The organism is Corynebacterium hesseae (genome assembly GCF_037850265.1).
Classification (GTDB): domain Bacteria; phylum Actinomycetota; class Actinomycetes; order Mycobacteriales; family Mycobacteriaceae; genus Corynebacterium; species Corynebacterium hesseae.
In genome coordinates this window covers 451019-507484 of record NZ_CP137211.1, presented here as the reverse complement: position 1 = coordinate 507484, position 56466 = coordinate 451019, and the positions used below count along the sequence as shown (strand labels likewise).

The window sequence follows — 56466 nt, the reverse complement described above, 5'->3', positions numbered from 1 at the left end:
GGTCCGCGGTTTCTTTGTCATCAACCAGGTTGGCATAGAGGCGTGCCAGCTGCATCTCCGCCTTGGCCATGACCTGCGCCATGTTGGCGAACACGGAGCGGAAGAAAGGCCACGTACGGTACAGCTCACGCAGCTCCTCCCAGCGCTTCTCCACTTCTCCATCGCCGCTTTTTACTCCGGCCTTTCCGGTTTCTGCTCCATCCGCAGTGGCATTTACTTCTTCTACGCTGGCCAGTCCTACTCCACATTCACCACTGGAGGATTGCTTAACCCACGCTGTCACCGCACTGCCCACGCCGAACCAGCCCGGAATGTTGGTGCGGGACTGCGACCACGAAAGCACCCAGGGAATCGCCCGCAAATCCGCAATCGCGGTGGTCTGCTTGCGCGAGGTCGGGCGCGAGCCCAAGTTAAGCTCGCCGATCTCGTGCAACGGGGTCGATTGGGTGAAGTAGGCGATAAAGCCGGGGTCATCAACCAGCTCGCGATACGCCGTACCGCTCAAGTCCGCCAGCTCGCGCATGATGTCGTAGGCGCGCTCGGGATCCGCAATCGGCTCGGTATCCAACAACGATGCCTCCAGCGCTCCGGAAACAAACGCCTCCAAGTGGCGGCGCGCAGTCTCCGGCGCACCATACTTCGCAGAAATCACCTCTCCCTGCTCGGTGATGCGCACCGAGCCGGACACCGCGCCCTTCGGCTGAGCCAAAATCGCGTCATACGTCGGTCCGCCGCCACGGCCCACCGCGCCACCGCGGCCATGCGCCAGCCGCAACTCCACGCCGTGGCGCGCACAGAGCTCAACGAGGGCCAGTTCGGCGTCGTATAGCGCCCAGTTCGCCTGCAAATAACCGCCGTCCTTGTTGGAATCCGAATACCCCAACATCACCTCTTGGATATCCCCGCGCGAGCGCAGATGTTCACGGTAGACAGGCACCTGCCACAGCTTCTCCAGGATGCCGGCGCCCGCCTTCAGATCTTCGATGGTCTCAAATAGCGGCACCACATCGACCTCGCTCAGTCCCACCTCCTTGAGTAGCACCATCGGCTCCAGAATGTCGGAGACGGTTCCCGTCATAGAAATAATGCAGTGCGACACCGACTCCGGCCCAAAGTCCCGCACAGCGCGCGCGGCCGCGCGGAAGATGCCCAGCTCCTTCGCGGTATCCTCGCTGAACCCCTTCTCAGCGTCGGGGAAAAGCAGCGGCCGATTGGTCTGCAGCTCGCGCACGAGCACCGCGACCTTCTCCTCCTCCCCCAGCGCGCGGTAGTCCGGGGTGATGGTGGCCGCGGCGAAAATCTCGGTGAGGACGTTCTCGAAGGACTCCGAGTTCTGGCGCATGTCCAGCGTCGAAAGGTGGAATCCGAACGTCGTCACCGCCGAGCGCAGCCGAGCCAAGCGGTCATCGGCGATGATATCGTCATTGAACTGGCGCAGCGAGCGGTCGATCACGTCCAGGTCCCGCTTGAGTTCCTCCGGAGACGCATAGGCGCTTGGCGACGCCTCCCCCTCCAACCTCGCCAGCACCTTCTTCCGGATGCCGAAGATGGCCCGGCGGTAGGGTTCGTCGACGCGGGATTTTTCGTCGTTGTGGGAGGCGTCGGCAAGCGCGCCCAGCTCCTTGGAGCTGGAGGAATAGCGGTCTGACAGGGAGAGCTCGCGCTCCAGCTCGCCGAGCTCGTCGGCGTAGTACTGCAGCACCGTCGCCGCGGCCTTGCGGGTGGCATAGGTCAGGGTGTGCTCGTCGACGTACGGGTTGCCGTCATGGTCGCCGCCAATCCAGGAACCGGGACGGACAACGGGGGAATCGGGCAGCTGCTGGCCAAAAGTCTCGCGCATGGCGTGGCGGATGGCACGGTTGAGTGCAGGGACCTGGTCGAGCAGCGACAGCTTGTAGTAGCGCAGGCCGACGTCAATCTCGTCTTCGAGGGTGGGGCGGGCGATGCGAATCAGCGCGGTCTGCCACAGCAGCGTCATGCGCAGATACATTTCCTTCTCGATTGCCGCTATGTCGCCACCGCGGTGTGATTCCTTGAGGAGAGTCTTGATGCGGGTTTGCGTATCAAAGACGGTGCGGCGGCGGGTTTCGGTGGGGTGCGCGGTGAGAACGGGGGCGACGTGCGCGCCGCGGATGACGGAAGAGGCGTCGGTTGGCGTGACGCCTTCTTCCTTGAGCTTGGCGAATGTCTTGCGCAAGGAGACGGGCGCCTCAACAGACTCGTCATCCAGATCCTCTACGAGGTTGGCGATGAGCGCGAAATAGCTGAATGCACGGGCCACGAGGTTGACCTTGGTGATGTCGAGGTCGCGGAAGATGGCGACGAGGTCTTCGGGCTTGACATCGCCGTGCGCCACGTCGAAGGCCATGCGGCGGGTCGATTCGACGAGCTCGAAGACGTCCTCGCCTTCCTGCTGTGCGATGACCCGGCCGAGCACCCGGCCGAGGAAGCGGATATCTTCGCGGACTTGTTCAGGGGCGGGTGTGCTCACGGCAAAGTGACTTTCTAGGCGTGATGTGTTCAGCTGGCACATCTCAATGTATCCCAGATCACTATTGGGCGATAGTTATTTGGGAAAAGAGCTCACGTGCAGAATGTGTTAATGGACAAAGGTAGCGAGCCACGCGGCGTGGAGGCGCGAGTCGCCGTTTTCTTCCGGATGGAAGCTCAACGCCGTGACGCATCCTTGGCGCACGCCCACAATCACCTCGCGCCCCGCGGCAGGACGAGTTCGCGCCCCGGCACCACTTCCCTCACCACTGACCTCAATGTCAGATGCAGGGAGGGGCACGGTGGCGATGACCTCGACGCCCTCGCCCGCGCGGGTAACGATGGGCGCGCGGATGAAGCTCGCTTCGATGGCTAGAGGCTCGCCGGACCTCTGGCCTTCCATCGCGACCGGCACGGTGCGCTCCTCAGAGAAGCGCTGGTTTCCGAAGGCGTTGCGGCGCACGGTGACGTCGATAAGCCCCAGCGTCTGCTGGCCCGGTGCGGGGTTTTCCAGCTCGCGGGCGCTGTAGATGAGCCCCGCGCAGGTGGCCAGGACCGGCAGCCCACCATCGACGGCGCGGCGCAACGGCTCAGCGACGCCAAAAGAGCGCGCCAGCTTATCGATAGTGCTCGACTCGCCGCCCGGCAGAATGATTCCGTCCAGCCCGTCGAGATCCTGTTGCAGGCGCACCCGGCGCGTTGCAGCGCCGAGGCTCTCCAGCACAGCGATGTGTTCTTCCACTCCGCCTTGCAGCGCGAGCACGCCGACGAGTGGTCGCGCCGTGTCCGCCGACTTCTTCACTGCGGGCACAGGTCCTACCAGCCGCGCTCAGCCAGGCGGTGCGGGGCGGGGATGTCGTTGACGTTGATGCCCACCATGGCCTCGCCCAGGCCGCGGCTAATCTTAGCCAGCTCGGCCGGTTGGTCGTAGAGGGTCGCTGCCTTCACGATGGCCTCCGCGCGCTTCGCGGGCTCGCCGGACTTGAAGATGCCGGAGCCGACAAAGACGCCTTCGGCGCCCATTTGGCGGACGAGGGCGGCGTCGGCAGGCGTAGCCACACCACCAGCAACGAACAGCACGACCGGAAGCTTGCCGGTCTCCGCCACCTCAGCAACCAGGTCATACGGGGCCTGCAGCTCCTTGGCCGCAACGTAGAGCTCGTCGCGGTCGAGGTTCTGGAGGCGCGCGATTTCGCCCTTGATGGTGCGCAGGTGCTTGACAGCCTCGGAGACGTCGCCAGTACCGGCCTCCCCCTTGGAGCGGATCATGGCCGCGCCCTCGGTGATGCGGCGCAGGGCCTCGCCCAGGTTGGTAGCACCGCAGACGAAGGGCACGTCGAAATCCCACTTGTTGATGTGGTTGACGTAATCGGCGGGGCTGAGCACCTCGGACTCGTCGATGAAGTCGACACCCAGCTCGCCGAGAATCTGCGCCTCCACGAAGTGGCCGATGCGGGCCTTCGCCATCACCGGGATGGACACGGCGTTGACGATGCCCTCGATGAGGTCCGGATCGGACATGCGGGCCACGCCGCCCTGGGCGCGGATATCGGCCGGCACGCGCTCCAGCGCCATGACGGCGGAAGCGCCCGCGTCTTCAGCAATTCGTGCCTGCTCCGGGGTAACGACGTCCATGATGACGCCGCCCTTGAGCATGTCAGCTAGTCCACGCTTGACGCGCGTCGTGGCGCGTCCCTGTTCATTCTTCTGTTCAGTCATGGCTCACATAGTGGCGCAGAAAATTGGTCCAAGACAAGAGCCATTTCCCGAGTGTTGAATTAGACCACTTATGATGGGGCCGTGTCTTTCCGCCTCGACCCATCTGATACGCGCGCGCTGCCGGTGCAGATCGCCGAAGCCCTCCGCGCCCAAGTCGCGGCGGGCATTCTACTGCCCGGCGAGCAGGTTCCGTCGACGCGCTCACTAGCCCGCGATTTGGACATTTCCCGAGGCAGCGTGGTCACCGCCTATGAGCAATTGACCGCCGAGGGCTACCTGACCGCGGCGGTTGGATCGGGCACCGTCATCAACCCGCACCTGCCCCACGGGCGCACCCCACAGCCTCACCCCGCACCGCGGCCCAGCCCGCCCCCACCGCGCGTGGAACTGACCCCCGGTCTGCCCGATACCGAAGGAATCATCACCCCCGAATGGAGGGCGGCGTGGCGCAAGGCCGCGGTGAATCCTTCCGGTGATCTCCCCCGCGAGGTGGCCGCGCACCTGCGCCACATGCGCGGGCTCACCGTCGACCCGGCTTACGTCGTCATCACCGCCGGCGCCCGCGACGGCCTGTCGGTGCTGCTGCGCGCGCTGGGCGGCCAGTTGCGTGTGGGCGTGGAATCCCCCGGCTACCCCAGCCTGCGCCGCGTCCCCCAGGCTTTGGGTCACACGCTTGTCGACGTCCCCACCGACGCCCACGGCGTCACCGTCCCCACCGTTGACCTCGACGTTCTCATCGTCACCCCCTCCCACCAGCACCCTTATGGCGGTTCCCTGCCGGCGGCCCGGCGCGCGGAGCTCGTCGAATGGGCGCGCAGCAACGACGTGCTCATCATCGAGGATGATTTCGATTCCGAGCTGCGCTACGTCGGCCAGCCCTTGCCCGCGCTGGCCGCGCTCGCTCCCGAGCACACCGTCTTGTTGGGCACGTTTTCCTCGGTGATTTCCCCGTCGATTGCCTGCGGCTATCTGGTCGTTCCGCCGAGCTTACGCTCGGCGGTGGATCGGGTCCGGGAGATCTTCGGCCAGCCCGTCGGCGCTATTCCCCAGGCGGCGCTGGCGAACTACCTGGCCAACGGTGCGCTGCGGCGACATACCGGGCGGATGCGCCGCGCCTACAAGCGCCGCCGCGACCTCGTCCAAGCCGCGCTGGAAGACACCCCAGCTACCCTTCTGCCCATCCACGGCGGGCTCCACGCGGTGTTGTTGTGTGAGGAGGGCGTCGTCCAGCGCGCGGCCGATCTGGGCCTCACGCTGACCCCGCTGCGCGATTATTGGGGCGGCGCGCCCGCCGAGGAAGGCGTGGTCTTGGGCTTTGGGCATTTGAGCGACGTCGAACTCGCCGCCGCGCTGGAGCTGATCAAGCAGGCTTTAGCAGACTGAGCCCTAACCGGCGCTTGCCAAGGTCACGGTAGCAAGAGTGCGGCCCGTCGGTTGCTCGCTGCCGCCTGCGGGTTCCTCGGTGACCATGACTTTGACTGCCGCGCCGTCGAAAGGCATCCATACCCCATCGTGTGGGTCCTGGCCGATGACCCCCGCCGAAGCCATGCCGCCATCGGCGCTGACTGCCCATACCTGGGCGCCCATGCCATCGGCGAGCTGCGGCTGGCCATCCACCATCGCGCCGGATTTCTCCATCGACGCCGAAGACACGATATCCAGCTGTGCGCCCGACGCATCGGCGTTGCCCTGCATGAGATCCTCTGCCCCCATGATGGCGTGCATCGACTTCTCGCCGGGCGATTCAGCCTCTACCCGCGCGCTATCGCTCGTCTGATTCTGCGAGTCATCGGACTGCAACAAGGGCGGCACGGCAACCATGCCTACTACGAGGACCGCCGCGGCAGCCGGCACCGCCACGAAGGTCCGCCAACGGCGGCGCGGAAGCTCGATGACCTCGGCAGCTTCGCCACCGCCAATTTCCGCAAAGACGGCATCTTTCATTCGCGCCGGCGGTTCGACCTCAGGGAGGGAATCGAGGAAGTCATCGAAAGTCTCATCAGAAAACTCATGCGTGTTGCTCATCTTCCCTCCTTTCCGAGAACCGCTTTTAGCTTCTTTATGCCATCGCGCACACGCGTCTTCGCCGTACCCAGCGGTACTCCCGTTGATTCTGCCAGCTCAGCATGCGTCAAACCATCGAAAAACGCGAGGGCCACCGCCGTGGAATGCGGCTCCCCAATCTCGTCGACGGCCCGGCGCAGGAGGTGAGCCTCCACATTGTTCAGGGCTTCGTCTTCGATCGGCTCAGCAAAAGTGGCGTGCTCAAGCTTCGAGTCGCGGTCATCGCGCTGTACTGCGGCCACATGGCTGCGCAGCTTATCGACGGCCCTCCCATGCGCCAACCTGCCCACCCACGAGCGAGCATTCCCCCGTCGCGGGTCAAACTTCGCGGCGGAGGTCCAGACCTCAACGAAGACGTCTTGGGCAACCTCTTCGGCTAAGGCAGGATTGCGCAGAACGCTCAGGCACACGCTGTACACGGTGGGCGCGAGGGCGTCGTAAAGCGCGCTGAAGGCATGCTTGTCTGCGGTAGCGGTCTGAACCAAAAGGCGGTTCAGCCGCTCGTGTTCATTGGGGGACATCGCAGGCACGGGTGTTGAGCTTACCTCCAGCAGCGGGGTGGACATGGCAGTTTTACTTAGTCATTTCCTCGCTCGGGGCCATCATCTCCGAGCTGGGCATCATGTCCATGTCTTCCTTCTTGTCGTTGCAGGCAACCAACCCACTGGCGGCAACAGCAAGTGCAGCGGCGACAGTAACAAGCTTCTTCATTTCGGTGCTCCTTCTTCAAGCAATCGGGGCTCGGCTTTTCCGGGCCCTGTATCTGACTATTCGGAGCCGCCCCGCGATGCGGATTGGATGGATTTAAAACCAATCCGTTTTTCACTCGTGCTCCGAACTAGTTGCATACCCACACCGCACACCAAGCGAAGGAGTACAGCATGCTATCAACGCTGTTCATCGGGTTTACCGGTGGCCTTATCACGGGCATCTCGCCCTGCATCTTGCCGGTCTTGCCGCTGGTCCTCGCCGTTAGCGGCGGCTCACGGTGGCGGCCATGGCAGGTCGTAGGCGGACTCGTCACAAGTTTCAGCCTCGTCACGCTGTTTGCGACAACGCTGCTCAATTCCCTAGGACTGCCCGCCGACATCCTGTGGAAGGTGGGAATCGTGCTGCTCGTTCTCGTGGGCCTGGGAATGGTGTTTCCCCGCGTGCAAGAAATCCTTGAGTGGCCTTTCCAGAAACTCCCGAAAGCTGGCAGCTTGCAATCCAAGGCCCGCGGCAAAGGCGGGTTCGTCGTCGGCTTGGCCATGGGCGTTGTCTTCGTCCCCTGCGCCGGCCCTGTACTCGCCGCCATCTCCGTGGCGGGCGCCACTGGGACTGTCGACGCCCACATCCTCGCCCTCTGCCTCTCCTTCGCCCTCGGCGTGGCCATCCCCCTGCTGGCTTTCGCTTTGGGTGGCAACGAGATGGAAAAACGCGTCGATGCCTTCCGCTCTCACCAGCGCGGGGTGCGTATCACCGCGGGAGTGGTAGTTATCGCCATGGCTGGTGCGATTTCACTCGGCGCGCCCGCCTGGCTGCAGCAGAAGCTCCCCAGCATCAACGCCGACGCCACCCCAGTTGAACAGGCCGCCCGCACAGCCGAAGGAACCCCAGTGCCCGCGTTCGCGGGGTTGACCGGCTGGTTCAACACGGATGCGCCGGTCGATCCGCGTACCTCCGGCAAGGTCACCCTCATCGATTTCTGGGCCTATGCCTGCATCAACTGCCAGCGCAACAACACGCACCTGACCAAGCTCTATGCGCACTACAAGGACTACGGCCTCGACATCATCGGCATCCACGCGCCGGAGTACGCCTTCGAGCACGAGGCAGCCAACGTGCGCCACGCGGTCCGCGAGCAAGGAATCGAATACCCGGTGGCGCAAGACAATGACTTCGCCACGTGGAAGAAGTTTGGGAATCGGTACTGGCCGGCGCACTATGTCGTCGACAAGCACGGCATGCTGCGCCAATCCCACCATGGCGAGGGCGACTACGCCGAGACCGAGCGCCTCATTCGTGAGCTTCTCCTCGAGCGCGACCCCAGCATAGAGCTACCCGAACCAATCGAGACCGCCGATGCTCACAGTGCGCCGCGCTCACCGGAGACGTACCTCGGCACCGCACGCGCACAGTATTTCACCAACCCCGATTACCGCGACGGCACGCACCAGTTCACCACGAGCGAGCCACCGTTAGGTCAGTATTCGCTGGGCGGGACGTGGACGCTGGCCGACCAGCCCATCACCGCCGGACCTCACGCGCGGCTGCGACTGAACTACCGCGCCGCCTGGGTACAGCTCGTGGCATCAGGGCAAGGAACGGTTCGCGTGCATCGCGCCGATGGTTCGGTCCGCACCTTTGACATCACCGAGGACGGCACGGTGGATCTCGTCCGGGAACCTGACAATCACACCGAAACAATCGAGCTGGAAGTAAGCGAAGGGCTCTCGCTGTATTCCTTTACTTTTGGCTAGCGTGGGAATCATGAAGCTATCTCTGCATGGACAATCCGCCGTGGCCGTCGAGGCACCCCAGGGTCGCATCGTTATCGACCCCGGTCCCCTCTCTGACCTGAGCTGCCTCGAAGGCGCCGAAGCGGTGCTGCTCACGCACGCACACGGTGACCACCTCGACGTCGATGCCGTGCGCGGGAGCGGCCTGCCGGTGTGGGGAACGCGGGAGGCTATCGACGCCCTCGGCTCCGGCACCATCGTGCATGCTGGAGAGACGTTTACAGTTCTGGGCCTTGAGATTCACGCGGTGGGCGGCCTCCACGAGGAGATCCACCCCAATATCCCGCGCCCGGAGAACCTGGGTTATTTCTTCGGCGGCGTGCTGCACCCCGGCGACCAGTGGGTTGTCTCGGAAGGACTCACGGTAGACGTGCTCCTGCTCCCCATCGCCGGCCCGTGGGTGCGCGGGGCGGATGCCGCGGATTACGCCATGCGCATCGGTGCGCGGCTTACGGTTCCCATCCATGACGCCGTGCTTTCCGACGCCGGCAAGCAGATCACCGACGGCATGCTCCAACGCGCCGGGGTGAGCGGCTATCGGCGCCTGCGGGTTGGTGAAAGCATCGAAATTTAAGCCGAACCAACCGCTCGGTCTATTTTTATTCTCGGGCTTGCCTGCGGTTTCCGGAAAACCACTAACGGCACTGAACCGCTTGGTCTAGCCTTTCCTGACATGAGCACCAAATACGATAATTCCAAAGTCAACGAGTGGTCCTTTGCCACCCGCGCCCTCCACGCCGGCCAGAACCTGGACGGCTCCACCAACGCACGCAACGTGCCGATTTACCAAACCACCTCCTACGTCTTCAACGACGCCGAGCACGCCGCCAACCGCTTCAACCTCTCGGATGCCGGCCCGATTTATACCCGCCTGACCAACCCCACGCAGGACGCGCTGGAGGAGCGCCTCGCTTCCCTCGAAGGTGGCGTGGCCGCCGTGGCATTTGCTTCCGGCCAGGCCGCCGAGACCGCTGCCATCCTGAACCTGGCCTCCGCCGGCGACCACATCGTCACCTCCCCGCGCCTCTACGGTGGCACCTCCACCCTCTTTACCGTGACCTTGAAGCGCCTGGGCATCGATGTCACCCTCGTGGAGAACCCCGACGACCCGGCATCCTGGCAGGACGTCGTCCAGCCCAACACCAAGGCTTTTTACGGCGAGACCTTCGGCAACCCAGTCGCCGATGTCCTCGACATCCCCGCCATCGCCGAGGTAGCGCACAAGAACCAGGTCCCGCTCATCGTGGATAACACCATCGCCACCGGCGCGCTGGCCCGCCCGCTGGAGCTGGGCGCAGACATCGTCGTGGTTTCCACCACCAAGTTCTACAGCGGCAACGGCTCCGCCATCGGTGGTGCCATCATCGACGGCGGCTCCTTCGACTGGACCGTCGAGCGTGACGGCGAGCCCGTCTTCCCCTACTTCGTCACCCCGGACGAGGCCTACCACGGCCTCAAGTACGCCGATCTGGGCGCACCGGCCTTCGCTATCAAGGCGCGCGCGGGCCTGCTGCGCGATACGGGTGCCGCCATCTCCCCCTTCAACGCCTGGCTGACGCTGAATGGCATTGAGACGTTGCAGTTGCGCGTCGAGAAGCACAATGCCAACGCCCAGGCCGTGGCCGAGTACCTGGAATCCCACGCCAAGGTCACGAAGGTCAACTACGCCGGCCTGGAGTCCTCGCCTTACAAGGCCACCAAGGAGAAGCTGGGCTATGACTACACCGGCTCCGTGCTCTCCTTCGACATCGACGGCGGCCGCGAGGAGGCGTGGGCGTTTATCGATGCGCTGAAGCTGCACTCGAACCTGGCCAACATCGGCGATACCCGCTCATTGGTGGTGCACCCGGCGACCACCACGCACTCCCAGTCCGATGAGGCAGCGCTCAAGGCCGCGGGCATTACGCAGGCCACGGTGCGCTTGTCCGTCGGTATTGAGGACGTCAACGACATCATCGCCGACCTCGAGCGTGGGTTCGCGGCCATTGGTTAGCGCCATCCCGGAGCTCGCGCCCGAAGGCGAGCTCGCCGTCGTCCCCATCGGTGACTTCACCACCGAAGCAGGCGCCGTGCTTGCCGACGCCCACGTGGCCTACCAACGCTGGGGCGCTTTCGCCGGCGACCCGGACGGCGTCAACAATGTCTTGGTGGTCGAGCACGCGCTGACCGGGGATTCCAACGTGGCGGACTGGTGGTCCGACCTGGTGGGCCCGGGCAAGGCCCTGGACACCACGCGCTGGTGCGTTATCGCGACCAATGCGCTGGGTGGCTGCAACGGCTCGACGGGGCCAAAGTCGCTGCACCCGGATGGAAAGCCGTGGGGCGGGCGTTTCCCGGCGCTGTCGATTCGGGACTTGGTGGAGGCCGAGCACGACTGCTTGAAGAAGCTGGGTATTTCGCGTGTGCACGCGGTACTCGGCGGCTCGATGGGCGGGGCGCGGACTCTGGAGTGGAGCTTGCTGCACCCGGAAAGCGTGTCGGCGGTGTGTGTGATTGCGGTGTCGGCCCGAGCTTCGGGCTGGCAGATTGGCATCCAATCCGCGCAGATTTCCGCGATCGAGCGCGACCCGTTTTGGCATGGCGGAAATTACTACCTCACGGACAAGACTCCGCGGGATGGTTTGGCGGCGGCGCGCCGCATCGCGCATTTGACGTATCGCGGCGAGCAGGAGATCGACGAGCGCTTCGGCGCTACCGCACAGCAAGGCGAGAATCCCTTGGGGCCGCACCGCCAGCTCAACCAGCGTTTCGCGGTGAACTCCTATCTGGATTACCAGGGGGCGAAACTCACCGAGCGCTTCGATGCGGGTTCCTATGTGGTTCTCACGGAGGCGCTGAACCGGCATGACGTCGGCCGCGGGCGCGGCGGGCTCATCAAGGCGTTGGCGGCCTCCCAGGTGCCGACGATGGTGGTGGGCGTGGACACGGATATCCTCTACCCCTATCACCAGCAGGAGCACATCTCCCGCAACGTCAACCAGCTGCTGGCGATGGCCAAGATTGTCTCCCCCGTGGGACACGATGCTTTTCTGACGGAGACCCGGCAGATGAACCGTATCCTGCGCAACTTCCTGCTGCTCTCGGCGCCAAATGGCTTAGACGTGGGCCCTGCGTACGTGGGCGATGAGTATTACATTTAAGAAGCCGTTTGGCTCTTTCCGGGAGCCAAACGCGTTACGATCCAAGCGCGTCGATGGAAAAGGCCATGAACACCATCGCCGCGCCCAAGATGCCTGTAAAGCAGGCATCGAAGCGCCGGGAGCGCACCGCGAGCACGCCAACCCGCGAGGAATCGCAGGTCAGACGAACCACCGTCAGCCACACCAGCGCCCCGCCCAGCAGCAGCGTGGCGCGGCGCCAGTGCTCGAACACGGCATAGAAGCCCGACACCACAACCGCCGCCACGAACAAGCCGATGGCCAACCACTGAAGAGCCGGCGGCAGCGCCGAGGGCTTCAGGTGCGCATCGTGCGGGTTCGATAAAGACACCGGCGGCGCAGTTTTCCCGCGCGGCTGTGCTGGTTGCTCAGACATACTCACTACTCGAGCGCTCGACTTCACGCGCTACTGAGCGGCGAGCTTTTCGGCACGCTCGACGATGTTGCTCACCAGGAACGCGCGCGTCAGCGGGCCCACGCCGCCCGGGTTCGGGGAAACGTAGCCGGCCTTCTCCCAGACGTCCTCAGCCACGTCGCCGGCGAGTTTGCCGTCGACGCGGGACACGCCGACGTCGAGAACCGCGGCACCTTCCTTAATCATATCGGCGGTGAGCATGTGTGCCTTGCCAGCGGCCGCGATGATGACATCGGCCTCACGGGTCTCCGCGGCCAAGTCCTTGGTGCCGGTGTGGCACAGCGTCACCGTGGAATTCTCGCTGCGGCGGGTCAGCATCAGACCAATCGGGCGGCCCACGGTCACGCCGCGGCCGATGACCACGACCTTGGCACCATCGAGCTCCACGCCGAAGCGGCGCAGCAGGTGGATGCAACCGTTCGGCGTGCACGGCAGCGGGGCGTCCTCGTTGAGCACCAGCTTGCCCAGGTTGATCGGGTGCAGGCCATCGGCGTCCTTGGCTGGGTCGATGAGCTCGAGCACGCGGTTTTCATCCAGGTGCTTCGGCAGCGGCAGCTGCACGATGTAGCCGGTGCAAGCATCGTCATTGTTGAGCTCTTCGATGACGCGCTCGAGTTGTTCCTGGGTAACGTCGCCAGGCAGGTCCTTGCGAATCGAATTGATTCCGAGCTTCTCGCAATCGCGGTGCTTCATCTTCACGTAGGAATGCGAACCCGGATCATCGCCCACCAGGACCGTGGCCAGTCCCGGGGTAATTCCCTTCTCCTTGAGGGCGGCCACGCGCTGGGCCAGGTCCTCAAAAATCTCGTCGCGGTACAAGTTGCCATCTAGTTTGGTAGCGCTCATGCCCACCATCCTAGACTGATGCCTATGAGCAGCTTGCACATTGTCTTCGACAACCCCGTGATCCCCACCAACACCGGCAACGCCATCCGTACCGCCGCCGTCACGGGCGCGAGCCTGCACCTCATCGAGCCCCTCGGCTTCAACTTCGAGGACAAACACCTCAAGCGCGCGGGCCTGGACTACCACGACCTGGCGGATCTCAAAATCCACAAAGACTTCGACGCCTGCATGGAGGCCCTCCCCGGCGCGCGGGTCTTCGCCTTCACCACCCACACAGATAAGTGGTTCACGGACATCGACTACCAGGAGGGGGACGTCCTCCTCTTCGGCACCGAGCCCACCGGCCTGCCCGAGGAACACGCCTTCCACCCGCGCGTAACGGAGCGCGTGCGCATCCCCATGATGCCGGCTAGGCGCTCGATGAATCTATCCAACGCGGCGTCGACGGCCGTGTACGAGGCCTGGCGCCAGCTCGGCTTCCGTGGCGCGGTCTAACAAGTCGCGGCACAATGTGGGTGGACTTTCACAACAAAGGAGAAACCTTGCCTAGCCTGCGCCCACTTCTTGATTCCCTCACTACCCGCGTCGAAGCTTCGTCTGCCGCGCACGCCGCGCAGATCGCGCGCGTGGATCCCGTCCACCGCCCCGGCGCGGTCAACCTCGTGCGCTACATGGAATTGCGTTCCCAGGACGCCGTCGAAATCCAGGAAGGCCTCACCGCGTTGGGCGCCACGAGCCTCAGCCACCCGGAGCCCGCAGTGCTCGAGCGCCTCCACGCCGCGCGCAACGTGCTCGACGCCTTCGATGGCCAGGCGGCGACCTATCCCGTGCAGCCGATTGCCACGGCCTATGCGGACGCGGACGATATCCTCGATGCCAACACCGAAGCCCTCCTCGGCCCCACCCAGGAGGACACCCACGCGCGCATCATGGTGACCCTTCCCACCGAGGCCGCAGATGACTATGAGCTGGTCCTCGGTTTCGCCCGCGCGGGCATGGAACTAGCCCGCATCAACTGCGCCCACGATGGCCAGGATGCCTGGCAGAAGATGGTGGCACACGTCCACCGCGCCGCCGAGGAGGTGGGGCGCGAGATCCTGATTTCCTGCGATATTGCTGGCCCCAAGGTCCGCACCGGCAGCATCGAGCCGGGTCCGCAGGTCATTCGCGTGCGCGGCGAGCGCACCGCGGCAGGTGAGCTGCTGAGCCCGGCAACGCTCGTGCTTCACGACGCCCCCTCCTTTACCCGCGCCCACGGGGTGGCGGGGGAGGCGTCGCCAAGCGCGGCCCGCCCGGCGGTAGCGCTGGAGGTGGATGGCGAGTGGTTGGCGCGCCTGCAGCCCGGCAGCGAGGTGCGCTTCACGGAAGCGCGCGGGCGCTCCCGTGTGTTCACCGTGGAGAGCACGGAAGCAGGCGTGGCGGTGCTGCACGGTGATCGCAACTGCTACCTTGCCGAGGGAACGGTGTTGAGCCACGGCGGGGACACCACGCAGGTGCATGGGGTTCCGGCCCTGGAGCAGAAGATTCGCCTGCACCGCGGCGAGGAGTTGGTGCTGAGCACTTCGCAGGAGCCGGCGCGCATTATCGAGGGCAAGGTGACCACAATTGGCTGCACGCTGCCGGAGGTGGTCGGTGCGCTGGAGGTGGGTCACCGGGTGATTTTCGATGATGGCGCGATCTCCGGCCGCGTCCGCGAGGTGCGGGACAACGGCGCTGAGCGCGAGGCTGTCATCACCGTGGAGCACGCCGGGCCCACCGGCACCAACCTGGCCGCCTATAAGGGAATCAACCTGCCGGATACCGAGGTCCCGCTGCCCAGCCTCACCGAAGAGGATATCGAGGCGCTGCGTTTTGTGGCCACGCACTGCGATATCGCAGCGGTTTCCTTCATCCGCACTCCAGCTGATGTGGCCTTCCTCTATGACACGCTCGAGGAGATTGCCGCCGAGCAGGAGTCCGAGGAGATGGCTCAGCGCGTGCGTGACCTGGGCATCGTGCTCAAGATTGAAACTGTGCCTGCCTATGAGCAGCTGGGAAGCGTGTTGCTGGAGGGCATGCGCCATGCCAAGTTCGGCATCATGATTGCGCGCGGTGACTTGGCCGTGGAGTTGGGATTCGAGGAGATGGTCCAGGTGCCGGGGCGCATCATGAAGGTCGCGGAGGCGGCACATATCCCGGTCATCATGGCCACGCAGGTGCTGGAGACCCTGGCCAAGACGGGGCTTCCCTCCCGCGCGGAAATCACGGACGCGGGCTATGCGCTGCGCGCGGAATGCGTCATGCTCAACAAGGGACCGCACATCACCGAGGCGATTGAGATTCTGGACCGCATGTCCCGCAAGCTGGGCCAGTCGCGGCTGAAGAACCGCCAAAAGCTGCGCCAGGTGAGCAGCTGGACAAACTAATTCAGGCAACGCATATGAAACGCGGCGCCCTCGAGCGCCGCGTGGTGAGGATCACCTAACCGAAAGCGGCGAAAAACTAGACAGACCTATATTTACTTAGGTTAACCTATAACGGTAATGCTTTAGAGAAAGAGAGCTCACCGTGAAGTTGTCTGGGTGCCCACGGCAAACCGCCGACGCCATCCCCATGGGATGCACCATCACCTTGGGAAACGAGTGCATTTCCTGCACCTGTGACGCCGCCTTGGCAGTGCGCCTCGGCGAGCTAGGCATCCGCCCCGGCGCCACACTGACGATGGGCCCGCGCGTGGCCGGCGGCGCCCGCGTTGTCTCGGTGGGCAGCTGCCGCTATGCCATCGACAAGGCAACACTGCAAGCCATCGAGGTCTAAACCATGGCCACCACGAAACCCAGCTGTCACGGCGATCCGGGCGGCGCGGTAGCTCCTGCCGGAGCACCCATCATCGCGCTCGTCGGCTCCCCGAATTCCGGCAAGTCCACGCTCTTTAATGCTCTGACCGGCGCGAAGGCGCAGACCGGCAATTGGCCGGGAACCACCGTTGAGGTCAGCCGCGGTGCGTGGAAGCTGGGTGAATCCACCGCCGATCTCATCGACTTCCCCGGCACCTACTCGCTCGATCCGCTCAGCCCCGATGAGGCGCTCACCCGCGCCATGCTCATCGATTGCCCCGATGATGAGCGCCCCGACGCCGTCGTCGTGGTCGTCGATGCCAGCGCCGTCGCGCGCGGCCTCAACGTGGCCCTCCAGTTGGCGGAGCAGCCTTACCGCCTCATCATCGCGCTGACGAAGACCGACGTGGCCCTCAACCAGGGGCAAACGGTGGACCCCGTTGCGCTCGCTGAGGCCACCTCCATCCCGGTGGTGGAGGTTGATGGGCGTAAGCGGGAGGGCGTCGAGAAGCTGCGAGAGGTTGTTGTAGATTCTCTGGCGGCTGAGCCCGTGCAACTGCGCGAAGACACCGGCCTGGAGGGCCGCTTTGCGGAGCTGGATGCGGCGGCGAAGGCCTCGGTGAGCGAGGTCGAGCACGCGACGCCCCTGTCCCACCGCCTCGACGCGGTGGCCCTCCACCCAGTCGTGGGTCCGCTGCTGTTTCTTGCCGTGATGTGGCTGGTCTTTCAGATCACCACCACGGTGGCCGCTCCCCTCCAGGATGGCCTGGAGGCGTTGGTCTCCGGCCCCTTGAGCGATTGGGCGCGGGCGGGGCTTGAAGCCATCGGCTTAGGTCACCCCCTCGTTACGGGCTTGCTTGTCGACGGCCTCATCGGCGGCGTCGGCATGGTCCTCACCTTCGCCCCGCTCATGGCGCTGATGTTTTTGTGTTTGGCGGTGTTGGAGGATTCCGGCTACATGGCGCGTGCGGCGGTGGTCACAGATCGTCTTATGCGGGCCATCGGCCTGCCAGGTAAGGCTTTTATCCCGATTGTCGTGGGCTTTGGCTGCAACGTGCCGGCGATTTCGGCCACGCGCGTGCTGGGCAGCCCGCGGCATCGCATTATGACGGCGCTGCTCATCCCGTTTACCTCGTGCTCGGCGCGCTTGGTGGTCTTCGTCATGCTTTCGGCCACGTTCTTCCCAGAGCACGCCGGCAGCGTGGTGTTCATCATGTACGTCATTTCCATCGCGCTGCTCGTGCTCGTTGGCTTGGCGCTGCGAAAGACGCTGTGGCGCGCGGTGCCTGAGGAAGCGCTGGTTATTGACTTGCCAACGTACCAGCTGCCCACCGTGCGCCTAGCGCTGAGCGTGATGTGGACGCGGTTGAAAGGCTTCCTGCAAACCGCCGGTGGCATCATCGTGACCACCGTGGTCGTGGTGTGGCTGCTCATGGCCATCCCGGTTGGGGCCGCGGTGCACGAGACTACCTTGGGCGAGCCACCAGCACCGGAGGATTCCGCCTACGGCGCGGTCTCGCGCACCATCGCCCCGGCCTTTGCCCCGGCTGGTTTCGACTCGTGGTCCCTGGCTGGTCCGCTGGTCACGGGTTTCGTGGCCAAGGAGGCGCTGATTTCGACATGGGCGCAGACCTACGCCGTCGACGACGTCACCGACGCCTCCGCGGAGGAACAATCCCACAGCGCGCTCAGTGACCATGTGCGTCAAGATTTCAACCGCGCCTCCGGTGGCCATCCCCTCGCCGCGGTGTGGGCCTACATGCTCTTCCTGCTGGCCTACACACCCTGCGTGGCCACGATTGCCGCGCAGCGCCGCGAGATTGGCTGGCGCTGGACGCTCTTCGGTTTCGGCATTCAGCTGGCCACCGCGTGGGTGCTGGCAGTGGCGGCCTTCCAGATTCTGAGGGTGTTTATCTAGTGTCCGCCTCGCCCATTCACGCCGTGCAGCAAGCCATCGAATCCGGTGTGCGCTCGCGCGTAGCCATCGCGGCGCAGACCGGGCTGGAACCCGGCACGGTCGATGTCATCCTGGACCACCTCACCGCCAGCGGGGTGCTCGATATGGAGCCACTCGGCTCCTGCCCCGCGGGCGGATGCGGGTCCTGTTCGGCGGCCTCGGCGTGTGCCGGCCCCAGCAACACCCGCGGACCGGTGCTGCTTAAGCTTCGTCGCCGGGCTTAAGGTCCTGCTGGAGGCTGCTCGGCCCCAGCGCGGCTTCCATGGCAGGAAGGCGGCGGGAGCGCAAGCGGGTGAGGAGCGCGGAGGCGTCGGCAGGCGTGAGGTCCTGGCCAGCCATCTTGACTGGGCCCGCCACAAGGTCGAAGCGCACGGTGCGCACGCCCGCGAGGTGACCCAACGGCCCCACCTTCAGCGTGAGCTCCTGGATGTGCGGGGTACCAATCACCATGACGCGGCGGTTGATGCGGCCGCGGTGCACGATGGTCACCGGCTGAGGCGATTCCACCAGCGTCACCGACTGCTGCTTACGGTCGATGGGGCTGATCCACGTCGCCCGGCGCGGGGAGGTATAAGTGGGCTGGGTGTGACCTTCGGGGCGCGCATAGTCCTCAATCTGCGCGCGGTCTAGATCGGAGATGAGGGCTAGCAACTCCAGCGCCTGCTCGCGGGTGCCCACCGGCAGGATGCGCGTGGAACCTGACTGCTTGCCGCCGCCCTTCGCGCCATACCCGGCCACCGAGACGTGCACCTCGTACCAGCCGAAGCGCCTCCACAGAAAAGGCTGGCTCACCCGCACGCCGTGGATGCGGCTGATGCGGATGGTTTGGCGGCGGCGGTCGGCAAGACCGTAGGAGACGTTGAGGGCGTTGGCGGGGGCGTCGTGAAGCGCGGTGAACGTCCACGAGGAATCCACCAGACTCCACACCCGCCCCACGAAGCCCACGATGATAGGCAGCAGCGCGGTCCACATCCCGGGGAGGAAGAGCAGGCCGCCGATGACGAGTGCGGTAACCAACGTGGGCAGGCGCAAAGCCTCAGCGGCAATCGTGCGCAGGATGGGAATCTCCGGAATCAAGGCGGCGGGAGTTTCCGGCGCTGGCTCACTGGCAGACCCCTTATTTGTGCGCCGCAGCAGCTCCGCGCGCAGCTCTTCTGCTTTCGCCTTGGGGAGGTACTCAATCTTGATTACAGAGGCGTTACCGCCCGCGGTCTCCACACGGACTGCGGCCAAGCCCAATAGGCGCGCGATGATGGATTCCACGACATCCACCGCCTGGATACGCTCGTAGCGCGCGGAACGGAAAGACGTTGAGATGACGCCGTGGCGCAGCGCGACTTCATCCTCGGTGAGCTTGTAGCCGAGCTTGCGCCACCAAATTCCGGAGACGAGCCAAATCACCGTGCACACCAGCACGAAGGCACCGATGCCCAGCAGGGTGCCGCGGCCGACCTCGCCCAAGTGTCCACCCTGCACGTAGGACAGGACATCCGACACCATGGAGGCGTTGACGTTCACCGCGAGAACGGCCACCAGCGCCAGAATCAGCGACCAAAAACGCAACAGCGGGGTAAGGCGGTGGACGCGGGTGTAGCCGTCGGCGTCGATAAGCGCGCGGTCCTTCACAGCCCACTCATCCTCTCGCGGGCCTTGACGGCGAGGCGCTCGCGCAGGGCGTCGGCGTCGGCAGCAAGGAGGCCGGGGATGGTGGCGTCGCTGCTGGGCGACGCCGTGTGCAGTTTCACCTTTTTCAGCCCCATCGCCCGCTCGACGGGGCCGGCGGTGACGTCGACGAACTGGATGCGGCCGTAGGGCACGACGGTGAAGGTGTGCCAGATTTTTCCGCGGGTGACGAGCAATTCGTCGGCGGTTTCCTGCCAGCCCAGGTTTTTCACCTGCGCGGGGATGAGCCATAGTTCGTAAAGTGCCCACACGATAAGCGCGCCGGCGACCCAATAGAGCCAATCCCACCAGAAATATGCCGCCGCGGCCGCTAGGGCGGCGAGGATAATGTCCCAGCTCAAATTCGTGATGTAGCGGGCTTTCGTGAGTGACGGGGATACGGGGTTCATGCCAACACACTAACATGAACCCTTGACAAGTTGTTGGGTTTATATAACACTGTGGTGCATGTCCCCAAAGAAAAAGCCAACCCGCCCACTATTTAACCGGGTCCGCGTGCTTCGCGTTGAACGGGACATGACGCGCGCACAGCTTGCCGACACCATCGGGGTCAACCCCCAAACCATCGGCGCACTTGAGCGCGGCGACCACTCCCCAAGTCTGGATCTCGCCTTCAATATCTGCGAGGTCTTTGACTTACCCGTGGAAGCCGTGTTCTCCCGGACCGAATTCACTCCCATGTCCTCCGAAATCTACCGAAAGGACTAACTCGCTCATGTCCGCCGTCACCATTCCCGATTCCGTTAAGACCCGCAAGCGCTACATCACCCTGGCCGATCTCTCCTCCTGCCTCATCATCCTGTCCCTCCCCCTGCAGTTCTGGGACTCCTTTACCTCACTCATGGTGGCCTGCCTCGGAACGCTGCTCACCGCGCTGCTGACCGCCCGCCTGCGCGGAGCGATAGGTGCCGCAGACCTGCCCACGACGGAGCTCGATGAGTACCAAATGCAGCAGCACGTCGAAGCCCGCGACGACGGCCTCAAGTTCTCCCTCGCAGCACTCGTCATCTTGCTGCCAGTGACTGGCCTTATCGCCTGGGGTGCCCGAACCATGCCCATCATGGACGGCGTGTTCGTGTCCCAGCTCTACCTCAAGATCATCCTGCTGCTCATGGTGTGGGTGCCATTCTCGGTGGCCCGTTCCCTGGCGGGAAAGATGAACCGCGACGAGCTCATCTCAAAAGAATAAACCTCTTAGCGGAAATCCCGCGAGCCGCGCGAAAGGGCCTCGCCGAAGGCCAGCGGCTCCAGCTGGTCCGCGGCAACGGTGACCGCCCCGGAGGCATTCTGCACGATGCCGCGCACGATGAGCGCGGGCGCCGTCCGAGCCGTCACCTTATCCCGAGCCCACAGGCCGGGCGTAACCATCACGTTCATCAGCCCGGTCTCATCCTCTAGGCCGAAGAAGACCACACCGGCCGCGGTCTGTGGTCGCTGGCGGTGCGTGACCACCCCGGCGATGCGCACGCGGGTGCCATCCTCCACGCCCGGCAAATCCGCCGCCGATAGGATGCCGCGGGCCTGCAATTCCCCACGAACCTGCTCCATCGGCTGCTGGTTGTGGGTCACGCCGGTGCTCGCCACGTCCGCCGCCATGAGCTCAAAAGCGCTCATCCCTGGCAAGGACGGCGCCTCAATCGCAGACAGCCCCGGCAGCATCCCCGCCCGTTCCGTTGCGGCCACGCCCGCCTGCCACAATGCCTGGCGGCGGTCCACCCCAAAGACATCCAAGGCCCCCGCCACCGCGAGGGCCTCCACGTGATCGACGGTGAGATCGGCGCGGCGGGAGAGATCGGGGACGTCGACAAACGGCGCGGCCGCTTCAATTCGGTCGGCGGCCTTGTTCCCTAATCCCTTGATGAGGCTAAGCCCCAGGCGGATGCGCGCTTGACCGTCCGCGCCCACCACCACGCGCGCCTCGCGGCCCGACTCGTTGACGCTGACCGGCAGCACCTCCACGCCGTGGCGGCGGGCGTCCTGAATAAGCGACTGCGGCGAGTAGAAACCCATCGGCTGCGCGCGCAACAGGCCCACACAAAACTGCGCCGGGTAATAGCGCTTAAACCACGCCGAAAAGTACACCAAGGAGGCAAAAGACTGCGAGTGCGACTCCGGAAAGCCGTACGCGGCGAAGGCCACAATCTTGGCCCACAACTTGTCCGCCACTTCCCCGACAATCCCGTTGGCCTCCTCCAGACCCTCATAAAAACGCTGCTTGAGCGCCGCCATCTTGGCCGGCGAGCGCTTCGAACCCATCGCGCGCCGCAAGTCATCCGCCTCCGCGCCGCTGAACCCGGCGGCATCGACCGCAATCTGCATGAGCTGCTCCTGAAAAAGCGGAATCCCCAGCGTCTTGCCCAGGGACTTCTCCAGCACCGGGTGGTCATAGGTCACCGGCTCCTTGCCATCGCGGCGGCGCAGGTAGGGGTGCACCGACCCGCCCTGAATGGGACCCGGGCGGATGAGCGCGACCTCCACCACGAGGTCGAAGAAGACCCGCGGCTTGAGCCTCGGCAGCGTGCTCAGCTGCGCGCGCGATTCCACCTGGAACACGCCCACCGCATCCGCGCGGCAGAGCATGTCATAGACTTCCGGGTCAGCCAGGTCCAGCTCCCACAGGTTGACCACCCTGCCGGTGCTTTCCTCCACCAAGTCCATCATGTGATGCAGGGCTTCGAGCATGCCCAGGCCCAGCAGGTCGAACTTCACCAGCCCGGCCGCGGCACAATCATCCTTATCCCACTGCAGCACCGAGCGGTTTTCCATGCGCGCCCATTCCACGGGCACGACATCCGCAATTGGCCGGTCGCACAGCACCATGCCGCCGGAGTGAATGCCCAGGTGGCGCGGCTGCCCTATAAACTGCTCGGCCAAGGATTCAACGTCCGAAGGCGCGGGCGCGATCCCCTTCGACCAGGCATCGGCCGAACCCTGCGGGTAGCCCAACGCGCGGGCGGCATCCCGCAGCGCGCCTTTGCGGCGGTACGTAATCACGTTGGCCACCTGCGCGGCGCGCTCGCGGCCGTGCTTGGCATAGACGTACTGAATGACCTCCTCGCGCCGCCCCGATTCAATATCGATGTCAATATCCGGCGGGCCATCGCGGTCCGGGGATAGGAAGCGCTCAAAAAGTAGGCCCGCGGAAATCGGCTCCGCATTCGTAATCCCCAGCGCGAAACACACCGCCGAATTCGCCGCCGATCCGCGCCCCTGGCACAGGATATTCCCCCGTTTACAAAAGTCCACGAGGTCACACACGATGAGGAAGTAGCCGGGAAAGCCCAGCTGCTTGACGACGCCCAGCTCATACCGCATCTGCTCCCACGCCCGCTCCCGAATCTCCTTAGGCCGCGTGGCATAGCGCGCTGCCGCGCGCTCGAAGGTGAGGTGTTCTAGCCAGGACATCTCGGTATGGCCTTCCGGCACGTCGAAATCAGGCAGGTTTGGGGCCAGCGCCTCCCAGGTGAAGCTGCATTCCTCAAGGACGCGGACGGTCTCCGCAATAAGCTCGGGGCGCTCAGGAAGCAGGCGCGCCATCTGTTCCCCAGAACGCAGCCAGGACGAGCCCATGGGGTGGGAGTTGGGGGAGGCGTCGGCAAGCGCGAGGCGTCTAGACAAGGCTTGTTTGGCCCCGGCTAACCGCGCGTGTTCCCGTGTGGCGGCAGCCGGGTGGGCGGAAGCGATGGCGCGCGGAACCGGCAAGGAATCCAGCAGTAGGTGGTGGTCCGCATCCTCTGGGAGCTGGGTACATGCGTACTCCAGAACCATGCTGTCTATTTTTATTCCATCGACCAGATGATCGAAATGCTCCGACCACTCCCAGCCCACCAGGAAGAGGCACTCATCCTGCAGCAGCGCACCAATCTCCGGCAATGAAGGATAGGACACGACCCCCTTCTCCCCCGCCTCCATGTGGGCGCGGGCGATGAGCCGGGATAGACGCCGATAGCCCTCCGGGGTGCGCGCCAGAACGGTCAGCGGGGCCGGGTCGAGACTGAGCTCCGCGCCAAAGACGGCGGACAGCCCCACCTTGGCGGCGGCCTCCGCAAATTTCATGAGGCCATAGAATCCATCCCTATCTACCAGTGCAATCCCCCGCAAGCCCAGCTCGACGGCGCGCGCCACCAGCTCCTCCGGCTCGGAGGCGCCGTGGAGGAAGCTATACGAGCTCACCGCATGCAGCTCCGCGAAAGGCACGGCGGAATGCCCGGCCTCCGGCTCCTCCGCCGCCCCCGGAAGGTGGTTCACCGGTACCGGGATGGGCCCCGGACGGCCCGAGAGAATCCTCTCCACCCGGGACCACGGCAGCGCCTCACCCCCATTGAATCTCATAGCCCCACACACTATATTCGAACACGTATTCCAGTCAAGGTTTTCGTTGAACGAATACTCGGATAGACAAAGCGGTTCAATCGTTGCTAGTTTTTCGTGCAGTGCATACTCCTGCGGTGATACGACTTGCCGCACAAACCAAGAAGGGACACTAGGAACCCACTATGAGCATCCGTCGCGTACTTGCCGCCACCTCGGCAGCCGTCATCGCCGCAACCGGCCTGGTTGCGTGCTCCTCGGACTCCGCCGAGTCCGAGAACTCCGGTGAGGCCATTACCAAGGACTCCACCATCACCATCGGCACCACCGACGCCAACATGGAAGAGTGGGCCGTATTCCAGGACCTGGCCAAGGAGGCCGGCTTCGACGTCAAGCTGGAAAACTTCGCCGACTACAACACCCCGAACCAGGCTCTGGACCAAGGCAAGCTGACGACCAACAAGTTCCAGCACCTGAAGTTCCTGGCTGAATACAACAAGGGCAACGGCACCGACCTCGTCCCGCTGGCAGCTACCGAGATCTACCCGCTGGCCATCTACTGGAAGGACCACAAGGACCTCGGTGACGTCGAGGGCCAGGAAGTCGCCATCCCGAACGACTCCACCAACCAGGGCCGCGCCATCGGCCTGCTGGTCCAGGAAGGCCTGGTCACCCTCAAGGAGGGCAGCCCGCTGACCCCGACCCCGCTGGACATCGATGAGAAGAAGTCCAAGGTCAAGGTCACCCCGGTGGACGCCGCCCAGACCCCGGCCGCCTACGGTGAGGGCAAGCCTGCCGTTATCAACAACTCCTTCCTCGAGCGCGCCGGCATTGACCCGCAGTCTGCCGTTGCTCAGGATGACCCGGACTCCACCGAGGCCGAGCCTTACATCAACGTCTGGGCCGTGCGTGCCGACGACGCCGATAACGAAACCCTCCACGAGCTGGCCAAGCTGTGGAAGGACCAGAAGGTCACCGACGCGGTCCTGAAGTCCTCCGGCGACACCGCCGTGGCCGTGGACCGCTCCCAGGAGGAGCTCCAGGAGATTCTGGACCGCCTCGAGGAGCAGGTTTAAGCAGCCTTCACTGACTAACTAGCAAAGGACGAATCATGCGCATCCGCCGTCTCGTAGCAGCCGCTGTAGCTAGCCTCGCTGCCGCTACCAGCTTGGTCGCCTGCTCGTCTGCAAGCTCCGATTTCGCCGCTGGTACCGCCGAGGATCCCATCATCATCGGCACCACCGACGCCGAGCTTCCGGAGTGGGGCGTGCTCAAAGAACTCGCTGCTCAAGAAGGCATCGAGATCGAGATGAAGAGCTTTACCGACTACGCCACCCCCAACCAGTCATTGGCTGAGGGGAGCACGGACACCAACAAGTTCCAACACTTAAAGTTCCTCGCCGAGTACAACGTGGGCAACGGCACGAACCTTGTCCCGGTTGCGTCCACGCAGGTCTACCCCCATGCCTCTGTTCTGGAAGGGCCACGACAGCATCGACGGCATCGAGGGGCAGGACATCGCCATTCCGAATGACGCCACGAACCAGGGCCGCGCCATCAACCTGCTGGCAGCCAACGGTTTGCTGAAGCTCAAGGAAGAGGACAAGCTCACCCCGGATCCCGCCGATATCGACGAGTCCGCTTCCAAGGTGACCATCACCCCGGTCGATGCCTCCCAGACTCCGTCCGCCTTCGGCGAAGGCAAGCCTGCCATCATCACCAACTCCTTCTTCAAGCGTGCGGGTATCAACCCGGCCGACGCCGTGCTTTACGACGACCCGGAAAACCCCAACGCCGACCCGAAGATCCTGTTCGACCCCTACGTCAACGTATGGGCTGTGCAGGAAAAGGACAAGGACAATGAGAAGGTCAAGAAGCTAGCTGAACTCTACCTCTCTGATGAGGTGAAGGCCGCGGTGCAAGACACCACGGGTGGCACCACCATCTTCGTGGACAAACCACAGTCAGAGCTTCAGAAGATTCTGGAGCGCTTGGAAGAGGAAGCCTCCTCTAGCTAAGCGAATCTCCCTCACCCCCGCGCTCACGCTCGTTTGCGTGACCCGGGGGATTTTGCCCGTTACTCCCTGCTTATTCACTACACGGACACGTACAAAGGAAAACCACGTGACTGAACACACTGGCGCCCACCAGGGCACCCGGATTGAATTCCGCAACATCACCAAAGTCTTTAAGAACAAGAAAACCACCACCACCGCACTCGATAATGTCTCCCTGACCGTCGAGCCCGGCGAGATCATCGGCATCATCGGCTTCTCCGGCGCGGGCAAGTCCACGCTGGTGCGCATGATCAACGGCCTCGATAAGCCGACCTCAGGACAGCTGCTTCTCGACGGCACCGATGTCGTTCCCCTGCCCGAGTCCAAGCTGCGCGGCATCCGCCGCAACATCGGCATGATCTTCCAGCAGTTCAACCTCATGTCCTCCCGCACCGCGGCGGGCAACATTGAGTACCCGCTGAAGCTGCAGGGCGTCGAGAAGCAAGAGCGTAAGCAGCGCGTCCAGGAACTGCTGGAATTCGTCGGCCTGGCGGACAAGGGCGATAACTACCCGGAGCAGCTCTCCGGCGGCCAGAAGCAGCGCGTCGGTATCGCCCGCGCCCTGGCTAATAACCCTTCCCTGCTGCTGGCGGATGAAGCCACCTCAGCGCTCGACCCCACCACCACCCATGAGGTTCTCGACCTTCTGCGCAAGGTCAACCGCGATTTCGGCATCACCATCGTGGTCATTACCCACGAGATGGACGTCGTGCGCTCCATCGCAGACAAGGTCGCCGTCATGGAAGGCGGCCACGTTATTGAGTCGGGCAGCGTCTATGAGGTCTTTTCCAATCCGCAGACCAAGGTGGCGGAGAAGTTCGTGGCCACCTCGCTGCGCAACACACCGGACGTCGTCGAGGCCGATGATCTCTTGGCCCACGAGGGCCGCCTGTTCACCATCAACCTGACAGAGAAGTCCGGATTCTTCGATGCTGCGGGCAAGCTCGCGGACGAGGGCGTATCCATCGCCGTGGTCCACGGTGGCATCACCACCTTGCAAAAGCACTCCTTTGGCAAGATCACCGTCCGTCTCAACGGCCCGGACGCCGCCATCGAAGACTTCTACGCACACATGCAACGCACCACCGAGATTGAGGAGATCCAACGATGAACGTCACCTACCTCGCGCAGGCCAATTGGGACCGACTGGGCAGCACGCTTGTCGACGCCATCAAGGACACCCTCATCATGGTCGCCACGACCCTGGTGCTCGCCGGCATCATCGGCCTCGTGCTGGGCATCCTGCTCTACACCACGCGCCCGGGCGGCATCCTGCAGAACAAGCCCATCCACTTCGTCATCAACATTCTGGTGAACTTCATTCGCCCGATTCCGTTCATCATCCTGCTGGCCTTTGTCCAGCCGCTGACGGTGGCGGTGCTGGGAAGCTCCATCGGCCGTGAACCGGCCACGTTCGTCATGGTGATTGCGGCTACCTTCGCGGTGGCGCGCATCGTGGAGCAGAACCTCGTGGCGCTGGATCCGGGCGTGATTGAGGCGGCCCGCGCGATGGGCGCTTCGCCGTGGAAGATCATCACCACGGTCATCATTCCGGAGGCGCTGGGCCCGCTGGTGCTGGGCTACACCTTCCTGTTCATCGGCATCGTCGATATGTCCGCGATGGCGGGCTACGTCGGCGGCGGTGGCCTGGGTGACTTCGCTATTGTCTACGGCTACCGCGCCTTCGAGTGGGAAGTCACCGTGGTGGCAACCCTCATCATTATCGTGCTGGTGCAGGCAGCGCAGTTCTTCGGCAACTGGCTCTCGGCCAAGATTATGCGCCGCTAACCACGCCAACCCCTATCTATACGCTGCGCTTTTCGACGCGACGCGCGACGTAGATTCGAGAGGTCTTCGGTTTGTCTCCGCAGGAGGAGACAACGCCGGAGGCCTCTTTTTCTTCCAGCTCCACGTCCCATGCGCGGCCGTCGCGGTGTCGCACAGCGGCAGTACCTGCCGCTGCGGTATCTGTCGCGTCGACGGTGAGGTCGCCGTAGTGGAGGGTCTCGGAGGCGTCGAGAAGCTGGCGTGCCACCGCGAGCTCCGCTACCTGGCCCCGGGGCGTGGTGAGGCCGGAACCACGGTTGGCGGGGTAGAAATACTCGCCGTGCAGCGCCTTGCCCACGAGCTCACGGCCGGCCTCCACGTTGAGGCGGCCAAAGGAATAGCCCCACGGCATCAGCAGCACCGACGGCGCGAAGCGGTGGCCTTTGGTGTGGGAGGTTTCCCACACGGTCTCCTCAAATTCACATGCCAGGGAGGCAGCCAGCGGGCGCCCCTTGATGGCGCAGCAGGCATCGCGCTTGGCGTGGGTGCACACGAGCACCAGCGGCAGGCACGTGCCGGTGGGGTGCTCAAGATCCAGGTCAAGAATGTCCTCTGGGCCGTTCAGGGTGTAATCCTGCACCAGCCCCTCGCGCGCCCACACGACGAAACAACGGAAGTGCCCCGTCCTCCGTTCATGCCCGGCGCGCCCGGGGCGGCGAATGAGTTGCAGGCCCGCCACGCCTTTGAGCTTGGCCTTGAGCTTCGCAGTCAAACCGGGGTCAAAGGTACGTCCGTCAAGCACGTCGCGAGACCACGCCGTGGGCCACTCAAAAAGGACGTACACAGATTCTTGTTTTGCGGTACCGGCCAGGGGCTCGACCTGGACGTCGGAGCAGAAGGTCATGGCGCCATCTTAACTGGCATCACTTTCTTCACAACAATGTGGTTACGATGCTTAGTTCAATGCATATAATTCCCTGCGGTGCCGCTACGCTCGGAATTATGCCGAAACACAATCTCTTGCGCACAGCCGCCCCCGTGGCCGCACTCGTTGTCTCGGGTGCGCTCGTGCTTCAGGGATGCGCTCCGTCTTCCTCCCCGGATGGTAGTACCGGCGACCCCACGAAGACTCTCGACGCCACCCTGTCCGGCGCCTCCACCTCCACGGCTACCGTTACTCCCACTGCCCCCTCCCCCGCCGCACCGGCTGGGCTGACCCCGCTGGGCGACGCCAACCTGGAGATGAAAACCCTCCGCCCACCGGCCCCCTCGGAGCTGGTGGTGACCGATGTCCGCGTGGGTAAGCATGAAGGATTTGACCGCGTGGTCTTCGAGTTCGTCGGGGATGGTTCGCCGGGCTGGTTCATCGATTACACCGATTCCCCCGCCCAGCAGGGCTCCGGCAACCCGATTGCTTATGAAGGCTCCGCCGCGCTCGACGTCAGCATCGACGGCACCGCCTACCCCTTCCAGCTCAACATGGAAGATCCGAATATCGGCACCGTAAACGGCGCCGGTGGCCTAGTTACCCAGGTAGTCAGCGGCGGTACCTTCGAAGCCCGCTCGCAGTTCGTTATCGGGCTTGATGAGCGCCACCCATACTCGGTCCAGGTGCTCAGGGGGCCGACGCGCCTGGTCATCGACATCTTGAATTAAGCCGTTCAGGCATAGGTTGCCTCCACCGACCAGCGCCCGCCTGCCCACACGAGGAGCCAGGCGCGCTGGCCTTTGTCGTTTTCCCCGACGACTTGCAGGCGCGCGCAGCGCTGCGCCGCACCCGCCTCCCACCACCCGGTATCCACGGGCCACGGGCCGGCCCACCCAGTCACCCGGTAGCGGTGCTGACCCCAGCCCAAGCCTGCTGGCTCCCCGGAAAGGAGGGCCTCGGCGGTGACGATGATGTCCTTCGAGGAGACGTCGATAAGCCGAATCCGCGCAGCCGGGTGCGCCAGGCTCGCCGGAAGCGGCGCCGGGATACGCCCCGGCCACGTGCCCTCCGGCTGCGGATCGCGCTGCTCGCCGTAGGGAACGTACTCGATACGCTCGGCCACCCCACGCCCGCCCGCCGGGCGGGGCTGCAGCACGCGGTCCACCCCCAGCTGGGATTGCACCCGCGCGATAACGCGCTTGGCCTGCTCCGCGGATTCGCCCGCGCCCCACAGGAGCCCGTCCCCCGGCGGGGCAACCTCCACTGGTTCCAACGCCAGCTTGACGATGCCCCCTCCCTCACCCGGCGCACTCCCCGCCCGCGCAGCACTCAGCCAACCATCGAGCTGCCAGCGCACGCGGTCCGCTGTAGCGGCCTCGCTGAGCGCTTCCTGGGTACGCCAGATCCGCTCCAGGCGCTCGCCACCCTCAAATTCCGCAGCAACGCGCAAGCGCAGGCACACCACGCCGGCTTCCTCGAGTAGCACGTGCAGGCGCGCCGCGAGCTGACGCGCAGCGAAAGCCGCAGCATCCACGCGCTCCAAGGGTTCTTCGAAGCCCTGCTCCACACCCAGATCAGGGCGCGCAAGCTCCGGCGCCACGCGCCTATCCGGTGCCGCCGCGGCCACCGCGTGGCATCGCCGTCCAGCCTCACCGAAACGGGTAGTGACTTGGCGCAGCGGCAAGCTCTCCAACTCCCCTAACGTGCGCACGCCCAACTGCTCTAAGGAATGCACCACGTCCGCCGCGCACCCCAGCGCCACCTCCGCGGCCAATACCCCCACCGGCTGCTGAGCCAGAAAGTCGCGCGAGCCGCCTGCCGGGACTACCGCGCCCAGGTTGCGGTGGCGCGCGGCAATCAACGCGGTGGCAATCTCGTCCGCGACGCCGACGGTGGCGTCGAGGTGGGATCTGGAGGTGGCGTCGACAAGCATCTCCACCGCCTTCGCCTCGCTGCCGTGGAAACGCCCGGCCGCGCCCGCGTCCACGATGACCAGCCCAGGGCGCAGTACCTCCACCGACGAGGCCACCGCGTCCAGCCCCGCGGCAATCTCCGCGAAGACCACGCCGTCTCGGTCCGGGTTGGCCTCCTCCACGCGCAGCTCCGGTAGGAGAGCTTGAGCTTGGCGCACGCGCATCCCGCGGCGCACCCCCGCCCGGCGCGCCGCCGCGTTACACACCGCCACGCGGTGCTGGGCGGCGATAGCACATGCTGTCCTGTCTGCGTCCTGCAGCGCCTGGATAGGCCAATCCGGGAACCACAGCGCCGCGACCCTCACACCGCCTCCAAGTGCGGGCGCGAGCCCGGGCGCTGCCCGCACGTGAGCACTCCACGCCGCGGGCGCATGCTTGCCGACGCCACCCGCACCCCTATATCAACCCCCCGAATCCGCCCGCTGCCCCGGCCCACGCCATGCACAGCGATAACTTCCGCGCCTATCTCCACGGCTGTGCCCGGCAGCCGGGTTCCCACGGTAAGCAGGGCCGCCTGCCCAGCCCGCACTTTTGCCAGCACGGGACGCGCCCGGGTGGGACTCAGTTCGCCTGCACCCTTGTGCACAACTAGATCCAGCCCCTCGCACAGCACGCCGGTCACCGCCCAGGGCTCTACGCCTGGATCGGGCACCGTGATAACCCGGGAGACATCACCCTCCTCGGCCACTTGTGCGAGTAAGAGATCTGGCCAGCCCACCACCCCGACGTGTCCGCCCGCCGCGCTAACATGGGATATCAGCTCCACCACGAGCGCAGCACATTCCGCGCAGGCGGTTGCCTGTTTGCGGGGCAGGCCACCGCCCGGGAGCAGCTCCGATAGCTTTTCGGGGACTCCGAGGAGATCCGCTTCCGGCTGTACCCGCGCAGAAACATCTGGGGTTTCCAGGCGTTGAATCCGGGCGCGCAGAACCGCAATCTGGCCAGCCCGGGAGCCACCCGCCACACGAACACCTGTTTGATTCATGGCTCCTATTATGAACCTCTCCCCGGACACGCGCAATTGCGCTGGTAGCGTTAGGCGCCATGAATCCCCTCCGTGCGCACACCACCCCTATCCCCACCCCGCTGTGGGTGCGACTCGGCGGATCCGCCTTGGCCGGCGCCGCCGTGGCGGCAGGTAGCAGCCGCATCCATTTCGGCCTCGCGCTAGGGCTCAGCCTGTTCTTCCTTCTCGCCGCCTGCGCGCTCGTATTCCTGCACCCCTACCGCGCGGACCTGCGCGATTATGCCCAGCGCCACAACGTCACCATGCTGCCCAACGCCGCGCAGCTTATTCCCCTCATGGTGCTGTGGTTGATGGTTATGCTCTCCCCGCTCCTCGCACTACCTGCCTGGGGCAGCGCGCTGGTGTGGGTGATCGTCGCGGGCACGGCCTTCCTGCTCTTTCCCCACGTCGACGGCTCCCGCAAGCTCGCCTACGCTCCCCCTGCCTAGGCTGCGACTTAAGCCAGGTCGCGCGAGGTGGCCCAGCGCGTGAGCTGGTGGCGGTTGGACTGCTGGGTCTTGCGCAAAATATTGGAGGCGTGCGTCTCCACCGTTTTCACTGAAATGAACAGCTGCTTGCCAATCTCGCGGTACGTATAGCCGCGCGCAAGCAACCGCAAAACCTCCAGCTCGCGGCGCGTCAGCGCATCCACCGCCGGGTCTTGCCCCTCCTCCGGCTCCGGTGCGGGCGATCCGGAGGCAAAAGCGTCAAGGACAAAGCCCGCCAGGCGCGGCGAAAAGTATGCGTCCCCGCTATGCACCTGCACCACCGCCTCGGCCAGGTCCGGGCCGGAAATATTCTTCGTCACGTAGCCGCGCGCGCCCGCCCGAATCAGCGCAATCACGTCCTCCGCCGCATCCGACACGCTCAGCGCCAAAAACACCGGTCTCGACGGCTGGTTAGCCGTTGCGTTAATAACGGCGAGGCCGCCGCCGTCGGGCATGTGGACATCGAGAAGCACCACGTCCGGCGAAGTACGCGCAATGCCCTCCAGTGCCTCCGCGACGGTGCCCGCATCGCCCACGATCTCAATCTCCGGGGCCGCCGCCAACTCGGCGCGCACGCCCGCGCGGAAGACGGAATGATCATCAACCAAAAAGACCTTCACCATGCTCATAACGCTACCGCCAGCTCCACCTCGGTGCCCTCCCCCGGGGTCGAGGAAATCCGCACGCGCCCACCAGATCCCTCTACGCGCGCGCGAATACTGTCACGAATCCCGTGCCTATCAGCGGGAATAGCATCCACGTCGAAACCCACCCCGCGATCACGCACAAAGATACTCAGCTCGCCCGCCAACAACTCCGCGTAGACATCCACCGCGTCCACGCCCGCGTGCTTGCCGGCATTGACCATAGCCTCGCGCGCCGCCTGAATAAGCAACTTCGCAGCCTCCGTCAGCTCCGCATCCTCCCCCACCGTCACAGCGGATACCCGCATGTCGAAGAGGTCTTCCACCTCCCCGCACGCCGCTTCGAGGGCTCCGAAGCAGGTGGTGGGGGCGGCGGAGGGGGCGTCGAAAAGCCAGGCGCGCAGCTCGCGTTCTTGGGCGCGCGCCAAACGCGTCACCTCACGCGAATCCCCCGCCCGCTTCTGAATCAGCGCCAGCGTCTGCAGCACCGAATCGTGCAGGCGGGCGGCAATCTCGGCGCGCTCCTCCGAGACCGCCTTCGCCGCCTGCTCCTGCGACAGCGAACGCCAGAGCTTCAGCACCAGCGGCACCACCAGCGCACCAAAGCCCACCAGCGTCAGCGCCGTGGCCAGGATCGCCGAACCCGATCCGCTTTCCCACGTCACCGCCGCCACCACGACGCCCCCGATGACTAGGACGGCGCCGGCCGCCACAGCAACCAGGCCCACCGGCGTGTTCAGCCCGCGGTCATACGCCAACCACGCCAGCACCGCGCCGATGGCCACCACTGCCAACGGCACCGCCACGCTTAGCGACGCCCCCGAAACCCCCAACACACCCACCGCACTACCCGCCAGCGCCAGGAACACCAGCATGAGGGAGAGGGGGCTGCGGCGGGTGGAGGGGGCGTCGTCAAGCGCGGGCGTGAAAATCCACAGCCCGGCATAGGCCATCGCCCCCACCCCGCCCAGCAGGGTCAACGCGGTCAAGGCGATGCGCGCGGAGAGCGCCGAAACCCCCAGATTCTGTGCCAACCCCGCTGCCACGCCGGCCACCACGCGGCCAGATTGGGGGCGTGACATCACGGGATAAGGCGCCGCGTTCTCGGCGGGGACATAGGGCGAAGTCATACTAGACATAGTCCCACGCACCACCCCTCCAGCACATCGGGGACAACCCTGAGGTCTAAAAATCAGGGCGATTACCGATACCGCCGCGAAGCCCCGCGCGGCACCATAAAAGTATGACGAAGAACAGCACTTTCAACCAGATGTGGACAACCCGCCCCGTCCGCCTTCCCAAGAAGCAGGGTGGCGACGCCCAGCTCGCCGGTGTCTGCGAAGGCATCGCGGTGCGCTACCAGCTCGATCCGACGATTGTGCGCGTGGCCTTCGTGGTCGCAGCACTCGCTTTCGGCGGGGGCATCGCCGCCTACCTCGCCGCGTGGGCGCTCATGCCGCGCTACGGCTCGCCCTACTGCCCGCTCGATGCGGCCTTGGGCAAGGATGGCGTCAAGGAGGAGCAAGAGCTCGGTTGGATCCTAATTGTCGGCGTCCTTCTGACGTTTAGCTCCGGCCCACTGTTCCTCAGCGGGCAATTCCTCGCCGGCCTTCCGCCCGCTACGCTGACCTTCGGCCTGCTGGCGCTGGCCTGGTACGCCCTTCACCAACGCGAGCCGCTACCGCCTAGCGGACTGCTGGCCGCCGAACAGCCGGTGCGCGAGGAACCTGTCAACCTCAATTCTTATACCCCGGCGGACGGCCACCCTTTCCCATCAGGCCGCAGGACCCCGCCGTCCTGGGATCCACTCGGCGTAGTGCCCGATGCCTGGAACCTGCCGGAGCCGGGCCCGCGGGAGGAACCGACAAAGAAGCGCGGCTCGCAGTGGGTTGAGGGCGCGATTGCTCTCGGTGCCGTGGGCGCCGCCCTGACGATTGCCTTCCTTGGAGTCACCTTCGTCTCCGAGGCCGACGAGTCCGGCTTCAGCGCCCGCTTCAACGTCGGTGAGCAAGACATCGCGCCCACCCATGAAGATGAACTCGAGGACTACTACGACCTGGGCATCGGCGAATCGACGGTGGACTTCAGCCAGCTCCACGACCTCACAACCAAGCACGACGTCACCGTCGACGCCGGCATCGGCGCCGTCGAGGTCATCCTCCCGAAGGACATCACCGTCGCGCTGACCTGTGATGACGGCCTGGGAGAGAGCAACTGCACCGAACGCCAAGACCCTGACGCGCTGCTGAACATTCACATCGACGCAGGCATCGGCGAAGTCACGGTCACCGGCTAAACTGGCCCACCATGATTCACTTCGGCAACGACTACCATCGCTCCGCCCACCCCCGCGTCCTCGAAGCCATTGCGGAGGCGGATGGGGCTTATGCCGGCTATGGCGCCGACGAGCTCTGTGCCACGGCCGCTGAGCGCATCCGCACTGCCTGCCAAGCGCCGAACGCTGAGGTGCATTTCATGGTCGGTGGCACGCAGGCCAACGCCACCATCATCGCCCACCGCCTGCGCCCCTGGGAGGGCGTTATCGCGGCGGATAGCGGGCACATCGCCACCCACGAGACGGGCGCCATCGAGCACACCGGGCACAAGGTCATCACGCTGCCGAACCAGCTGGGAAAGATCACCGCCGCGCAGGTTCGCGCGTGCATGGAGGAATACCGCGCCTCCGGGGTGGAGGAACACATGCCAGAACCCGCACTGGTCTACATCACGCAGCCCACCGAGTTCGGCACCGCCTACTCCCGCGCCGAACTCGTGGCCCTGCGCGAGGTCTGCGATGAGTACGAGTTGGGCCTGTTTGTCGACGGCGCCCGCCTCGGCTACGGCCTGTCCGCTGCGGATGTCACCCTGCCGGACCTGGCCGCGCTTGTCGACGTCTTCACCGTCGGCGGCACCAAATGCGGCGCCCTCTTCGGCGAGGCCATCGTCTTCCCCGCGGGCGCGCCGCGCTTTCGCAACGCCATGAAGCAAAACGGCGGCCTGCTGGCTAAGGGCTGGCTGCTCGGCGCGCAATTCGCCGCCCTCTTCAGTACCCCCACTCCTGAATCCGCCGATGCGCTCCCCGGAACCAACGCTTCCTACGCAGACGCTAGCGCAACTACCCCAGACGCTAAGGCACATAGCGCAGCAGCAACCACCCTCTACGAACACATCTGCGCCCGCGCCAATGCCCAAGCCCAGCGCATCGCCGAGGCATTCCGCACCACAGGCATCGACATGCTCTTCGACTCCCCCACCAACCAGCAATTCGCGCTGTTGACACGCGAACAGGAAGAGAAGCTCTCGCAGGACTTCGTGTGCCAGTTCTTCGAAGAACACGAAGGCCTGCGGGTGGTGCGTTTTTGTACGGCGTGGTCGACGGAAGAGGGGGACGTCGATAAGCTCTGCGCTGCGATTTCTGCGCTCAAGTAGCAAGGTTGCCCAACCTGGTTTAGGCTGTGAGCTATGCAACTGGGGGGTTACATTCAAGCACTAGCGCGCGGGCTCGACGTGGTCGAGCAATGCGCCGGTGTCACGCGCGCGCAGCTAATTGAGATGGGTGCGCGGCCGGATTTCGCGGAGAAGCTCCTGGGGCTGCACGCGGTGTATTTCGGGGACACGATGTTCCGCTCCCGGCAGCGCAAAGCGCGCCGCACGGGCCACGACGTGTTCACGCTCCTCGATATCGAGCGCTACTGTTCCAAGCTCAAGGCCCGCAAGGCGTGGGAGTTGCGCCAACTGCTGGCTGCCACCCCGCGGGAGAAAATCCCCATGGTGGCGAAGGCCAAGCTCAAAGAGTGGCGCCCGCCGAAGGACCCTGCCCCAGGCGTGCGGGTGACGCGGCGCGCGGGCCGCAACCACACGCTGAGTATTACGGATTCCTCGCTCAACATCTCGAAGCTGCTGGCCGTGCTGAAGACCACCGACAAGGACTTGCTCACTGCGGCGCATACCGTGTTCCGCGGCGGGGGCGGCTCGGGCCAGAAGCTGCAGTCCAACGTCATCGTGCGCTTGGATGAGCTCGACCGCATCGTGGATGGCGATGGTGAGGAGATTGAGCTGCAGCTGACCAATGGGGCCACGATGACGGGCGCGGAGTTCGTGCGCGAAAAGCTTGCCGACGTCGGCCTCATCACCCTCGTCCACCCCCACCACGGCCCCGTGAACCTCTACATGGCGAGCCGCTTTGCCAACACCAAGCAGCGCCTCGCGCTGTCTGCAGAGCACCCGACGTGCGCCTGGCCCGGGTGCAACGCGCCTGCCGACGACTCCCAGATCCACCACCTCACCCGCTTTCAAGATGGCGGGCCGACGAACATGGCCAATATGGTGCCGCTGTGCGCGTATCACAACGCGGTCAATGACGATGACCCGGAAAAGCCCACCGGCCGCGGGCACCTCGACCGCATTGATGGCCGCGTGCACTACCTGCCGCCGTGGGCCGGCCCGCCGATTCCCATCGAAAGCCCCGCCCACCCGCCGCGTTCCGCGCCGGGGCGAGCACCAGGCACTGCTCGCGCATCCTCATATCCGCCAACATCCGGCCCGCCTGATCCGCGTTCCGGTCCGGCTGACGGCTCCAGCCCTGGGGCGCCGCCGCATAACTCCGGCGAACCTCCGGACCCGCCACCGAGTTCATGAGTTCAACCAGCCCGTGAATCGTCGCCCGAGTCCCCAGGTCGAAGTCCAACCGGTCTCCGGATCAACCGGATCGATGGGTCGTAGGACGCCGGCTCACCGGCCTGCGACGCCTTAGCAACAAACAGCCGCTTTCACCAGCCGCCCGCTGAGAATTTTCGCTCGGCGTGCGGCTACTCGCGCGCGCGTTAAAGAGGTATGCGAGAGCTCTCGCCCGATTCGCGGAGCTGTACAGCAACGAGGCAACACAAACGCTCTACTCCGTGCCTCGGTCGGAGCTCGTGGCGACAAAGACGGTGCCAACTACAAACCACGCGGGCTTGGTACCAGGGGCCGAAAACGGGAGCGCGGCCGCGCCCTGTTGATTCAAGGCACGGCCGCGCTACGCAGCGTCTGGGAGTTTGCTTCGCTTTACTCCCACTCGATGGTTCCCGGCGGCTTCGACGTCACGTCGAGCACTACTCGGTTAACTTCCTTGACCTCGTTGGTGATGCGGGTAGAAATCTTCTCCAGCACGTCATAGGGCAGGCGCGTCCAGTCCGCGGTCATAGCGTCCTCGGAGGACACCGGGCGCAGGACAATCGGGTGGCCGTAGGTACGGCCGTCGCCCTGGACGCCGACGGAGTGGACGTCGGCAAGCAGCACCACCGGGCACTGCCAGATCTCGCCGTCCAGGCCAGCGTTGGTCAGCTCGGTACGCGCGATGAGGTCTGCCTGGCGCAGCGTCTCGAGGCGCTCCTCGGTGACCTCACCAATGATGCGGATGCCCAGGCCCGGGCCCGGGAACGGCTGGCGTGCCACGATTTCTTCCGGCAGGCCCAGTTCACGGCCAACCGCACGGACCTCGTCCTTAAAGAGCAGGCGCAGCGGCTCGACGAGCTCGAACTCGACGTCGTCAGGCAGGCCGCCCACGTTGTGGTGAGACTTAATGTTCGCGGTACCGTCACCGCCACCGGACTCCACGACGTCCGGGTACAGCGTGCCCTGCACCAGGAACGCAGCATCCTGGCCGTCCAGAGCCTGGTCGACGGCACGCTCGAAGGAGCGGATGAACTCCGCACCGATGGCCTTACGCTTGGCCTCCGGCTCGGTCACACCGGCCAGCTTGGAAAGGAAAGCCTCGCGCTCATCAGCGGTGATGAGCTTGGCGCCAGTCGACGCCACGAAGTCCTTCTCCACCTGTTCACGCTCACCCGCGCGCAGCAGGCCGTGGTCGACGAAGACACAGGTCAAACGGTCACCGATAGCGCGCTGCACGAGGGCTGCGGCCACGGCGGAATCCACGCCGCCGGACAGGGCACAAATCGCGCGGCCTTCCTCACCGATCTGCTCACGCACATCCTCGATGAGGCGCTCCGCAATGTTCTCAGCAGTCCAGTTCTGCTCCAGACCTGCTACCTCAGTAAGGAAGCGCGTGAGCACCTCCTGGCCGTGCGGCGAGTGCAGGACCTCCGGGTGGTACTGCACGCCTGCCATCTTCTTGGACAAGCACTCCATAGCGGCCACAGGCGCACCATCGGAAGAGGCAGTCACCTCGAAGCCCTCCGGAGCTTCAGAGACCGAATCTCCGTGGGACATCCACACCTTGTGCGTGTCCTCGAGGCCCTTGTGGAGCACACCGCCGGACACGGTCATGTCCGTGCGGCCGTACTCGCGGGCACCCGTGGAGGCCACGGTGCCGCCCAGGGCTTGAGTCATGGACTGGAAGCCGTAGCAGATACCAAAGACCGGGATGCCGAGCTCGAGCAGCTCCGGCTTCAATGCGGGGGCTCCGTCCGCGTACACGGAGGACGGGCCACCGGAGAGGATCAGCGCGGCCGGGTTCTTGGCCTTGATGTCCTCCACGGAGGCGGAATTGGGGACAACCTCGGAGTAGATGTTGGCCTCACGCACGCGCCGGGCGATGAGCTGCGCGTACTGGGCGCCAAAATCCACCACGAGGACAGGACGCGGGGTTGTATTTGGGTTAGTCACGGTCATCAGTTTAACGCAAGAACCCACACCCTAGACCGCAGGGAGTGGCCCAAAACCTTTAGCGGTGGCAGCCGCCTTGCTCAACGCGGCCCGAAACGCCCGCAAGGCTGGGTGTCCCTCGCGCCCGGCGCGCACCGCAGTGTAGAGCGTGCGGGTGGGATTACCAGGCAAGGAAACCACGCGCACGCCCTCGATCTCGTCGAGGAAAAGGTCCGAGATCACCGCCACCGCGTGTCCGGTGCGCACCAGGTGCGCATGTAGAAAGGGGTCCGGGGTTTCATAGAGCACGCTGGGGTTAAAGCCATGCCTGCGGCACAGCCGGTGGACGAACCGCCCCAATAAAAACTCCTCCGGGTCCATGGCAAAGGGGATTTCCTCGTCATGCGCTGCAAAATCCTCTAAGCGCAACTCGCTCCAGGGTCCGGTGAGTGGGGTGATGAGGCGGAGGGGGTCGTCGAGAAGCAGCTCCCGGTGGGTGTGCTCATCCGTGGCGGGCATGTCCGACTCGTACTCCTCACCCAAGATGAGGTCCACCTCCCGGCGCGCCAGCAGCTCCATCGCGCCATCGGCTTCGCGCTGGATGATCTGCACGCGCAGGTCTGGGTACTCCCTGGCCAGCTCCGTGAGCGCCCGCGGGACCAGCGAGGACATAATCGTTTGAAAGGTCGTGACCTTAATCGTGCCCCGCACCGCGTTGGTTGAAGCGATGACCTGCGACTCCGCCTCATCCGCCAACGCGAGCATTCGCTCCGCGTAGGAGGCCAGGATTTCTCCCTGCTCCGTCAAACGCACGCGCCGGCCGGCCTTTTCATAGAGCGCCACGCCGACGTCCTTCTCACACTGCGCCAATTGTTGAGAGATGGCCGAGTGCGTATAGCGCAGCGATTCCGCCAGCAGTGACGGTGCCGAGGCGTTGCAGCTCGTAGAGAATGCGGAGGCGGTGCAGGTCCAACATGACAGAATCCCTAACGGGTACGTGTTAAAAACTGTAGATAGACTAACAGTTCTTCCCACCCCACAATGGTCTGCATGACCAATCCGTTTGCCGTTCTGTGCGTCATCGGCTCGTGCGTTTCCCTCCAGCTCGGAGCCAGCCTCGCCATCCAGATTTTCCCCACCGGCGGGCCCTGGGGCACCGCCTCGCTGCGTTTGCTCTTCGCCGCTGTGATTCTGTTCCTCATCGCGCGCCCGCGCGTGCGCGAGTGGAGCCGCGAGAAGTGGATCTCCGCCACCATTTTCGGCCTCACGCTGGGCCTGATGAATGGCTTTTTCTATGCCGGCATCGAGCTCGTTGCGCTGGGCCCGGCGGTCACCATCGAGTTTCTCGGCCCGCTGCTGCTGGCGGCGTGCCTCTCCCGCTCGCTTCGCGACGCCACCTGCGTCGCCCTCGCCCTCATCGGCATGGGCCTGCTGGGGTTGGACTCCTTCAACGGAGACCCCCTCGACCTGCGAGGGGTCTTCTTCTTGCTGTGCGCGGGTGCGATGTGGGCCGCCTATATCTTGGCCAGCAAGAAGGCGGGCGCTCTCTTTAGCGGGCAGGATGGTTTGGCCGTGGCCTTCCTCATCGGTGGCCTGGTGCTCCTGCCTGTCGGAGGGCGCGGCGCGGTGGCTTTGGCCAGCGACCCAACCCTCCTAATGCTCGCCCTAGGCACGGGCGTGCTGGCCTCGCTCATCCCCTATTCGTTGGAGTTCATTGCGCTGCGCAGGCTCGCCCCCAACCTCTTTTCCATCCTCATCGCCCTGGAACCTGTCTTCGCCGCACTCTTTGGCTGGCTCCTGCTCTCCCAGAATGCCTCCCAGCTTAAGCTGGCGGCTATCGGCCTGGTTGTGGTGGCCTCGGTGTTGCAAACCATGGTGCCGGCGCGCGGGCGCGTGGTATTCCGCAAGGTAGCGCTGCGCCCACGCCGCCTAAAGAAGCCCCGGCTGCCGTGGCCGCCCGAAACCGCGCGCCAGCGACTCTAACGCTACGGCCACTGAGGCCAGCGCCATGGCCACTGGAGCGGTGACATAAACTCCGCCCCGAGCTTTGTTGAGCGGAGCAGCGTTACAACGGGCGGGCTAGCGAACGGCCAAGCCCACCTTCTGGAAGGACTTCAGGTCCGTGTAGCCGCACTTGGCCATAGCGCGCTTGAGCCCACCGACCAGGTTGAGCTCACCCAGCGGCTCGTTGGACGGGCCGTGGAGCACGACTTCAAGGGAGGTCGCTGAAGCGTCCTCGGCGGTGCCAGAAGCGTCAACGCCGGAAGTGCCGGTGCCCAAGAGGGCATCGGCCACGCCAACCGGCTCGATGATGCCGCGCGGGAAACGCGGGTGGCCGGCCGTGGACGGCCAGTACCAGCCCTTGCCGCCTGCCTCCGCCGCGCGGGCCAGGACCGGACCCAGAACGACACCATCGGCACCACAAGCAATGGCCTTGGCGATGTCTGCAGAGGTGAAGATGTCGCCGTCGGCAAGCACGTGCACGTAGCGGCCCCCAGTCTCATCCAGGTAATCGCGGCGTGCGGCCGCAACATCCGCGATGGTCGTCGCCATGGGGATATCAATGCCGACGGTCTCCGGGTTGGTGTTCACACCGGAGCCGACGATGATGCCAGCCGCGCCCGCGCGCATGAGGTGCAGGGCCGTGGTGTAATCCGCCACGCCGCCGGCAATCACCGGGGTATCCAGCGAACCGATGAACTCCTTCAAGTTGAGCGGCTCGCCACCGGTCTGCACGTGCTCGGCGGAAATCAGGGTGCCGTGGATGAACAGCAGCTCCGCGCCGGCTTTGATGACGACCGGCGCCAGCTCGCGGGCGTGCTGCGGGGAGACACGCACGGCCACGGTCACGCCGGAATCGCGGACCTGCGCGATGCGCTCGGCCAGCAACTCCTCGTTCAGGGGTGCTGCGTGCAGCTCCTGCAGCGTCGACAGGTCACCGAAGTTCTCCGTCACGCGGGCAATCGCGCCCTCCAAATCCTCGTGGCGGCCCCACAGGCCTTCCGCGTTGATAACGCCGAGGCCGCCCTGCTTGCCCATCTCGATAACGAACTCGGGAGTGGCCAGCGCATCAGTCGGCGCCGAGACGAACGGGACGTCGAAGGTGTACGCATCGATGTGCCACGAGGTGTCGACGTCCTTGGAGGAACGGGTGCGGCGAGTCGGCACCAGGGAGATCTGGTTCAGGTCATAGGTGCGGCGAGCCTCACGGCCCACGCCGATTTCTACGTAATCACGCATGATTAGTCCTTAGCGGTAGTTCGGAGCTTCGACGATCTGCTGAAGGTGGTGCGGGTGAGACTCCTTGAGGCCCGCAGCGGTGATCTGGACAAACTGCTTGGTCTTGAGCTCGGCCAGGGTGGCGGAGCCGGTATAGCCCATGGAGGCGCGCAGGCCGCCGACAATCTGGTGCACGATGGCATCGATGTCACCGCGGAATGGCACGCGGCCCTCCACGCCTTCTGGCACCAGCTTGTCCTCGCTCTTGACGTCAGCCTGGAAGTAACGGTCCTTGGAGTAGGAGCGCTTCTCCCCTGTCAGACCGCGGCCCTGCATGGCGCCCATGGAGCCCATGCCGCGGTAGCGCTTGTACTGCTTGCCCTGGACCACCACGATGTCGCCCGGCGATTCCGTGGTACCAGCCAGCATGGAACCCAGCATGACGGTATCGGCGCCGGCAGCCAGCGCCTTGGCAATGTCACCGGAGTACTGCATACCGCCGTCACCAATAACCGGAACACCCGCCGGGCCTGCCACAGCGGCGGCCTCCATGATGGCGGTGATCTGCGGGGCACCCACGCCCGCCACCACGCGCGTGGTGCAGATGGAGCCCGGGCCAATGCCAACCTTGATGGCGTCGGCACCAGCCTCAATCATGTCGCGCGCCGCAGCACGGGTGGCCAGGTTGCCGCCGACGACGTCAACGCGGTCGCCGAAGTCCTTCTGCACGCGGGAGACCATCTCCAGCACACGGTTGTTGTGGGCGTGGGCGGAGTCGACGACGAGGACGTCCACGCCGGCGTCGACAAGCTGGCCTGCGCGCTGGTAGGACTCCTCACCGGTACCGATGCCCGCCGCCACGAGCAGGCGCCCGGAAGCATCCTTGGAGGCGTTGGGGAACTGCTCAGTCTTGACAAAGTCCTTGACGGTGATGAGGCCGACGAGCTTGTTCTCATCGTTGACGATGGGCAGCTTCTCCACCTTGTTGGCGGACAGCAGCTCCAGCGCCTCCTCCTTGCTGACGCCCTCCTTGGCCACGACGAGCGGCATGGGCGTCATAATCTCCGAGACCTTGCGGGAGAAATCCGGCTCGAAGCGCATGTCACGGTTGGTGCAGATACCCACGAGGGTGCCCTGCTTATCGACGACCGGCAGGCCCGAAATCCGGAACCGCGCGCACAGCGTATCGACTTCATCGATGGTCATGTCCGGGGAAGCCGTGACCGGGTCGGTCACCATGCCGGATTCGGAGCGCTTGACAATCTCTACCTGCTGGGCCTGATCCTCAACTGACAGGTTGCGGTGCAGGACGCCGATGCCGCCCTGGCGCGCCATGCCGATGGCCATGCGGGCCTCGGTCACGGTGTCCATCGCGGCGGAAGCCAGGGGCACGCCGAGGCGAATGTTGCGCGTAAACTGCGCCGAGGTATCCACCTCGGAGGGAACGACGTTGGATTCTGCCGGAAGCAGCAGGACATCATCAAAGGTAAGGCCGTAGAGTGCAATCTTGTCGGGGTTGTCTCCGCCGGTGTGGACGTGGCTCATGAGGGTGGGGCTCTCCTAAACTGACCAGATAGTTTTATGCGGTAGCCCTCACTGTAGTGCGTGGACGCCCCGTAGTGGTAGCCGTGGGTAGAGGAATAGGTATCTATAGGGAATTGCCATGCGCGCACGGAGTCAATAGGCTCGCAGGCGTGAACTTTTTCGCCAACATGCCCCGCGATCCTTTCGCGGACGACCCGAACGACCCAGCTTCCTTCCTCGAGGAGGATGATCACGTCGAGCCGCTGTCCGAGGAGGACCGTCTCGCCGTCATCCACGATCTGGCCATGGTCCAAGAGTTTGCGCGCGTTCTCAGCCCGCGCGGCATCGACGGCATCTTCTTTTTCTGCGAGGACTGCGAGGAGAACCACTTCTACGAGTGGGACATCATGGCCTCCAACATGCAGGCCACGCTGGCAGGCCAGCTCGCCCCCGTGCACGAGCCGGGCGCGGAGCCGGACCCGATGCGCTACGTCCCTTGGGATTATGCGGTGGGTTATCTCGACGGCATGGACTCGCGCTACTAGCTGTGGTCAGCGCGGTAGAACTACCGCGCGTTAAACGGAAAAACCTCTTCCCTCCTGTTCATGCGGGGGAAGAGGTTCTTTGTGGTTTTATTGCTGGAATTGCGCCGGCGGGAGCTGGCCATTATCCGTGGCGCCATCCGAAGCTCCGTCGGAGTTGTCGCCTTGCGGAGGCGTTGCCTGATCGCCGCCTTGCTGGGCTGGCTCCGGTTGGTTCTGCTCCGGTGGGCTCAGCGGGTTGCCCGCCGAAACCGTGCGGGTCACCACGACGGTGGAAACCGCGGTCTCTGTCTGCGTTACGGTTTCCGGCTCCGGCGGCTGCTGCTCCTCCACCGGGGCAGGCTTCTCCACGGTCTGCGTCTGCGTCACCGTGGCGCTGGGCTGATGCTTCGTGGTACGAGGGGCCTCCGCCTCACGTTCCCGCTTGGCCTGGTCCACCATCTTCCGGGCTTCTTCAAGCAACTGGCGGGTGCCGTCCATGTCACCTTGGGCGGAACGCTTCTCCATCTCATCGAGCGTTCCGGCAAGCTCCACTACGGACACATCGTGCTCGTCCGCGCCGAAGAGCGACTGGTTCACGCCGTAAAGCGGAGATCCCGGGCCGGCGTTGACGACCACAGCGCCGGTACCTGCGATGAGCAGCGTAGCTGCGGCCGCCCCGATGAGTCCGTGCATGAAAGGCTTGCTTCGACGGCGGCGTGCCGCGCCGAGGGAAATGATCTCCGGTTCTTCCTCCGCGCCCTCAATGAGAGGGGCCGGAGGCATCTGCTTTTCGACGTCCCCGCGCAGCTCCAACAGAAGCCCCGCCAGTTCATCACCGCCATCGGAGGGATCTGTTCCTTCGGAGAGAGTGGTGAGGAATGCATCATCATCAACCAAGGGCTGCAGCTGCTCAGCGACACCCTGCTGAGGCTCGTCCTTCTTTGCCATGATGACCTCCCTTCCTTATTAGAGAATTATTAGTTTGTCGGTGCCAAGTGCCGATGGCTCACTGCTAGCTCTGGGCTAGCCCAATTACTGGTTCACTCTGCTGGTTCACATTGTTGGTTCACTGCGTCTCGTGCGAATCGAGGGATTTGCGCAATTGCGCGAGTGCACGATGCTGCGCCACGCGGACTGCGCCAGGGGTAGACTCCACAATTTCCGCGGTCTCCTCTGCCGACAGCCCCACGAACACACGCAAGATGATAATGTCCCGGGCCTTGTCACTTAACGTATCGAGCATGGCCCGCACTCTGTTACTACCGTCCACGGCAAGGGCGGATTCTTCGGGGGTAGCGTCCTGAGCAGCATCCTCCGGAAGGTCTTCCGTGGGGTGAGTGTGGTCGCGGCTCAGGGCGCGGTGGGCATCGGTCACCTTGTGAGCAGCAATGCCATAGACGTAGGCCATAAACGGGCGGCCCTTATCTTTGTACGTGCCAATAGACGTCGCCACCGCCAAACAGATCTCCTGCGCCACGTCCTCCGCCGTGGGCTGGCGGTGGCCGCCGATGCGCGCGCGGCAATAGCGCAGGACCTGCGGGTGAATGATCCGCATGATGCGCTGGAGGGCGCGGCGGCTACCGTCGACGGCCAGCGGAACGAGGTCCGCTAGTTCCTTATCGCTGTCGCGCTTCGACGCCGTTGAGGAGCCGCTCGCGTCTGTAGCCTGAGTAGCCACTGCCATCCTTGCCGTTCTGCTTCTGCTTAATGCATTACTTCATATTCTGTATGAACATCATGGCATAACCTTTTGGCGAAACCCCAAAACGACGGGTCTCATCCCCAGCTTTGACCCCACTAGAAAAAGTTCATACACCGTTCATCTTAGCCTTAAGCGCAGGTCACAGGGGCTCCAGTTGAGGAGTTTCAGCCAGTTATACCTGCATGTCAGCATTGCGTAACGCGCTGTTTACCCAAGGGGGACACACTTCAATCTCGTCTCACTTCGCCTCGGCGTTCACGGGGGCGTGCCCGCAACGCGCCCCGCGCCTGGGCACTCTATCTTTGGCAAAGGAGAATCGAACGTGTCTCAGTCCTTCCTGCTCCCCGGGCCGAATACGGACTTTTGGGATTGGCAGCTTCATGGCGCATGCCGTGGAGAAAACTCTGACGTGTTCTATCACCCGGACGGCGAGCGCGGACGCGCCCGCGCCCAGCGCGAGAACCGCGCCAAGGCTATTTGCAGCACCTGCCCGGTCATCGAGATGTGCCGCGAACACGCTCTTACCTCCGGCGAGCCCTACGGCGTGTGGGGCGGCATGAGCGAGTCGGAGCGCGTTGTTGCCCTTCGCTCGCGTCGCACCCACGCGACCGTCGGCGCCTAGTCCGCTTCTGCCAGCTCCCAGCCTTGGGGTCGGACGGCAAACCACCACCTCTATTGGCTGGACGCGACAAGGCTGCTCTCCCCACTGGACGAGCCCACCGTGGGCCGTCGCGCAGCGGGCCTTTTGCGAAGTTTCTTTAAGTAGCATCACGCCCCTCCCCCACCTGCACTGATATCCAACAGCCAGCACGGGCAAGGGGCAGCGGGTGAAAGACGCCAGTTTTTACAGCTCCTGCGCCAGGTAGCGGGCGGTCAGCGTGTCCTTGTCGAGGAACTCGCGCGGCGAGCAGGCCGCCACAACCTCGCCGCCGGCTGAGCCCGCGCCGGGACCGAGATCAATGATGTGGTCGGCGTGCGCCAGGACGGCGCGGTGGTGTTCGACGCAGATGAGGGTGAGGTGGTCGTCGACAAGCGTGTCAAAGAGGCGCAGCAAGGTGTCGATATCTTTCTGATGCAGGCCCACCGTCGGCTCATCGAGCACGATGATGTCCGCAGTCGCCTTGCGGTCGCACAACCGCACCGCCAGCTTCAGCCGCTGGCGCTCGCCGCCAGAGAGCGTCGAGAGCGGCTGCCCCAGCGTCAGGTAGCCCAGCCCCACGGCAACGAGCTGCTCGTACACGCGCTTCGCAGCAGTAACTTTGGCCTCGCGGCAAAACTCCACGGCTTCAACCGCGGGAAGCGCGAGTACCTCCGCGATGTTCTTGCCCGCCAGCTCGTAGCCCAAAACGTCGGCAGCAAAGCGGCGGCCCTCGCACACCGCACAGGGCACATCCGCGCTGTCCATCACACCGAACTCCACGGTCACCACGCCAGCGCCGGAACAGGCCGGGCACGCGCCCTCCGAGTTGAAAGAGAACATTCCCGGCGTGGCCCCATCGTTGGCCTTGGCGAAGGCCTTGCGCAGCGCGTCCATCGCGCCGGTGTAGGTGGCCGGGTTCGAGCGCCGCGAGCCAGACAACGAAGACTGGTCGACAACGAGGATGCGGGCGTCGTCCGGCAAGCACTCCATCAGCGATGACTTTCCGGATCCCGCAACGCCCGAAATGACCGTGAGCACGCCCAGCGGAATGTCCACATCGACGTCCTTGAGGTTGTTATGGGACGCCCCACGGTTTTCCAGCGCTCCGGTGGGCTCGCGCACCTCCTCCTTCAACGCCACCTTCCCGCTGACGGACGGTGCAGCACCGACAGAAAGAATTTCGCCGCCCGCCACTCCGGCGCCGGGGCCAAGCTCGACGACGCAATCCGCAATCGCCATCGTCGCCGGGTTGTGCTCCACCACGAGCACGGTGTTTCCCTTATCGCGCAGCTGCAGGAGAAGCTCATTCATCTGCGTGACGTCATGCGGATGCAGCCCGGCGGTGGGCTCATCAAAGACATAGGTGACGTCCGTGAGCGCCGACCCGATGTGCCGCACCATGCGCGTGCGCTGCGCTTCGCCACCGCTCAGGGTGCCCGTCGGGCGCGCCAGCGTCAGGTAGCCCAGCCCCAAATCTAGGGCGGCCTCCAACCCACGCAACGGCGCTTCAGCAAGGGGTGAGTTGATGGTGCGGAGGCGTCGGCAAGCTCCATGGCGCAGACGTCCGCGATGGAGGCTCCGTTGAGGTAGGACTCGCGCGCGTGCTGCGCCAGGCGCGTGCCATGGCACTCCGGGCAGTCGATGAAGACCACCGCGCGCTCGACAAAGGCACGCATGTGCTTTTGCAGGGACTCCACGAGCTTGCTCAACACGTTCGTCTTCAAACGCGTTACCAGCCCCATGTAGCTCATGTTGACGCCACCGACCTTGCCTTTGGTCTCGGTCTCATACAGGTCACGTTTCTGTTCCTCGGTGAAGTCCTGGACCGGCACGTCGGCTGGGTACAGCCCGGACTCGGCGTAGGCGCGCCACATCCACGAGCCCACCTTCATGCCGGGGTACATGATGGCGCCATCGTTCAACGTCAGAGTCTCATCAACGAGCTGGTGCTTGTCGACGTCCCCCACTTCCCCCCTTCCCTCACACCTCGGGCACATGCCGCCGGTGCGCTCGAAGCGACGGACTTCCTTCACACCGTTAACCTCGATGGCGCCCTGCCCGGAGGCGGAGGGCACGTTGAAGGAATAGGCCGCGGGGCCGCCGGCGCGGGGCTCAGCCAGGCGTGAGAAGAGCACGCGGAGGTGCCCGGTGATGTCGGTGGCGGTACCGAACGTCGAGCGCGCGGAAGCCGCCATGGGCTCCTAGCCCACGACGATGGCTGCGGTGAGCCCTTCCAAGCGGTCCACGTCGGGGCGGGGTGGGGCCTGCATGAAGCCTTGTACGAAGCCGGGATAGGTCTCGTTGATGAGACGCTGCGGTTCAGCCGCAACGGTATCGAAGACCAGCGAGGTCTTGCCGGAACCAGACACGCCGGTGAAGACGGTGAGCTTGCGCTTAGGGATGCGCACGTCCACGTTCTTGAGGTTGTTTTCGCGGGCGCCGGTGACGGTGATGAATTCTTGTTCCACGGCTCAGCAGTCTAGTACCGGGGCGGAGATTCCCGCCCCCACGGCGAAGGCCCGCCGCCCCGCAAAAATGCGGGTTAGCGGGCCTTCCTTACGGCAATGTGGGAACCCTTGTGGCTACGCGGGAACCCTTGTGGTTGTGCGGGAAACGAATGTTTCCCGCACGCACGGTTTAGTGCGCGTGCGAGTGCGCGTGCGCAGCCTGTGCCGGCTCTTCCTCGGCGGGCTTCTCCACAACGGAAGCCTCGGTGGTGAGCACCATGCGGGCCACGGAGGCGGCGTTAACCACGGCGGAGTGGGTGACCTTCACCGGGTCGATGATGCCCTGCTCGAGCAGGTTGCCGTACTCCAGGGTGGCAGCGTTGAAGCCCTCGCCGTTGGCCTTCTCGGCAACGTGGGCGACCACGACGGATCCGTCCAGGCCTGCGTTTTCGGCGATCCAGTAGGCCGGGCGGGTCAGCGCGCGGGCCACGGCCAGCACACCGATCTTGGCCTCGCCCTCGAAGCCCTCGGCGAAAGCCTCGAGCTCCTGGGAGATCTGGACCAGCGCAGAGCCGCCGCCAGCAATGACGCCCTCTTCAACGGCCGCGCGGGCGGCGTTGATGGCGTCCTCGACGCGCAGCTTGCGCTCGTTGACCTCGGTCTCGGTAGCGGCGCCAACGCGGATGACGGCAACGCCACCGGACAGCTTGGCCAGACGCTCCTCGAGCTTCTCCTTATCCCAGGTGGAATCGGTGCGCTCGATCTCGCGGCGCAGCTGCTCGCGGCGCTCCTCGACAGCCTCAGCGGTACCTGCACCATCCACAATCACGGTGTCCTCCTTGGACACGGTGACGCGGCGGGCAGAACCCAGCACCTCCGGGCCGACCTCCTTGAGGTTGATGCCAACCTCAGGGTCGACGACGGTAGCGCCGGTTACAACAGCCAAGTCATCCATGAAGCCCTTGCGGCGCTCGCCGAAGTACGGGGACTTCACGGCGGCGACCTTGAGGACCTTGCGGATGGAGTTCACCACGAGCGCCTGCAGCGGCTCGCCCTCGATGTCTTCAGCGATGATGAGGGTCGGGCGCGAGGACTCCGCGATCTTCTCCAGCAGCGGCAGGAAGTCCGGCAGGGAGGAGATCTTGTTGCGGACGAGGAGAATTGCGGCGTCGTCAAGCACGGCGTTGTAGGTCTCCTCTTCCGTCGCGAAGTACGGGGAGAGGTAGCCCTTGTCGAAGGAAATGCCCTCGGTGACGTCCACGGTGGACTCGATGGTCTGGGACTCCTCGACGGTCACGACGCCGTCCTTGCCCACCTTGTCCATGGCGCCAGCAACCATCTCGCCGACCTCCGCATCGCGGGAGGAAACGGTGGCAACCTGGGAGACCTCCGCGGAGGAGTTCACCGGGGTAGCGCGCTTCTTGAGCTCCTCGACGACCTTCTCAGCCGCCGCTTCGATGCCCTTGTTCAGCTCGATGGGGTTAGCGCCGGCTGCCACGTTGCGCAGGCCTTCGAAGACGAGAGCCTGGGCCAGCAAGGTGGCGGTAGTCGTACCGTCACCGGCGATGTCGTTGGTCTTGACGGCCACGGACTTCACCAGCTGGGCGCCGAGGTTCTCAAAAGGATCGTCGAGGTCAATGTCGCGGGCGATGGTGACGCCGTCGTTGGTGACGGTCGGGCCACCGAAAGCCTTGGACAGCACGACGTTGCGGCCGCGCGGGCCGAGGGTGACCTTGACGGCGTCGGCAAGCGTGTCTACGCCGCGCTGGATGCCCTCGCGGGCCTCCTGGTCAAATGCAATCAGTTTTGGCATAGGGTTAATCGCCTACTTTTACTTCTCGATGACAGCGAGCAGGTCACGAGCGGACAGCAGGAGGTACTCCTGGCCGTCGTACTTCAGCTCGGTGCCGCCGTACTTGGAGAAGATGACGGTGTCGCCCTCGTTGACGCCAACCGGGACAACCTCGCCCTTATCGTTGGTGCGGCCCGGGCCGACAGCGACGACGGTGGCCTCCTGCGGCTTCTCCTTCGCGGAGTCCGGGATAACCAGGCCGGATGCAGTGGTGGTCTCAGCTTCAACGATCTGAACGAGGACCTTGTCCTCCAGCGGCTTAATGTTTGCCATGATGATTTCCTCCAAAGTGTTCCTAGTGCGCGTCCACGTGGACGCGCGCGTGCCGGTTGTGGGTGTCCAGCACAGCCGTCGTCGCGGGTGAACAACTGTGGGTCAAAACAACCTGCCTAGCACTCTACCCGCGCGACTGCTAGCCCTCAACGTTGTGGGCCGATAACCCGTTCGCCCTCCGCGAACGAGTCCCTTGACGCGAGAATTATCCATCGCGAGAACGTGATGGCCTTCGCTTCGGCGCACCGCCCTCGCGCGCGCGAGAGTTATCACGATCCCCGCCACAGCCTCAGTTAATACGGGCGGAAGCTCTGCAGCGTTTGGCAGCGTAGCCAACGGCAGCCGGGTTTTAGTCGCGAGCAACCGCGCGTGCTCCCGAAAACGGGAAAAGACGCTCGGGCTTATTCGAGCCGTCGCGTCTTTGAGTTCTTAAAGGGTACACGAGCACCCCGGCACTGCGCGTCTAACTTAGACCTGTCGGTGGGAGTTCAGCACAGCCGCACGCCACAGCTGGTACTCCTCCGGGTTGTCCTCGCGGTAGTTCTTCACCGCGCGGATACCGTGCTCCACGGCCTCGGCGACCTCGTCGATGTTCTTGTCGTCACCGTCGGCAGCAACGAAGATCACCGGACCGCAGATGGAACGGATTGGGTCCTGCAAGAAGGCGGAATTGCCGGTCGCAGCTGCATTGCGCGCCAGGGAAGCCACCGGGTTCGGGTCGGCGCCTTCAGCCTTGGCATTCGGGTTAAACAGCGCCGCGTAGGTCTGGCCATCATCCTGAAAGGCCACAGATACGCGATCCTCGGTGGTGCCGCCGAGGAATTGATTTGCGTGCTCGATCTCAAACTCGATGGTGCGGCGGGACAGATCGGGGTTAACGAGGAATCCAGTGGTCATAGCGGTGTGAGCTCCTTATGTGCGAGCGAGGCAATTATCGGTCATCACACTACCTGCACCCCGGGGGTTGCGCATCCGCTAGCGCGCAGCAGCCACGAGCGGCACTTCCACCTCAAGCTGCGTATCGGTCCCGCATGCCAGGCCGGAGGGTTCGGCGCCTTCGTGGATGAGTTGGGCGGCCACTGCCGCGATCATCACGCCATTATCGGTGCACAGCTTGAAGCGCGGCACACGCAGCTCGATGCCCGCGGATTCGCAGCGCTTCGCTGCCAGCGCGCGCAGCCGCGAATTCGCCGCCACGCCGCCGCCGAGCAGCAGTACCTTGGCGCCAGTGTCCTGGCAGGCTCGCACGGCCTTGGCGGTCAGCACATCTGCCACCGCCTCCTGGAAGGAGGCACACAGGTCCTCAACCTGGACCGTCGCGCCCTCGCGCTCGGCCTTTTCCACGTGGCGCGCCACCGCCGTCTTGAGCCCCGAGAAGGAGAAGTTGTGGCGGTTGGGCCCGCGCAGGTCCTCGGCCTTGGACAAACCACGCGGCAAATCGATGGTGGGCTCTCCTTGGGCGGCCAGCTTATCGATGACCGGCCCTCCCGGATACCCCAAACCCAACAGGCGGGAGACTTTGTCGTAGGCTTCGCCGGCGGCGTCGTCAAGCGTGGTGCCCAACTCCTTCATGGGTTTGCCCACGGCCTCGACCTCGAGCAGCTGGGTGTGGCCGCCGGAGACGAGCAGCGCCACCGAGTGCGGCAGCTCCTCGCCCTCCAGGTTGGCCACCGCGACGTGCCCGCCGAGGTGGTTGACGCCGTAGAAGGGCACGCCCCACGCGGAGGCGAAGGCCTTGGCTGCCGACGCCCCGACGAGGAGCGCGCCGGCCAGTCCCGGCCCCACGGTGGCGGCCACTGCATCTGGCTTCTCGACGCCCGCCTCCTCCAGCGCCGCCTTCATCACCTGGGGCATGGCTTCGAGGTGGGCGCGGGAGGCAATCTCCGGCACCACGCCGCCGAAGCGCGCGTGCTGCTCCATGGAGGAGGCGACGACGTCGGCGCGAATCTCCATGTGGCCGTTGTCAGACAGCTCGATGATTCCCACGCCGGTTTCGTCGCAGGAGGACTCGATGCCGAGGATTAACATCTCTCACTCTTTCGTGGTCGGTACATGGTGTGGGCGTCCGCGCCGGAGGGCTGATAGTAGTTGCGGCGCAGGCCGTTGATGACAAAATCATAGGCCTCGTAGAGGCGGATGGCGGGATCGTTGCCCACGCGCACTTCGAGGAAGATGGGGGCGTCGTGGGAATCTGCGAGCTCGACGATGGCGTCCATCATCAGCCGCGCGATACCGCGCCGTTGGGCGGCGGGGTCGACGCCGATGGTGCGGATTTCGTATTCCGGCCAGGCCGCGGGCCCCATCCGCCCCACGCCGGCGTAGCCGAGAGCTTCGCCGCGGTTGTCGTTGTGGTCATCGCGGTTGACGCTTGCGTCAACCGCCCAGTAGGTGGTGTGCCCCGCCGCGATTTCCTGCTCGAAGGCACGCGCCGGCCAGGGAGTTTCACCGGGGAAGAGTACTTTTTCTAGTTCGGCGCAGCGGGGTGCGTCCTCAAGCACGAGCGGACGCAACCTCATGATGCCGGTGTTTCCCCGATGCCGCCGACCAAGGCGGCCGAGCGCGGCTTCGCCTTCGGCTCCACGGCATCGGGACGCCGCAGGTACAGCGGGACGAGCGGCTCGGGCTCGGCAGAAAAATCAGCGCAGGCAACCAGCCCCGCCGCGCGCGGGGTAGCCCACTCGCGGGGAAGGCCGGCGGTCTCTTCCGGAAGGCGCGGGGCAATAGACTCGGGAAAAACCAGGCGCGTGGTATCCGCGCCCGACACCCCGGCGGCGCCCAGTTCCAGGGCCTCCGGCTTCGACACGTTCGGGCCGCTGAGACGCTTACCGTCGGCGTAGGTGGCCCAGTAGACCTCTTTGCGGCGGGCGTCGATAGCCACCAGCCACTCCCCCGTGCGCCCGTGCGCGATGGCATCCAATGTGCACACGCCATGCACCGGCAGGTGAAGAGCCACCCCCAGAGCGGAAGCGGTAGCCATGCCCACGCGCAGGCCGGTAAACGGTCCGGGCCCCGTGCCGACGACGATGGCGGAGAGGTCGGAGTAGGTCAGGGAGGCGTCGGCAAGCAGCTCCTCGATGGTGGGGATGAGCTGCTCGTTGTGAGCGCGCGTGCCGCTAATGACGCGGTCGATGCTCTCCCCAGTGTCGGTATCAACGATGCCCGTCACCAGGTCCGTGGTGGCGGTATCGAGTGCAAGAACCTTCATTAGCCTGCGAGGTGCCAGTCGGTGTCGACGTAGTCGGGATTGTTCTTACCCATCTGATCCACGTAGTCCTGGGTATCGCGAATAAACTGCAGCGGCTGGCCCTGCTGGAACGGCAGCAGCGGCGGGATGTCCTGCTTGGCTGCTTCCGGCGACTTTAGCTGCTGCAGCAGACCATCACACAGGTCCACCTGTGCGCGCGGGAGCTTCTCCGCCTTGAATTCACCGGTCTGCGAAGCCAGCAGGATGTAGTTCACGTCATCAGGCACGGCCCCGTCGGCGAAGTCAATGTTCAGGTTCTTCGTCTCCACGCCGCCCTTCTTGAGCTGATCTTCGGTGGCACCCGGGCAGACGGCGGCGACCGCACCCCACTCCTGGCCGTACACATCCTGCGGAATGAACATGGCGAAGTCCAGGTTCTTCGGGTACGCGCTCAGGGACTGGGCAACGGTCGACGGCTCCTTCGTCTCCGCCTGCGCTGGCCGGACCATCGGCAGCACGATGAGGGCGGCAAGGAATACGGCGAAGCCGCCGATAACGACAGTGGTGATGAATTGACCAAGCTTGTTCATAAAGGTGTTTTAGCTCCTCACGCGGGGGTAGCGGGAATAAACAGTACGGGGATATCCTACGCGACAACCATCAAACAATAATCAAGGCCAAGACCTGGCACATGAGAATCTTTCCGATCATCGTCGTGGGGTACACGGTGGCATAGCCGCGCTCTGCCAGCTGAGTACCGGTTTGCGGGTTGAGGTAGGCCATGATCGCCGGGTTCGTGGTCATGCCGGCGGCGATGCCCATCGACTCATCAAACTTGAGGCGCAGCGCCAGCATGGACACCGCAACGATGCCGATGGCGGAAACCAGCGACAGCACAATGCCCACGCCCATGTACTTCAGAGAGGTCGGATCCGACAAGGCATCCCGGAACTGGCCGCCTGCCGACGTACCCACGCCCGCCAAGAACAAAGTCAACCCCAGCGTGGAAATCGTCTGCTTCGCGTGGAATGGAAGCTGCCAGTTAATTGGGCCCGAGCGGCCCAGCGCGCCCAAGATGAGGCCGACGACGATGGGGCCGCCACCAAAACCGAAGGACAACGTAGTGCCGCCCGGAAGTGGGATCGGAATAGCGCCGAAGAGCAGACCGATGAAGAGGCCTAGGGCAAAGGGCAACAAATCGACATTGCCGAGCTTGGCTTCGGAGTCGCCGAGGAAACGGCGGACGTCGTCAAGCCTGCCCGGCGCGGTGATGACGCGCACGCGGTCCGAGTAGTGCAGGACGGTTTCCTCGTTTGGCACGACGTCGGAGTCGCCGCGGCGCACGCGCGCGATGAGGAAGCCTTCCTTCACGGTGTCCAAGTCCTTGAGCTGATAGCCCGCAACACGTGGGCTGGACACGGTCAGGCGCCGGTAGACCAGGCCATCCTCCTCGTGAAGGTTGATGTGGATCTCCTCACCCAACTGGGAAATCGCGCTATCCAACGCGGGCGCTGTGCCGTTGAGCAGGAATTCCATGCCGGCGCGCAGCGGGAGCTCCGGGTAGGCCAGGTCGTGCTCGTGCGGGTTGTTCACATGGCGGGTGGCGATGACGCGCTCGCCGGTCACCTCTTGGAGGTCCCCCACCGTTGCGTCGAAATCACGGGTCAGGCGCACCGCCCGCCACTCCAGC

Annotated in this window: 53 protein-coding genes and 2 pseudogenes (2 of these 55 only partly in view); 24 read left to right on the top strand and 31 right to left on the bottom strand. The window is 64.7% G+C overall.

The annotated features are described in order from the left end of the window. The 3 genes from ppc to pdxS all read right to left on the bottom strand — a co-directional run. A protein-coding gene (ppc, locus tag R3O64_RS02510) for a phosphoenolpyruvate carboxylase (RefSeq protein ID WP_425248920.1) crosses the window boundary here: on the bottom strand, positions 1 to 2524 show its 5' portion. 260 nt of this gene lie to the left of the window's left edge; only the first 2524 of its 2784 coding nucleotides appear in the window; its start codon is at positions 2522 to 2524; its stop codon lies off the left edge, out of view. A gap of 75 nt (positions 2525 to 2599) precedes the next feature. Next, positions 2600 to 3292 (bottom strand): pyridoxal 5'-phosphate synthase glutaminase subunit PdxT, encoded by a 693-nt coding sequence (gene pdxT, locus R3O64_RS02505; protein WP_339017533.1) that lies wholly within the window; start codon positions 3290 to 3292, stop codon positions 2600 to 2602. Positions 3293 to 3306: 14 nt separating this feature from the next. Beyond that, positions 3307 to 4209, bottom strand: coding sequence for a pyridoxal 5'-phosphate synthase lyase subunit PdxS (gene pdxS / locus R3O64_RS02500; RefSeq protein ID WP_070521426.1), 903 nt, complete (start codon positions 4207 to 4209; stop codon positions 3307 to 3309). An 81-nt stretch (positions 4210 to 4290) separates the two neighbouring features. Between pdxS and R3O64_RS02495 the strand changes: the two genes are divergently transcribed. Beyond that, the gene (locus R3O64_RS02495) at positions 4291 to 5592 is read left to right on the top strand and encodes a PLP-dependent aminotransferase family protein (protein ID WP_339017215.1); all 1302 of its coding nucleotides are present in this window, start codon (positions 4291 to 4293) and stop codon (positions 5590 to 5592) included. 3 nt (positions 5593 to 5595) lie between these two features. Here the strand turns inward: R3O64_RS02495 and R3O64_RS02490 are convergent, their stop codons facing one another. The 3 genes from R3O64_RS02490 to R3O64_RS02480 are packed head-to-tail and all read right to left on the bottom strand — an operon-like array spanning position 5596 to position 6984. Beyond that, complete coding sequence (locus R3O64_RS02490) at positions 5596 to 6234, bottom strand: anti-sigma factor (protein WP_070530682.1); 639 nt, start codon at positions 6232 to 6234, stop codon at positions 5596 to 5598. Next, positions 6231 to 6839: a sigma-70 family RNA polymerase sigma factor gene (locus tag R3O64_RS02485; protein ID WP_143335854.1), complete on the bottom strand. Its 609-nt coding sequence runs from the start codon at positions 6837 to 6839 to the stop codon at positions 6231 to 6233. The genes R3O64_RS02490 and R3O64_RS02485 overlap by 4 nt, the downstream gene beginning before the upstream one ends. A gap of 7 nt (positions 6840 to 6846) precedes the next feature. Then, positions 6847 to 6984, bottom strand: coding sequence for a hypothetical protein (locus R3O64_RS02480; RefSeq protein ID WP_167595548.1), 138 nt, complete (start codon positions 6982 to 6984; stop codon positions 6847 to 6849). A gap of 170 nt (positions 6985 to 7154) precedes the next feature. Between R3O64_RS02480 and R3O64_RS02475 the strand changes: the two genes are divergently transcribed. The 4 genes from R3O64_RS02475 (at position 7155) to metX (ending at position 11914) form a co-directional block, all read left to right on the top strand. Next, complete coding sequence (locus R3O64_RS02475) at positions 7155 to 8735, top strand: cytochrome c biogenesis protein CcdA (protein ID WP_339017214.1); 1581 nt, start codon at positions 7155 to 7157, stop codon at positions 8733 to 8735. A gap of 10 nt (positions 8736 to 8745) precedes the next feature. Then, positions 8746 to 9348 carry an MBL fold metallo-hydrolase gene (locus R3O64_RS02470; RefSeq protein ID WP_070521612.1) on the top strand — a complete coding sequence of 201 codons (603 nt, stop codon included), beginning with the start codon at positions 8746 to 8748 and terminating at the stop codon, positions 9346 to 9348. Positions 9349 to 9447: 99 nt separating this feature from the next. Then, positions 9448 to 10767 (top strand): O-acetylhomoserine/O-acetylserine sulfhydrylase, encoded by a 1320-nt coding sequence (locus tag R3O64_RS02465; RefSeq protein WP_339017213.1) that lies wholly within the window; start codon positions 9448 to 9450, stop codon positions 10765 to 10767. After that, positions 10760 to 11914: a homoserine O-acetyltransferase MetX gene (metX, locus tag R3O64_RS02460; protein WP_232748440.1), complete on the top strand. Its 1155-nt coding sequence runs from the start codon at positions 10760 to 10762 to the stop codon at positions 11912 to 11914. The genes R3O64_RS02465 and metX overlap by 8 nt, the downstream gene beginning before the upstream one ends. Before the next feature lie 34 nt (positions 11915 to 11948). On the opposite strand, the gene R3O64_RS02455 is transcribed toward metX, so the two are convergent. Further along, entirely contained in the window at positions 11949 to 12263 is a 315-nt protein-coding gene (locus R3O64_RS02455; protein ID WP_046648384.1) for a DUF3017 domain-containing protein, read from the bottom strand. Between the two features lie 75 nt (positions 12264 to 12338). Continuing rightward, entirely contained in the window at positions 12339 to 13193 is an 855-nt protein-coding gene (locus R3O64_RS02450; RefSeq protein ID WP_339017212.1) for a bifunctional methylenetetrahydrofolate dehydrogenase/methenyltetrahydrofolate cyclohydrolase, read from the bottom strand. A gap of 24 nt (positions 13194 to 13217) precedes the next feature. Between R3O64_RS02450 and R3O64_RS02445 the strand changes: the two genes are divergently transcribed. The 5 genes from R3O64_RS02445 to R3O64_RS02425 all read left to right on the top strand — a co-directional run bounded on the left by R3O64_RS02445 (position 13218) and on the right by R3O64_RS02425 (position 18190). Then, positions 13218 to 13688, top strand: a complete 471-nt coding sequence (locus R3O64_RS02445) for a tRNA (cytidine(34)-2'-O)-methyltransferase (RefSeq protein WP_070521448.1) — start codon at positions 13218 to 13220, stop codon at positions 13686 to 13688. Between the two features lie 14 nt (positions 13689 to 13702). Beyond that, positions 13703 to 15598: a pyruvate kinase gene (locus tag R3O64_RS02440; RefSeq protein WP_425248911.1), complete on the top strand. Its 1896-nt coding sequence runs from the start codon at positions 13703 to 13705 to the stop codon at positions 15596 to 15598. 142 nt (positions 15599 to 15740) lie between these two features. After that, entirely contained in the window at positions 15741 to 15989 is a 249-nt protein-coding gene (locus R3O64_RS02435; protein ID WP_070521454.1) for a FeoA family protein, read from the top strand. 3 nt (positions 15990 to 15992) lie between these two features. Then, positions 15993 to 17927 (top strand): ferrous iron transport protein B, encoded by a 1935-nt coding sequence (feoB, locus tag R3O64_RS02430; RefSeq protein WP_101735863.1) that lies wholly within the window; start codon positions 15993 to 15995, stop codon positions 17925 to 17927. Continuing rightward, positions 17879 to 18190, top strand: a complete 312-nt coding sequence (locus tag R3O64_RS02425) for a FeoC-like transcriptional regulator (protein WP_230307880.1) — start codon at positions 17879 to 17881, stop codon at positions 18188 to 18190. The genes feoB and R3O64_RS02425 overlap by 49 nt, the downstream gene beginning before the upstream one ends. Here R3O64_RS02425 and R3O64_RS02420 read toward each other — a convergent pair. After that, positions 18168 to 19592 carry a PH domain-containing protein gene (locus tag R3O64_RS02420; RefSeq protein ID WP_339017210.1) on the bottom strand — a complete coding sequence of 475 codons (1425 nt, stop codon included), beginning with the start codon at positions 19590 to 19592 and terminating at the stop codon, positions 18168 to 18170. The genes R3O64_RS02425 and R3O64_RS02420 overlap by 23 nt on opposite strands. After that, positions 19589 to 20038 carry a PH domain-containing protein gene (locus tag R3O64_RS02415; RefSeq protein ID WP_154762123.1) on the bottom strand — a complete coding sequence of 150 codons (450 nt, stop codon included), beginning with the start codon at positions 20036 to 20038 and terminating at the stop codon, positions 19589 to 19591. Before R3O64_RS02415 ends, R3O64_RS02420 begins: the two co-directional genes overlap by 4 nt. A 58-nt stretch (positions 20039 to 20096) precedes the next feature. On the opposite strand from R3O64_RS02415, the gene R3O64_RS02410 reads away from it, so the two are divergent. Together R3O64_RS02410 and R3O64_RS02405 are read left to right on the top strand one after the other, a co-directional pair. After that, positions 20097 to 20357 carry a helix-turn-helix transcriptional regulator gene (locus R3O64_RS02410; protein WP_070530708.1) on the top strand — a complete coding sequence of 87 codons (261 nt, stop codon included), beginning with the start codon at positions 20097 to 20099 and terminating at the stop codon, positions 20355 to 20357. Positions 20358 to 20364: 7 nt separating this feature from the next. After that, positions 20365 to 20838, top strand: a complete 474-nt coding sequence (locus R3O64_RS02405) for a hypothetical protein (protein ID WP_070521473.1) — start codon at positions 20365 to 20367, stop codon at positions 20836 to 20838. Positions 20839 to 20843: 5 nt separating this feature from the next. On the opposite strand, the gene R3O64_RS02400 is transcribed toward R3O64_RS02405, so the two are convergent. Further along, positions 20844 to 23981 (bottom strand): error-prone DNA polymerase, encoded by a 3138-nt coding sequence (locus R3O64_RS02400; protein ID WP_339017209.1) that lies wholly within the window; start codon positions 23979 to 23981, stop codon positions 20844 to 20846. Between the two features lie 164 nt (positions 23982 to 24145). On the opposite strand from R3O64_RS02400, the gene R3O64_RS02395 reads away from it, so the two are divergent. The 4 genes and pseudogenes from R3O64_RS02395 to R3O64_RS02380 all read left to right on the top strand — a co-directional run bounded on the left by R3O64_RS02395 (position 24146) and on the right by R3O64_RS02380 (position 27805). Then, positions 24146 to 25036, top strand: coding sequence for a MetQ/NlpA family ABC transporter substrate-binding protein (locus tag R3O64_RS02395; RefSeq protein ID WP_070530712.1), 891 nt, complete (start codon positions 24146 to 24148; stop codon positions 25034 to 25036). 35 nt (positions 25037 to 25071) lie between these two features. Continuing rightward, a pseudogene (locus tag R3O64_RS02390) lies at positions 25072 to 25978 on the top strand (MetQ/NlpA family ABC transporter substrate-binding protein). Positions 25979 to 26084: 106 nt separating this feature from the next. Then, the gene (locus R3O64_RS02385) at positions 26085 to 27128 is read left to right on the top strand and encodes a methionine ABC transporter ATP-binding protein (RefSeq protein ID WP_339017208.1); all 1044 of its coding nucleotides are present in this window, start codon (positions 26085 to 26087) and stop codon (positions 27126 to 27128) included. Then, complete coding sequence (locus tag R3O64_RS02380; RefSeq protein ID WP_070521487.1) at positions 27125 to 27805, top strand: methionine ABC transporter permease; 681 nt, start codon at positions 27125 to 27127, stop codon at positions 27803 to 27805. Before R3O64_RS02385 ends, R3O64_RS02380 begins: the two co-directional genes overlap by 4 nt. A 16-nt stretch (positions 27806 to 27821) precedes the next feature. Here the strand turns inward: R3O64_RS02380 and R3O64_RS02375 are convergent, their stop codons facing one another. After that, positions 27822 to 28688, bottom strand: coding sequence for a sucrase ferredoxin (locus tag R3O64_RS02375; protein ID WP_070530721.1), 867 nt, complete (start codon positions 28686 to 28688; stop codon positions 27822 to 27824). Between the two features lie 98 nt (positions 28689 to 28786). Here R3O64_RS02375 and R3O64_RS02370 point away from each other — a divergent pair, with 98 nt between their 5' ends. Then, the gene (locus tag R3O64_RS02370) at positions 28787 to 29440 is read left to right on the top strand and encodes an AMIN-like domain-containing (lipo)protein (protein WP_339017207.1); all 654 of its coding nucleotides are present in this window, start codon (positions 28787 to 28789) and stop codon (positions 29438 to 29440) included. A 5-nt stretch (positions 29441 to 29445) separates the two neighbouring features. Here the strand turns inward: R3O64_RS02370 and R3O64_RS02365 are convergent, their stop codons facing one another. Both R3O64_RS02365 and R3O64_RS02360 read right to left on the bottom strand, forming a co-directional pair. Then, a complete protein-coding gene (locus tag R3O64_RS02365) occupies positions 29446 to 30990 on the bottom strand; it encodes a DNA polymerase Y family protein (protein ID WP_339017206.1) in 1545 nt (514 codons plus the stop codon). Then, positions 30987 to 31670 carry a hypothetical protein gene (locus R3O64_RS02360; protein WP_284847471.1) on the bottom strand — a complete coding sequence of 228 codons (684 nt, stop codon included), beginning with the start codon at positions 31668 to 31670 and terminating at the stop codon, positions 30987 to 30989. Before R3O64_RS02360 ends, R3O64_RS02365 begins: the two co-directional genes overlap by 4 nt. Positions 31671 to 31729: 59 nt before the next feature. Between R3O64_RS02360 and R3O64_RS02355 the strand changes: the two genes are divergently transcribed. Continuing rightward, entirely contained in the window at positions 31730 to 32140 is a 411-nt protein-coding gene (locus R3O64_RS02355; RefSeq protein ID WP_339017205.1) for a hypothetical protein, read from the top strand. Between the two features lie 8 nt (positions 32141 to 32148). On the opposite strand, the gene R3O64_RS02350 is transcribed toward R3O64_RS02355, so the two are convergent. After that, positions 32149 to 32802 carry a response regulator gene (locus tag R3O64_RS02350; protein WP_070564970.1) on the bottom strand — a complete coding sequence of 218 codons (654 nt, stop codon included), beginning with the start codon at positions 32800 to 32802 and terminating at the stop codon, positions 32149 to 32151. Positions 32803 to 32804: 2 nt separating this feature from the next. Next, positions 32805 to 33953, bottom strand: coding sequence for a PspC domain-containing protein (locus tag R3O64_RS02345; protein ID WP_196060526.1), 1149 nt, complete (start codon positions 33951 to 33953; stop codon positions 32805 to 32807). A gap of 113 nt (positions 33954 to 34066) precedes the next feature. Between R3O64_RS02345 and R3O64_RS02340 the strand changes: the two genes are divergently transcribed. From R3O64_RS02340 to R3O64_RS02330, 3 genes are read left to right on the top strand one after another with little or no spacing between them, the layout of a single operon-like run. Continuing rightward, positions 34067 to 35119, top strand: a complete 1053-nt coding sequence (locus R3O64_RS02340) for a PspC domain-containing protein (RefSeq protein ID WP_339017204.1) — start codon at positions 34067 to 34069, stop codon at positions 35117 to 35119. Between the two features lie 11 nt (positions 35120 to 35130). After that, positions 35131 to 36252, top strand: coding sequence for a threonine aldolase family protein (locus R3O64_RS02335; protein WP_339017203.1), 1122 nt, complete (start codon positions 35131 to 35133; stop codon positions 36250 to 36252). A 33-nt stretch (positions 36253 to 36285) separates the two neighbouring features. Next, entirely contained in the window at positions 36286 to 37461 is a 1176-nt protein-coding gene (locus tag R3O64_RS02330) for an HNH endonuclease signature motif containing protein (protein ID WP_154762115.1), read from the top strand. Positions 37462 to 37869: 408 nt separating this feature from the next. Here the strand turns inward: R3O64_RS02330 and guaA are convergent, their stop codons facing one another. Continuing rightward, positions 37870 to 39438 carry a glutamine-hydrolyzing GMP synthase gene (gene guaA / locus R3O64_RS02325; RefSeq protein ID WP_339017202.1) on the bottom strand — a complete coding sequence of 523 codons (1569 nt, stop codon included), beginning with the start codon at positions 39436 to 39438 and terminating at the stop codon, positions 37870 to 37872. Between the two features lie 24 nt (positions 39439 to 39462). Beyond that, positions 39463 to 40254, bottom strand: a complete 792-nt coding sequence (locus tag R3O64_RS02320) for a LysR substrate-binding domain-containing protein (RefSeq protein WP_269948408.1) — start codon at positions 40252 to 40254, stop codon at positions 39463 to 39465. Positions 40255 to 40461: 207 nt separating this feature from the next. On the opposite strand from R3O64_RS02320, the gene R3O64_RS02315 reads away from it, so the two are divergent. Continuing rightward, on the top strand, positions 40462 to 41394 hold the full coding sequence (locus tag R3O64_RS02315; protein WP_230307878.1) for an EamA family transporter: 933 nt from the start codon (positions 40462 to 40464) through the stop codon (positions 41392 to 41394). Between the two features lie 96 nt (positions 41395 to 41490). Here the strand turns inward: R3O64_RS02315 and R3O64_RS02310 are convergent, their stop codons facing one another. Next, positions 41491 to 42651 carry a GuaB3 family IMP dehydrogenase-related protein gene (locus tag R3O64_RS02310; RefSeq protein WP_154762113.1) on the bottom strand — a complete coding sequence of 387 codons (1161 nt, stop codon included), beginning with the start codon at positions 42649 to 42651 and terminating at the stop codon, positions 41491 to 41493. Positions 42652 to 42660: 9 nt separating this feature from the next. Beyond that, complete coding sequence (gene guaB / locus R3O64_RS02305; protein WP_101735846.1) at positions 42661 to 44175, bottom strand: IMP dehydrogenase; 1515 nt, start codon at positions 44173 to 44175, stop codon at positions 42661 to 42663. A gap of 149 nt (positions 44176 to 44324) precedes the next feature. Between guaB and R3O64_RS02300 the strand changes: the two genes are divergently transcribed. Next, a complete protein-coding gene (locus R3O64_RS02300; RefSeq protein ID WP_070521533.1) occupies positions 44325 to 44699 on the top strand; it encodes a DUF5319 domain-containing protein in 375 nt (124 codons plus the stop codon). Between the two features lie 87 nt (positions 44700 to 44786). Here the strand turns inward: R3O64_RS02300 and R3O64_RS02295 are convergent, their stop codons facing one another. Together R3O64_RS02295 and R3O64_RS02290 are read right to left on the bottom strand one after the other, a co-directional pair. Beyond that, positions 44787 to 45626, bottom strand: coding sequence for a hypothetical protein (locus R3O64_RS02295; protein WP_339017201.1), 840 nt, complete (start codon positions 45624 to 45626; stop codon positions 44787 to 44789). A gap of 118 nt (positions 45627 to 45744) precedes the next feature. Next, positions 45745 to 46362, bottom strand: coding sequence for a sigma-70 family RNA polymerase sigma factor (locus R3O64_RS02290; protein WP_339017200.1), 618 nt, complete (start codon positions 46360 to 46362; stop codon positions 45745 to 45747). A gap of 340 nt (positions 46363 to 46702) precedes the next feature. Here R3O64_RS02290 and R3O64_RS02285 point away from each other — a divergent pair, with 340 nt between their 5' ends. Continuing rightward, positions 46703 to 47002: a WhiB family transcriptional regulator gene (locus tag R3O64_RS02285; RefSeq protein ID WP_070563785.1), complete on the top strand. Its 300-nt coding sequence runs from the start codon at positions 46703 to 46705 to the stop codon at positions 47000 to 47002. Between the two features lie 222 nt (positions 47003 to 47224). Here the strand turns inward: R3O64_RS02285 and R3O64_RS02280 are convergent. From R3O64_RS02280 to R3O64_RS02240, 9 genes and pseudogenes are all read right to left on the bottom strand, one after another. Then, a pseudogene (locus tag R3O64_RS02280) lies at positions 47225 to 49488 on the bottom strand (excinuclease ABC subunit UvrA). A gap of 169 nt (positions 49489 to 49657) precedes the next feature. Beyond that, positions 49658 to 51280, bottom strand: a complete 1623-nt coding sequence (groL, locus tag R3O64_RS02275; protein WP_070597135.1) for a chaperonin GroEL — start codon at positions 51278 to 51280, stop codon at positions 49658 to 49660. Between the two features lie 18 nt (positions 51281 to 51298). Further along, entirely contained in the window at positions 51299 to 51598 is a 300-nt protein-coding gene (gene groES / locus R3O64_RS02270) for a co-chaperone GroES (RefSeq protein ID WP_167595557.1), read from the bottom strand. 462 nt (positions 51599 to 52060) lie between these two features. Beyond that, complete coding sequence (locus tag R3O64_RS02265; RefSeq protein WP_070563768.1) at positions 52061 to 52489, bottom strand: hypothetical protein; 429 nt, start codon at positions 52487 to 52489, stop codon at positions 52061 to 52063. A 78-nt stretch (positions 52490 to 52567) separates the two neighbouring features. Then, entirely contained in the window at positions 52568 to 53620 is a 1053-nt protein-coding gene (tsaD, locus tag R3O64_RS02260) for a tRNA (adenosine(37)-N6)-threonylcarbamoyltransferase complex transferase subunit TsaD (protein WP_070563766.1), read from the bottom strand. Beyond that, entirely contained in the window at positions 53614 to 54108 is a 495-nt protein-coding gene (locus R3O64_RS02255) for a GNAT family N-acetyltransferase (protein WP_193634196.1), read from the bottom strand. The genes tsaD and R3O64_RS02255 overlap by 7 nt, the downstream gene beginning before the upstream one ends. After that, positions 54105 to 54797 carry a tRNA (adenosine(37)-N6)-threonylcarbamoyltransferase complex dimerization subunit type 1 TsaB gene (tsaB, locus tag R3O64_RS02250; protein WP_143335871.1) on the bottom strand — a complete coding sequence of 231 codons (693 nt, stop codon included), beginning with the start codon at positions 54795 to 54797 and terminating at the stop codon, positions 54105 to 54107. Before tsaB ends, R3O64_RS02255 begins: the two co-directional genes overlap by 4 nt. Beyond that, a complete protein-coding gene (locus R3O64_RS02245) occupies positions 54797 to 55366 on the bottom strand; it encodes a hypothetical protein (RefSeq protein ID WP_143334265.1) in 570 nt (189 codons plus the stop codon). The genes tsaB and R3O64_RS02245 overlap by 1 nt, the downstream gene beginning before the upstream one ends. Before the next feature lie 70 nt (positions 55367 to 55436). After that, positions 55437 to 56466 carry the 3' portion of an aspartate:alanine exchanger family transporter gene (locus R3O64_RS02240; RefSeq protein WP_339017199.1) on the bottom strand. 563 nt of this gene lie beyond the right edge of the window, so 1030 of the gene's 1593 nt are visible here — the last part of the coding sequence; its start codon lies beyond the right edge, outside the window; it ends in the stop codon at positions 55437 to 55439.

What these genes read in the sequence shown, in the direction of transcription:
- R3O64_RS02410 (WP_070530708.1), top strand. Translation starts at nt 20,097, where the DNA reads ATGTCCCCAAAGAAAAAGCCAACCCGCCCACTATTTAACCGGGTCCGC.
- R3O64_RS02380 (WP_070521487.1), top strand. Translation starts at nt 27,125, where the DNA reads ATGAACGTCACCTACCTCGCGCAGGCCAATTGGGACCGACTGGGCAGC.
- R3O64_RS02330 (WP_154762115.1), top strand. Translation starts at nt 36,286, where the DNA reads ATGCAACTGGGGGGTTACATTCAAGCACTAGCGCGCGGGCTCGACGTG.
- R3O64_RS02445 (WP_070521448.1), top strand. Translation starts at nt 13,218, where the DNA reads ATGAGCAGCTTGCACATTGTCTTCGACAACCCCGTGATCCCCACCAAC.
- R3O64_RS02480 (WP_167595548.1), bottom strand. Translation starts at nt 6,984, where the DNA reads ATGAAGAAGCTTGTTACTGTCGCCGCTGCACTTGCTGTTGCCGCCAGT.
- tsaB (WP_143335871.1), bottom strand. Translation starts at nt 54,797, where the DNA reads ATGAAGGTTCTTGCACTCGATACCGCCACCACGGACCTGGTGACGGGC.
- R3O64_RS02295 (WP_339017201.1), bottom strand. Translation starts at nt 45,626, where the DNA reads ATGGCAAAGAAGGACGAGCCTCAGCAGGGTGTCGCTGAGCAGCTGCAG.
- R3O64_RS02490 (WP_070530682.1), bottom strand. Translation starts at nt 6,234, where the DNA reads ATGAGCAACACGCATGAGTTTTCTGATGAGACTTTCGATGACTTCCTC.
- R3O64_RS02405 (WP_070521473.1), top strand. Translation starts at nt 20,365, where the DNA reads ATGTCCGCCGTCACCATTCCCGATTCCGTTAAGACCCGCAAGCGCTAC.
- R3O64_RS02360 (WP_284847471.1), bottom strand. Translation starts at nt 31,670, where the DNA reads ATGAATCAAACAGGTGTTCGTGTGGCGGGTGGCTCCCGGGCTGGCCAG.
- groL (WP_070597135.1), bottom strand. Translation starts at nt 51,280, where the DNA reads ATGCCAAAACTGATTGCATTTGACCAGGAGGCCCGCGAGGGCATCCAG.
- R3O64_RS02415 (WP_154762123.1), bottom strand. Translation starts at nt 20,038, where the DNA reads ATGAACCCCGTATCCCCGTCACTCACGAAAGCCCGCTACATCACGAAT.
- R3O64_RS02350 (WP_070564970.1), bottom strand. Translation starts at nt 32,802, where the DNA reads ATGGTGAAGGTCTTTTTGGTTGATGATCATTCCGTCTTCCGCGCGGGC.
- R3O64_RS02470 (WP_070521612.1), top strand. Translation starts at nt 8,746, where the DNA reads ATGAAGCTATCTCTGCATGGACAATCCGCCGTGGCCGTCGAGGCACCC.
- R3O64_RS02375 (WP_070530721.1), bottom strand. Translation starts at nt 28,688, where the DNA reads ATGACCTTCTGCTCCGACGTCCAGGTCGAGCCCCTGGCCGGTACCGCA.
- R3O64_RS02335 (WP_339017203.1), top strand. Translation starts at nt 35,131, where the DNA reads ATGATTCACTTCGGCAACGACTACCATCGCTCCGCCCACCCCCGCGTC.
- feoB (WP_101735863.1), top strand. Translation starts at nt 15,993, where the DNA reads ATGGCCACCACGAAACCCAGCTGTCACGGCGATCCGGGCGGCGCGGTA.
- guaA (WP_339017202.1), bottom strand. Translation starts at nt 39,438, where the DNA reads ATGACCGTGACTAACCCAAATACAACCCCGCGTCCTGTCCTCGTGGTG.
- guaB (WP_101735846.1), bottom strand. Translation starts at nt 44,175, where the DNA reads ATGAGCCACGTCCACACCGGCGGAGACAACCCCGACAAGATTGCACTC.
- tsaD (WP_070563766.1), bottom strand. Translation starts at nt 53,620, where the DNA reads ATGTTAATCCTCGGCATCGAGTCCTCCTGCGACGAAACCGGCGTGGGA.
- R3O64_RS02290 (WP_339017200.1), bottom strand. Translation starts at nt 46,362, where the DNA reads ATGGCAGTGGCTACTCAGGCTACAGACGCGAGCGGCTCCTCAACGGCG.
- R3O64_RS02395 (WP_070530712.1), top strand. Translation starts at nt 24,146, where the DNA reads ATGAGCATCCGTCGCGTACTTGCCGCCACCTCGGCAGCCGTCATCGCC.
- R3O64_RS02440 (WP_425248911.1), top strand. Translation starts at nt 13,703, where the DNA reads ATGTGGGTGGACTTTCACAACAAAGGAGAAACCTTGCCTAGCCTGCGC.
- R3O64_RS02345 (WP_196060526.1), bottom strand. Translation starts at nt 33,953, where the DNA reads ATGACTTCGCCCTATGTCCCCGCCGAGAACGCGGCGCCTTATCCCGTG.
- R3O64_RS02355 (WP_339017205.1), top strand. Translation starts at nt 31,730, where the DNA reads ATGAATCCCCTCCGTGCGCACACCACCCCTATCCCCACCCCGCTGTGG.
- R3O64_RS02370 (WP_339017207.1), top strand. Translation starts at nt 28,787, where the DNA reads ATGCCGAAACACAATCTCTTGCGCACAGCCGCCCCCGTGGCCGCACTC.
- R3O64_RS02255 (WP_193634196.1), bottom strand. Translation starts at nt 54,108, where the DNA reads ATGAGGTTGCGTCCGCTCGTGCTTGAGGACGCACCCCGCTGCGCCGAA.
- R3O64_RS02340 (WP_339017204.1), top strand. Translation starts at nt 34,067, where the DNA reads ATGACGAAGAACAGCACTTTCAACCAGATGTGGACAACCCGCCCCGTC.
- R3O64_RS02315 (WP_230307878.1), top strand. Translation starts at nt 40,462, where the DNA reads ATGACCAATCCGTTTGCCGTTCTGTGCGTCATCGGCTCGTGCGTTTCC.
- R3O64_RS02400 (WP_339017209.1), bottom strand. Translation starts at nt 23,981, where the DNA reads ATGAGATTCAATGGGGGTGAGGCGCTGCCGTGGTCCCGGGTGGAGAGG.
- R3O64_RS02465 (WP_339017213.1), top strand. Translation starts at nt 9,448, where the DNA reads ATGAGCACCAAATACGATAATTCCAAAGTCAACGAGTGGTCCTTTGCC.
- R3O64_RS02310 (WP_154762113.1), bottom strand. Translation starts at nt 42,651, where the DNA reads ATGCGTGATTACGTAGAAATCGGCGTGGGCCGTGAGGCTCGCCGCACC.
- pdxS (WP_070521426.1), bottom strand. Translation starts at nt 4,209, where the DNA reads ATGACTGAACAGAAGAATGAACAGGGACGCGCCACGACGCGCGTCAAG.
- R3O64_RS02450 (WP_339017212.1), bottom strand. Translation starts at nt 13,193, where the DNA reads ATGAGCGCTACCAAACTAGATGGCAACTTGTACCGCGACGAGATTTTT.
- R3O64_RS02485 (WP_143335854.1), bottom strand. Translation starts at nt 6,839, where the DNA reads ATGTCCACCCCGCTGCTGGAGGTAAGCTCAACACCCGTGCCTGCGATG.
- R3O64_RS02265 (WP_070563768.1), bottom strand. Translation starts at nt 52,489, where the DNA reads ATGACCACTGGATTCCTCGTTAACCCCGATCTGTCCCGCCGCACCATC.
- R3O64_RS02475 (WP_339017214.1), top strand. Translation starts at nt 7,155, where the DNA reads ATGCTATCAACGCTGTTCATCGGGTTTACCGGTGGCCTTATCACGGGC.
- R3O64_RS02245 (WP_143334265.1), bottom strand. Translation starts at nt 55,366, where the DNA reads ATGAACAAGCTTGGTCAATTCATCACCACTGTCGTTATCGGCGGCTTC.